Annotated in this window: 46 protein-coding genes, 2 tRNA genes and 2 pseudogenes; 25 read left to right on the top strand and 25 right to left on the bottom strand. The window is 69.9% G+C overall.

The genetic code is table 11. From position 1 onward, the window contains the following. Positions 1-256: 256 nt before the first annotated feature. The 4 genes from EAO72_RS13185 (at position 257) to EAO72_RS13170 (ending at position 4340) form a co-directional block, all read left to right on the top strand. A complete protein-coding gene (locus tag EAO72_RS13185; RefSeq protein WP_148017489.1) occupies positions 257-901 on the top strand; it encodes an HNH endonuclease family protein in 645 nt (214 codons plus the stop codon). 208 nt (positions 902-1109) lie between these two features. Then, a complete protein-coding gene (locus EAO72_RS13180; RefSeq protein ID WP_148017488.1) occupies positions 1110-2846 on the top strand; it encodes an alkaline phosphatase D family protein in 1737 nt (578 codons plus the stop codon). An 83-nt stretch (positions 2847-2929) separates the two neighbouring features. Then, entirely contained in the window at positions 2930-3388 is a 459-nt protein-coding gene (locus EAO72_RS13175) for a DoxX family protein (protein WP_148017487.1), read from the top strand. 280 nt (positions 3389-3668) lie between these two features. Beyond that, positions 3669-4340 carry a DedA family protein gene (locus EAO72_RS13170; protein WP_148017486.1) on the top strand — a complete coding sequence of 224 codons (672 nt, stop codon included), beginning with the start codon at positions 3669-3671 and terminating at the stop codon, positions 4338-4340. Here EAO72_RS13170 and EAO72_RS13165 read toward each other — a convergent pair. The 3 genes from EAO72_RS13165 to EAO72_RS13155 form a co-directional block, all read right to left on the bottom strand. Further along, positions 4327-4551 carry a DUF2277 domain-containing protein gene (locus EAO72_RS13165; RefSeq protein ID WP_148017485.1) on the bottom strand — a complete coding sequence of 75 codons (225 nt, stop codon included), beginning with the start codon at positions 4549-4551 and terminating at the stop codon, positions 4327-4329. The two genes, EAO72_RS13170 and EAO72_RS13165, sit on opposite strands and share 14 nt — an antisense overlap. Positions 4552-4657: 106 nt before the next feature. After that, positions 4658-6022 carry a DUF1254 domain-containing protein gene (locus EAO72_RS13160; protein ID WP_148017484.1) on the bottom strand — a complete coding sequence of 455 codons (1365 nt, stop codon included), beginning with the start codon at positions 6020-6022 and terminating at the stop codon, positions 4658-4660. A 14-nt stretch (positions 6023-6036) separates the two neighbouring features. Then, the gene (locus EAO72_RS13155; protein WP_148017483.1) at positions 6037-6516 is read right to left on the bottom strand and encodes a DUF7144 family membrane protein; all 480 of its coding nucleotides are present in this window, start codon (positions 6514-6516) and stop codon (positions 6037-6039) included. Between the two features lie 511 nt (positions 6517-7027). Here EAO72_RS13155 and EAO72_RS13150 point away from each other — a divergent pair. Continuing rightward, positions 7028-8398 (top strand): MFS transporter, encoded by a 1371-nt coding sequence (locus tag EAO72_RS13150; RefSeq protein ID WP_261991455.1) that lies wholly within the window; start codon positions 7028-7030, stop codon positions 8396-8398. On the opposite strand, the gene EAO72_RS13145 is transcribed toward EAO72_RS13150, so the two are convergent. The 3 genes from EAO72_RS13145 to EAO72_RS13135 form a co-directional block, all read right to left on the bottom strand. Next, positions 8362-9069: a B3/B4 domain-containing protein gene (locus EAO72_RS13145; RefSeq protein ID WP_148017482.1), complete on the bottom strand. Its 708-nt coding sequence runs from the start codon at positions 9067-9069 to the stop codon at positions 8362-8364. The two genes, EAO72_RS13150 and EAO72_RS13145, sit on opposite strands and share 37 nt — an antisense overlap. A 45-nt stretch (positions 9070-9114) precedes the next feature. Then, the gene (locus tag EAO72_RS13140; RefSeq protein ID WP_148017481.1) at positions 9115-9777 is read right to left on the bottom strand and encodes an FMN-binding negative transcriptional regulator; all 663 of its coding nucleotides are present in this window, start codon (positions 9775-9777) and stop codon (positions 9115-9117) included. Positions 9778-9845: 68 nt separating this feature from the next. Further along, entirely contained in the window at positions 9846-10682 is an 837-nt protein-coding gene (locus EAO72_RS13135) for an EamA family transporter (RefSeq protein WP_148017801.1), read from the bottom strand. A 270-nt stretch (positions 10683-10952) separates the two neighbouring features. Between EAO72_RS13135 and EAO72_RS13130 the strand changes: the two genes are divergently transcribed. Further along, entirely contained in the window at positions 10953-11537 is a 585-nt protein-coding gene (locus EAO72_RS13130; protein WP_148017480.1) for a helix-turn-helix domain-containing protein, read from the top strand. A 322-nt stretch (positions 11538-11859) separates the two neighbouring features. On the opposite strand, the gene EAO72_RS13125 is transcribed toward EAO72_RS13130, so the two are convergent. Next, on the bottom strand, positions 11860-12327 hold the full coding sequence (locus EAO72_RS13125) for a MarR family transcriptional regulator (protein ID WP_148017479.1): 468 nt from the start codon (positions 12325-12327) through the stop codon (positions 11860-11862). A gap of 98 nt (positions 12328-12425) precedes the next feature. Further along, positions 12426-12791: a cupin domain-containing protein gene (locus tag EAO72_RS13120; protein ID WP_148017478.1), complete on the bottom strand. Its 366-nt coding sequence runs from the start codon at positions 12789-12791 to the stop codon at positions 12426-12428. Between the two features lie 213 nt (positions 12792-13004). On the opposite strand from EAO72_RS13120, the gene EAO72_RS13115 reads away from it, so the two are divergent. Beyond that, positions 13005-13087 (top strand) — tRNA-OTHER (locus tag EAO72_RS13115). Between the two features lie 163 nt (positions 13088-13250). Here EAO72_RS13115 and EAO72_RS13110 read toward each other — a convergent pair. Both EAO72_RS13110 and EAO72_RS13105 read right to left on the bottom strand, forming a co-directional pair. Continuing rightward, positions 13251-13799 (bottom strand): GNAT family N-acetyltransferase, encoded by a 549-nt coding sequence (locus EAO72_RS13110; RefSeq protein ID WP_148017477.1) that lies wholly within the window; start codon positions 13797-13799, stop codon positions 13251-13253. A gap of 91 nt (positions 13800-13890) precedes the next feature. Continuing rightward, the gene (locus EAO72_RS13105; RefSeq protein WP_148017476.1) at positions 13891-14370 is read right to left on the bottom strand and encodes a diadenosine tetraphosphate hydrolase; all 480 of its coding nucleotides are present in this window, start codon (positions 14368-14370) and stop codon (positions 13891-13893) included. Between the two features lie 179 nt (positions 14371-14549). Here EAO72_RS13105 and EAO72_RS13100 point away from each other — a divergent pair, with 179 nt between their 5' ends. After that, positions 14550-14999 (top strand): SMI1/KNR4 family protein, encoded by a 450-nt coding sequence (locus EAO72_RS13100; protein ID WP_148017475.1) that lies wholly within the window; start codon positions 14550-14552, stop codon positions 14997-14999. Between the two features lie 66 nt (positions 15000-15065). Here EAO72_RS13100 and EAO72_RS13095 read toward each other — a convergent pair whose 3' ends face one another. Then, positions 15066-15989 carry a LysR family transcriptional regulator gene (locus EAO72_RS13095; RefSeq protein WP_148017474.1) on the bottom strand — a complete coding sequence of 308 codons (924 nt, stop codon included), beginning with the start codon at positions 15987-15989 and terminating at the stop codon, positions 15066-15068. A gap of 165 nt (positions 15990-16154) precedes the next feature. Here EAO72_RS13095 and EAO72_RS13090 point away from each other — a divergent pair, with 165 nt between their 5' ends. Further along, positions 16155-16877: a hypothetical protein gene (locus tag EAO72_RS13090; protein ID WP_261991454.1), complete on the top strand. Its 723-nt coding sequence runs from the start codon at positions 16155-16157 to the stop codon at positions 16875-16877. Positions 16878-17116: 239 nt separating this feature from the next. Next, a complete protein-coding gene (locus EAO72_RS13085) occupies positions 17117-17476 on the top strand; it encodes a hypothetical protein (RefSeq protein WP_148017473.1) in 360 nt (119 codons plus the stop codon). Positions 17477-17507: 31 nt separating this feature from the next. Here the strand turns inward: EAO72_RS13085 and EAO72_RS13080 are convergent, their stop codons facing one another. After that, a complete protein-coding gene (locus EAO72_RS13080; RefSeq protein ID WP_148017472.1) occupies positions 17508-18044 on the bottom strand; it encodes a hypothetical protein in 537 nt (178 codons plus the stop codon). 406 nt (positions 18045-18450) lie between these two features. Here EAO72_RS13080 and EAO72_RS13075 point away from each other — a divergent pair, with 406 nt between their 5' ends. After that, positions 18451-19506 carry a hypothetical protein gene (locus EAO72_RS13075; protein WP_148017471.1) on the top strand — a complete coding sequence of 352 codons (1056 nt, stop codon included), beginning with the start codon at positions 18451-18453 and terminating at the stop codon, positions 19504-19506. Further along, positions 19475-20218 (top strand): DUF6308 family protein, encoded by a 744-nt coding sequence (locus tag EAO72_RS13070; protein WP_261991453.1) that lies wholly within the window; start codon positions 19475-19477, stop codon positions 20216-20218. Before EAO72_RS13075 ends, EAO72_RS13070 begins: the two co-directional genes overlap by 32 nt. Positions 20219-20667: 449 nt before the next feature. On the opposite strand, the gene EAO72_RS13065 is transcribed toward EAO72_RS13070, so the two are convergent. Further along, positions 20668-20742 (bottom strand) — tRNA-Val (locus EAO72_RS13065). 194 nt (positions 20743-20936) lie between these two features. Here EAO72_RS13065 and EAO72_RS13060 point away from each other — a divergent pair. The 4 genes from EAO72_RS13060 (at position 20937) to EAO72_RS13045 (ending at position 24441) form a co-directional block, all read left to right on the top strand. Beyond that, on the top strand, positions 20937-21731 hold the full coding sequence (locus tag EAO72_RS13060; RefSeq protein WP_148017469.1) for a DUF4097 family beta strand repeat-containing protein: 795 nt from the start codon (positions 20937-20939) through the stop codon (positions 21729-21731). A gap of 71 nt (positions 21732-21802) precedes the next feature. After that, the gene (locus EAO72_RS13055; RefSeq protein WP_148017468.1) at positions 21803-23227 is read left to right on the top strand and encodes a hypothetical protein; all 1425 of its coding nucleotides are present in this window, start codon (positions 21803-21805) and stop codon (positions 23225-23227) included. Between the two features lie 160 nt (positions 23228-23387). Beyond that, on the top strand, positions 23388-23975 hold the full coding sequence (locus tag EAO72_RS13050; RefSeq protein WP_148017467.1) for a DUF4383 domain-containing protein: 588 nt from the start codon (positions 23388-23390) through the stop codon (positions 23973-23975). Between the two features lie 250 nt (positions 23976-24225). Continuing rightward, complete coding sequence (locus EAO72_RS13045; RefSeq protein WP_148017466.1) at positions 24226-24441, top strand: FmdB family zinc ribbon protein; 216 nt, start codon at positions 24226-24228, stop codon at positions 24439-24441. 53 nt (positions 24442-24494) lie between these two features. Here EAO72_RS13045 and EAO72_RS13040 read toward each other — a convergent pair whose 3' ends face one another. The 4 genes from EAO72_RS13040 to EAO72_RS13025 form a co-directional block, all read right to left on the bottom strand. Continuing rightward, positions 24495-25154 carry an O-methyltransferase gene (locus EAO72_RS13040; RefSeq protein ID WP_148017465.1) on the bottom strand — a complete coding sequence of 220 codons (660 nt, stop codon included), beginning with the start codon at positions 25152-25154 and terminating at the stop codon, positions 24495-24497. Between the two features lie 171 nt (positions 25155-25325). Beyond that, complete coding sequence (locus EAO72_RS13035; RefSeq protein ID WP_148017464.1) at positions 25326-26159, bottom strand: HAD family hydrolase; 834 nt, start codon at positions 26157-26159, stop codon at positions 25326-25328. Further along, positions 26156-28714: a phosphoribosyltransferase gene (locus EAO72_RS13030; RefSeq protein WP_187285028.1), complete on the bottom strand. Its 2559-nt coding sequence runs from the start codon at positions 28712-28714 to the stop codon at positions 26156-26158. Before EAO72_RS13030 ends, EAO72_RS13035 begins: the two co-directional genes overlap by 4 nt. A gap of 250 nt (positions 28715-28964) precedes the next feature. Next, positions 28965-30128 (bottom strand): HpcH/HpaI aldolase/citrate lyase family protein, encoded by a 1164-nt coding sequence (locus EAO72_RS13025; RefSeq protein WP_148017463.1) that lies wholly within the window; start codon positions 30126-30128, stop codon positions 28965-28967. 221 nt (positions 30129-30349) lie between these two features. On the opposite strand from EAO72_RS13025, the gene EAO72_RS13020 reads away from it, so the two are divergent. Continuing rightward, positions 30350-31177 (top strand): TerD family protein, encoded by an 828-nt coding sequence (locus EAO72_RS13020; protein WP_148017462.1) that lies wholly within the window; start codon positions 30350-30352, stop codon positions 31175-31177. A gap of 71 nt (positions 31178-31248) precedes the next feature. Here the strand turns inward: EAO72_RS13020 and EAO72_RS13015 are convergent, their stop codons facing one another. The 5 genes from EAO72_RS13015 to EAO72_RS12995 form a co-directional block, all read right to left on the bottom strand. Further along, a complete protein-coding gene (locus tag EAO72_RS13015; protein WP_148017461.1) occupies positions 31249-31983 on the bottom strand; it encodes a TerD family protein in 735 nt (244 codons plus the stop codon). Positions 31984-32135: 152 nt separating this feature from the next. Continuing rightward, positions 32136-33269, bottom strand: coding sequence for a DUF475 domain-containing protein (locus EAO72_RS13010; RefSeq protein WP_148017460.1), 1134 nt, complete (start codon positions 33267-33269; stop codon positions 32136-32138). Between the two features lie 70 nt (positions 33270-33339). Next, positions 33340-33915: a TerD family protein gene (locus EAO72_RS13005; RefSeq protein ID WP_148017459.1), complete on the bottom strand. Its 576-nt coding sequence runs from the start codon at positions 33913-33915 to the stop codon at positions 33340-33342. A 146-nt stretch (positions 33916-34061) separates the two neighbouring features. Beyond that, a complete protein-coding gene (locus tag EAO72_RS13000) occupies positions 34062-34637 on the bottom strand; it encodes a TerD family protein (protein WP_136325064.1) in 576 nt (191 codons plus the stop codon). Positions 34638-34787: 150 nt separating this feature from the next. Then, positions 34788-35246: a peroxiredoxin gene (locus EAO72_RS12995; RefSeq protein ID WP_148017458.1), complete on the bottom strand. Its 459-nt coding sequence runs from the start codon at positions 35244-35246 to the stop codon at positions 34788-34790. 155 nt (positions 35247-35401) lie between these two features. Between EAO72_RS12995 and EAO72_RS12990 the strand changes: the two are divergent. Further along, positions 35402-35617 (top strand): annotated as a pseudogene (locus EAO72_RS12990) (DUF3052 family protein); the annotation flags it as partial. A 47-nt stretch (positions 35618-35664) separates the two neighbouring features. Here EAO72_RS12990 and EAO72_RS12985 read toward each other — a convergent pair. Beyond that, positions 35665-36102: a DUF3052 domain-containing protein gene (locus EAO72_RS12985; protein ID WP_148017457.1), complete on the bottom strand. Its 438-nt coding sequence runs from the start codon at positions 36100-36102 to the stop codon at positions 35665-35667. A gap of 517 nt (positions 36103-36619) precedes the next feature. Between EAO72_RS12985 and aceE the strand changes: the two genes are divergently transcribed. Further along, entirely contained in the window at positions 36620-39361 is a 2742-nt protein-coding gene (aceE, locus tag EAO72_RS12980) for a pyruvate dehydrogenase (acetyl-transferring), homodimeric type (RefSeq protein WP_148017456.1), read from the top strand. Positions 39362-39458: 97 nt separating this feature from the next. Here the strand turns inward: aceE and EAO72_RS12975 are convergent, their stop codons facing one another. After that, positions 39459-39821 (bottom strand): peptidase inhibitor family I36 protein, encoded by a 363-nt coding sequence (locus EAO72_RS12975; RefSeq protein ID WP_148017455.1) that lies wholly within the window; start codon positions 39819-39821, stop codon positions 39459-39461. 176 nt (positions 39822-39997) lie between these two features. Then, positions 39998-41608, bottom strand: coding sequence for an MFS transporter (locus EAO72_RS12970; protein WP_148017454.1), 1611 nt, complete (start codon positions 41606-41608; stop codon positions 39998-40000). Between the two features lie 127 nt (positions 41609-41735). On the opposite strand from EAO72_RS12970, the gene EAO72_RS12965 reads away from it, so the two are divergent. The 6 genes and pseudogenes from EAO72_RS12965 to EAO72_RS12940 form a co-directional block, all read left to right on the top strand. Continuing rightward, positions 41736-42416, top strand: coding sequence for a TetR family transcriptional regulator (locus EAO72_RS12965; protein ID WP_148017453.1), 681 nt, complete (start codon positions 41736-41738; stop codon positions 42414-42416). 238 nt (positions 42417-42654) lie between these two features. Beyond that, a complete protein-coding gene (locus EAO72_RS12960) occupies positions 42655-43866 on the top strand; it encodes an alpha/beta hydrolase (protein ID WP_148017452.1) in 1212 nt (403 codons plus the stop codon). A 116-nt stretch (positions 43867-43982) separates the two neighbouring features. Beyond that, on the top strand, positions 43983-44927 hold the full coding sequence (locus EAO72_RS12955) for a DUF4429 domain-containing protein (protein WP_148017451.1): 945 nt from the start codon (positions 43983-43985) through the stop codon (positions 44925-44927). 101 nt (positions 44928-45028) lie between these two features. After that, positions 45029-46423 (top strand): sensor histidine kinase, encoded by a 1395-nt coding sequence (locus EAO72_RS12950; RefSeq protein ID WP_261991452.1) that lies wholly within the window; start codon positions 45029-45031, stop codon positions 46421-46423. Next, positions 46420-47118 carry a response regulator gene (locus EAO72_RS12945; RefSeq protein WP_148017449.1) on the top strand — a complete coding sequence of 233 codons (699 nt, stop codon included), beginning with the start codon at positions 46420-46422 and terminating at the stop codon, positions 47116-47118. Before EAO72_RS12950 ends, EAO72_RS12945 begins: the two co-directional genes overlap by 4 nt. Before the next feature lie 268 nt (positions 47119-47386). Next, positions 47387-47790, top strand: a pseudogene (locus EAO72_RS12940) (alpha/beta hydrolase); the annotation flags it as partial.

Raw genomic sequence — 47790 nt, 5'->3', positions numbered from 1 at the left:
CGGATCTGCCGGTCCCTCAGTTCCGTACGTCCACACACCCCGTTCCGTACGTCCGCACCCCCGGTTCCGTACGCCCGCGCATGCACTCCGGTACGCCCCCGCGACCCGAAGCTCTTCGTCAGACCCCTTGATGTGACGTGCCCATGTCGCCACTCTGTTACCTGGCGCCCACCCCACGGAAACCCCGCGCCGCCACGATGGCCGGGCCGATCCGAACGGTCAGGTCCCATCGCCCCCCCACATCAAGGGAGTTCGCATGTCAGGTGTCTACGCGCGTCGCATAGCCGTCCTCGCCGCATCCGCCGCCCTCGCCGCAACCACCGGACTGCTCACGGCCCCCAGCGCCCAGGCAGCCATGCCCACTCCGGTCTCGGCATCCACCGCCCGTACGTATCTGAGCGAGCTGACCGTGAAGGCGGAGGGCTCGTCCACCGGATACAGCAGGGACAAGTTCCCGCACTGGATCACGCAGTCGGGCGCCTGCAACACCCGCGAGGTCGTCCTGAAGCGGGACGGCACGAACGTCTCGCAGGACTCCAGCTGCGCGGCCGTCAGCGGCAGTTGGTACTCGCAGTACGACGGCGCCACCTGGACCGCCGCATCCGACCTGGACATCGACCACATGGTCCCGCTCGCCGAGGCCTGGCGTTCGGGTGCCTCCGGCTGGACCACCGCCCAACGCCAGGCATACGCCAACGACCTGACACGGCCCCAGCTCATCGCCGTCACGGACAACGTCAACCAGTCCAAGGGTGACCAGGACCCCGCGACATGGCTCCCCTCGCGCGCCGCGTACACGTGCACGTACGTGCGGGCCTGGGTGCACGTGAAGCACTACTACGGCCTGAGCGTCGACTCGGCCGAGAAGAGCGCCCTGCAGTCCGCGCTCAGCGGCTGCTGAGACCAGGCGGCCGGGCCCTCCCCGGCCCGGCCGCCTCCGTATCCGTCTCATCCAGCGGTGCGCCGGCCGGGGAAACACCTGCCCCGGAACCGCCCCGCACTCCCCCGTCGTTCCGTACGGTACGAACCCGCCGTAGGCATCCGCCGTACGGCACCGTCCACCGGGAACGTCCGGACCGTCCCGTACGGAACGACGCGAGGAGCTTCACATGGCCGGGCTGCGCCTGGGACCACTACTGCGGTACGTCGACTGGGAGGCAGCCTCCACCGCGACCGTCTGGGTCGAGACGGACCGGCCCTGCACGGCCGAAGTCCGCTGCGCGGACGGGGCGTCGGGCTCGTCCCGCACCTTCGCGGTCGCCGGGCACCACTACGCCCTGGTGGTGGTGAGCGGACTGACGCCCGGCTCCACGACCCCGTACGAGGTACTGCTCGACGACCGCACGGTGTGGCCGCCCGCGGAGTACGGGTTCCCGCCGAGCACGATCACCACGCCGCCCATATCCGGCGCGGCGGAGGCCGCGCCCCCGACGGTCCGGGTCGCCTTCGGCTCCTGCCGCTGGGCGGCGCCGCCCGGCGACGGCCACCTGCCGGGCCGGAGCGACCCCGTCGGCCCGGATGCCCTGGACACCCTCGCCGCCCGTCTCGCCGCCGACGCCGACGCCGAACGCCCGGACGTGCTGCTGCTCCTGGGCGACCAGGTGTACGCGGACGAGACCTCGGAGGCGACCCGGCGCCGACTGGCGGCCCGGCGCGATCTGGACGAGCCGCCGGGGGCGGAGGTGGCCGACTACGACGAATACACCTACCTGTACGACGAGTCATGGCGAGACCCCGAGGTGCGATGGCTGCTCTCGACGGTCCCCAGTTGCATGATCTTCGACGATCACGACGTCATCGACGACTGGAACACCAGCGCCGCCTGGCTGGCCGGCATCCGCGCCACCTCCTGGTGGCACGAGAGGATCGTCAGCGGACTGATGTCGTACTGGGTGTACCAGCACCTGGGCAACCTCTCCCCCGCCGAGATCGCCGCGGACCCGCTCCACGCGGCCGTCCACGCCACCCCGGACGGCACGGAGGCGGTGCGTCGATTCGCCGCCGAGGCCGCCGCCGACCCCACCCGCACCCGCTGGAGCTACCGACGCATTTTCGGCCGAGTACGGCTGCTCATGGTGGACAGCCGAGCGGCCCGGGTGCTCGACGAACAGCAGCGGGCGATGCTCCACCCGAGGGAGGCGCGATGGCTGCGGGAGGAGGCCCTGGCCGCCCCCGGATCCTGTGACCACCTCCTGATCGGCACCTCGCTGCCGTGGCTGCTGCCGCCTCTGATCCATGACGCCGAGCAGTGGAGCGCCGCCCTGTGCCGGGGCGAGCGGGGCGGGCCGGACGGCCGCTGGGCGCGGATCGGCGAGTCCCTGCGACAGCGCTCCGACCTGGAACATTGGGCGGCCTTCCCCGACTCCTTCGGGCAGTTGACGGAGCTGATCCGGGAGGTGGCCGAGGGACCGGAGGCTCCGGCGACGGTATGCGTACTGTCGGGCGATGTGCACCACGCGTACATGGCGGAGCCCATCCCGTCCGCTCCTGCCCCCGGCGGCACACCGGCCGCCCGTGTCCTGCAGCTGACCTGCTCTCCCGTGCACAACTCCATTCCCGCGCCGCTCAGGGCCGGCTTCCGCTTCGCCTGGAGCGGGGCGGGGCGGATGCTCGGCCGGCTGCTGGCGCGGCACGGGCGCACCGGGCCGCCGTCGACGCGGTGGCACAGGACGGACGGACCGTGGTTCGGCAATCAGTTGATGACGCTCACCTTGAGTGGCCGGAAAGCCTCGCTGTCATTGGTTCAGGCCAAATCGAGGAAAACGGGGACCGTGCTGGAGCTGGCCTTTGATCGCGTACTGACCGATCACACCCCGACGAGTTCCAGCCAGTCGACAAAATGTTGAACTTGCAAGTATTGGTGAGGCCTACCTAATCTGTGGCGCTCAGTCGGTTCACGTCCCCACCAGACCGAAGGAGCCCTCCCCACATGTACACACGCCTGAACCAGGCACAGCCCTATGCCCTCGCGCTCTTCCGCGTCGTCGTAGGCCTGCTCTTCGCATGCCACGGTGCCGCGTCGCTCTTCGGCGTGCTCGGCGGCGCCATGGGCGGCGGTTCCATACCCGCCGGCACCTGGCCCGGCTGGTACGCGGCGGTCATCCAGCTCGTCGGCGGCGGCCTCGTGGTGCTGGGCCTCGGCACCCGTATCGCCGCGCTCGTCGCGTCCGGCTCCATGGCGTACGCGTACTTCAAGGTCCACCAGCCCGAGGCGCTCTTCCCGCTGGAGAACGGCGGCGAGCCCTCGGCCGTCTACTGCTGGGCCTTCCTGCTGCTCGTCTTCACCGGCCCCGGCGCCCTGGCCGTGGACCGGCTGTTCACCTCCCGCACCACCGACAAGGGCGAGCAGGAACGCGCGGCGGAGCCCAGCACCCCGGTCGCCGCCTGACCAGTCCCCAGGCCCCACCGCACAGGCCCGCGCCGACCGGGCCGACGGGGCCCGATCACCGAACCTCGGGCCCGCCGGGAACCGCTCCCCGGCGGGCCCGAGGCGCGCCGCCCCGGACAACTGGTGCGCACGGTGCGCCTGTGACGCACGTGAGATGCCCAACATCGCGCATATATAGGGATCACCAGGTGAACGGCAGGCGTACGCTGTACAGCTGGCCCTGCCGCTCCTGCCGCTCCCCTGCGACGTCGCGGCGTTGTTACTGATCGGGGAGTAGAAGGTGCTCGAGAGTGTGGGTGCGCTGACCGGCAGCCCATGGATCTACGCCGTGGTCGCCCTCTCCGTGCTGCTGGACGTCTTCCTCCCCGTGCTGCCGAGCGGGGTCCTCGTGATCACGGCCGCCACGGCCGCCGCTGCCGGCACCACCGGCGTGGCCGCCGACGCCGCGGGCGCCGCCCGTCACGTGACGGAGGTTCCTTCGGTCCTCGCCCTGATCCTCTGCGCGGCCACCGCCTCGGTCCTCGGCGACCTCGTCGCGTACCGGCTGGCCTGGCGCGGCGGCGAGCGTCTGGACCGCGCCATCGCCCGTTCACGCCGCCTCACCTCGGCGCAGGAACGTCTCGGCGCCGCTCTCAGCCGCGGCGGCGGGGTCCTCGTCGTCATCGCACGCTTCGCACCGGCCGGCCGCTCGGTCGTCTCACTGGGCGCGGGCGCCTCGCACCGCGACGTGAAGGAGTTCCTGCCGTGGTCCGCCGTGGCAGGCGTGGCCTGGGCGGGCTACAGCGTCGGCCTCGGCTACTTCGGCGCCCACTGGCTCGGCGCGAGCTGGCTGGGCACGGCCCTCTCGGTCCTGGCCCTGTTCGTCGCGGGCGCGTTCGCCGCACTCCTGATGAAGCGCCCCGCGGCGGCCGCTGCCGCCGCCGCCTCGGCCCCGGTCCCTACGGCGTCCTGACACCACCCCGTACTTCCAGCCCGTCCAGCAGCCGGGCCGTCGCTTCGGCGATCTCGTCGACGGCCCGGTCGAAGACTTCCCTGTTGTGCGCGGCGGGGGCGCGGAAGCCGGACACCTTGCGGACGAACTGCAGGGCGGCGGCGCGGATGTCCTCGTCGGTGGCCTCTTCGGGGAGGGCCGGAGGACGCAGGGTCTTGATGCTTCGGCACATGTGTCCAGTGTGGACCGCGCCACTGACAACGTCCCTCCCGCGCCCGCCGGACCGCCTCACTTCCACTTCCGGGCCCGCCTCACACCCGGGTGGCGGCTGGGCGGCCTCACGCCCGGCCCGCGTCCCCGACCCGTCGGACGGCGGGGATCTCGTACCGCCCCTCCAGGACCTCCCGCTTCGGCATGTAGAGCCTGAGCATGGGCCGGAACTCGCCCTCCGGCGCCGGCAGCCAGTTCGCCCCGGCGGCCGGGTCGCCGGGCCGGTCCTTGCTGATGTGGAGGGTGAGCGATCCGTCGTCGGCGTACACGATGCCCTGGGTACGGTCGCCGATCGAGTACCGCCCCACAGGGTTGGCGACGAGGTAGTAGTCCGGGGTGTCGTACATGGTCACGGACCAGAACGCCTCGACCGGCGGCGGCTCCTCGAATCGGAGCTCGTAGCGGTGGGACCCGTCGAGCCGCGCGCCGTCCGCGTCGTGGAAGGTCTGCGCGTACACCGCCTCGTACCCGTGGTTCCCCCACAGCCCGACCCGTGCCGCCAGGGCCCTGGTCAGGTAGGAGGCCTCCCGGTCCGCGATCCTCCATTCCGGCGAGTCGATGGTTCCGACCCCGAACCAGTCGACGTTGTAGTCGAAGAGGTGGGGGTCCATCGACCATCCCTGGACGCCCCCGGCCTTCGATCCGCTGGCCGCTTCCACCCGCTCCTTGCCCAGCGCCAGCCCGTCGGTCAGGGCGCGCACGAGCTCGGGCCCGGCGGCGGCGAAGGGCGAGGGCCCCTCCTCCAGGAGCCCCAGCGGCTGGAAGCGGTCCTGGTAGGCCCGGTCGCCCGCGGACGGCGGGAAGTCGGCCATCCAGACCCTGAGCTGCTCGAAGAAGCGGAGCTCCGCGGGCACACCGGCGTCCGGCGCGGGCAGGCCGGTGGGGTGCTCGCCCGGTTCGAGGTGGGTGAGGGTCAACTGCTCCTGGAGCGGAGCGACCCGCCGCTTCAGGTCCTCGGGGCCGTCACAGGCGTTGCGGCCGACGACGGTGACGACGGTCGTCGGGGCGTCGATCACCCCGCGCACGTCGTCGGGCGCGGTGCCCGCCCATCCGGGCGGTACGACGAGCCAGTCGCCCTCCTCCGTACCCGTGGCCCGGCGGCCGACGTAGGCGAAGTTGTTGGTCCAGGCATCGACGAACTGGAGGACGTAGTACGCCCCGTCGGTGTCCGGGACGTGCAGCCGGACCGGCCCGCCGGAGAGGTCGAGCTGGGCGATGGAGTAGACGGTGTCGTTGTTGACGGACACGAAGTGCGCCTCGGCGTCGGCCAGCCGGTCCGAGTGCGTGAACCGGTTGAAGGGCGCGGCCGCCAGCGGGCCGAAACCCTCGTGCAGGCACTTCTCGACCATCGACAGGTCGAAGACGAGCGGATACCCGTAGACGTACGCCTCGGCTGCCAGCTCCACGAGCTCGTTCGTTCGTTCGTCGGACATGGAGAATCTCCCCTTCAGCGGTCTGCGCAGTGAGCGTCGGCAGGAGCCGGTTCTTCCGTACGTGGCGGGGAACGGTCCGTGCACAGGGCCCAGATCACGAAGGTGTCGATGGCGAGGGAGACGACGGCCCAGATCGGCTGGTAGGGCAACCACATGAAGTTGGCGATCATGTTGAGCGCCGCAAGCCCCACACCGATCCCGCGCGCCCAGCCCGCGCCCTTGAGGATGAACCAGCCGACGAGCGCGATGAGGATGCCGAGGACGAGGTGGATCCATCCCCAGGCCGTCACGTTGAACTCGAAGACGTAGTTGTTGATCCGTGCGTAGACGTCGTCGGACGCGATCCCGGCGATGCCCTTGATCGCCCCCAGCACCCCGTCGACCATGAGCAGAACGCCGGCGAACATGACCCCGCCGGCCGCCCACGGGTTGATGCCCCCGGGCTGGGACGGAGGCTGCGAAGAGGTGCCCGGCGTGGGCGCGGTCTGTGCCATGAGTACTCCTTGGCCGGTGGGAATGCACGTCAGACCGACCCTGCTCGGCCCGTCCCGGCACGGCTACCCGACGCGGCCGAACGGGTGACGGGGAAGGACCCGCACGGGCGCGGCCGTACACGGCCCCGGGCCGTCCCTGCGCCGTGTGGGAGGCGAAGAGAATTGCCTACCCCGCAGGGACACCGGCCGCTAACCTTCGAACCGCACATGACCCCTGAGGCAGGAGTGGGAAATGCCCGGTCGTCCGGGCACGCGCTGACGTCGTAGGCCGTATCGCCCCGTCATCGCGTGCCGCCCCTGTTCCCGCGGCGCAGCGAGCCCTTCTCGCCCGAACCGCCGGCGCACCTGTCCGTGCACCGGCCGGCGAGCCCTCCCTGTCCTCCGCAGCTCAAGGGGTCCCCGTGTCACCGGTACCGCACACCCGAACCATGCCCACGTCCACGCCCGCGCCCACGCCCGCGTCCACGCCCTTGGTGCCCGGCCGCCAGGACCTGTCCGTACGGAACACGCGGTGACGGCGGCCGGCGACAACCGGGTCGGGGCTCCGAACAGTCTGTGGCGGGACGCCGACTTCCGCAGGCTGTGGGTGGGCCAGACCGCGTCCCAGTTCGGGGCGCAGGGCACGCAGGTGGTCCTGCCGCTCATCGCCGTGGTGTCGCTCGACGCGGGCGCCGGTCAGCTGGGCGCCCTGCGTGCGGTGGAGCAGGCGCCGATCCTGCTGCTGTCGCTCTTCGCGGGCGCGTGGGTGGACCGCCGCCGCGCCCGAACGGTGATGGTGCTGGCGGACCTCGGCCGGGCCCTCGCGCTGGGGACGGTCCTCGCCGCGTATCTGCTCGGCGTGCTCGGGCTGCCCGTACTGCTGGTGGTCGCGCTCCTCGTCGGCGTGCTGAGCGTTTTCTTCGACGTGGCGTACCAGGCCTCGCTCGTACGGCTGGTGGCGCGCGAGCGGCTGCTGCAAGGCAACAGCGCGCTGGAGGGCAGCAGATCAGCGGCGCAGATCGGTGGCCCGGCGCTCGGTGGCACGCTGGTGTCGCTTTTCTCCGGCCCGGTCGCCGTCGTCGCCGGCGCGTTCTTCTTCGTACTGTCGTCCGTCTCGATCCGGCGGATCCGCGGGCGCGAACAGCTCCCCGCACGAGGTGACGGCCCGGTCCGCGTCCGGCGGCAGATCCAGGAGGGCCTGCGTTTCGTGGCCGGCAACACCGCGCTGCGGGCGGTGGGTATCGCCTCGGCCCTCTTCCAGTTCTGGTTCGCGGCGCTGATGACCGTCTATCTGCTGCACCTTCCACGCGGACTGCACCTGTCGGGCGCGGCCATCGGCCTGGCACTCGCGGCGATGGGCCCGGGCGCGGTCGTGGGGTCGCTGCTGGCGGCGAAGCTGCCGGGACGATTCGGCTACGGCAAGGTCCTGGTGTGCTCGGCGGTCGTCGCGGACGGCGTGATGCTCTGCGTACCGGCGCTGCACGGCGCGTCGGCCGTCACGCTGCCCGTGCTCATCGGCGTCAACTTCCTCTTCGGCGCCTTCGGCCAGCTGGTCAACGTCACGATGATGGCCGTACGGCAGGCCATCACGCCCCCATGGATACAGGGCCGGGTCGTGGCGACGATCAACTTCGTCGGCATGGGCCTGACCCCGGTCGGTTCCCTGCTGGGGGGCTACCTGGCGGGCCACTGGGGGCTGCGGACGAGCCTGCTGGTCACCGCCGTCGCCCTGGCCCTGTCCCCGCTGTTCATGGCGTTCTCCCCGCTGGCGCGCCTGGGCAGACAACTTCCGTACGAGCAGCACGCCGAACCCCCGTGCGGTTCCGGTACGGCGGCGCCGATCCCGCCGGCCCGCAACGCGCGGACTCACACGGAGACCGACGACCGGCCCGGGTCGAGATAGTCCACGGCCGTCCCCTCCGCGTGCGGGGCCAGGAGGTCCCGCAGCTCGGACGCCGCGGTCTCCAGAAGGTCCCCGTCGCGGACGGCCTGGAGGGTTTCGAGGACGAAGGCGACGTGGGTGGAGTCCTCGGTGACGCGGGTGCGGTGGGCGTCGCGGTGGTTCCAGTGCCGGGTCAGGACGCCGCTGGTGTCCGTGTAGATGATCTCGCCGGGCTTGGGGTTCTCGACGGTGTCGGGTTCGCCGAGCGGGGTGAACTCCTCGGTGCCGTCCGCGTAGCGGATGTCGATGCCGCCGGTGACCCGGTCGAGGTCGAAGGCCCCGGCCGGCAGCCCGTGGCGGACCGAGGCGGAGTTGTAGGAGTCGACGGCCGGGTTGATGCGCGGCAGGGTCCCCTTCTTGGCGAAACGCCTGCCCAGCGCGTCGACGCTGGGGCGGATGCGCCGGGGATTGGTGCCGAAGGAGCGGTACGCGGTGTGCCACGCCTCGATGCGGGGGTCGGTCTCGTCGGCGGGCTGCCAGGTGCCGTCGGCGAGTTGCCGCTCCAGTTCCGCCAGAGCGGCGGCGGTGGCGGGCCATTCCTCGTGGCCGCGCAGGCCGGTGGCGGTGACGACGGCGATGCGCGTGCCGGGGAAGGCGTCGGCGAGGGCGGGGGCGAGGCGGATGTCGGTCATGAGCGCGGGTTCCGTTCCTTCGTACGTACAGCGGTGGCGCCTGCGTCAGGCACGGTCGGATCCGGCCCTCCAGGGGCCGATGCGGTCCAGGCGGCGGCGCTGCTGGTCCGCGGTGGGGGCGTCGAGGCCGTTCCCGCGCCGGGTGAGGCGGTCGGCCACGGCCGTACGGTGCTCGACGGGCTTGTGGTCGTCGTACTTGAACTTGGCCATGACCTCGGTGACTTCCAGGCGCAGCCCGCGGATGCCGGGCAGCATACGTCCGTACGGGGGCTGGTCGACGGCGACGGGAGCGTGGTCGCCGTCGGGCTGGAAGTGGGCCAGCTGGCGGCGCAGCAGCTCGGCCTTGGACTCGGGGTCGTCGACGACGGTGGCGCGGCAGGTGAACTGCACGGCCGCGTAGTAGCTGGTCGGTACGCCGTCGGCGGGCGGGGAGTCGGGCTGGGCGCGCCAGGGGCCGGGGATGAAGGCGTAGTCGCCGATGACGGTGAAGGTGACGTGCGGGTCGCGCTCGATCGACGCCCAGACGGGATTGGGCCGGGCGAGGTGGATCAGCAGGTCGCTGCCGTCGGTGGTGAAGTGGGTGGGGACGACGGCGGGCGGGCAGCCGGGCAGCCCGTTGACGCCGAGCGTGCCGAAGTCGTGGCCCGCGGCGATCCAGGTCTGCCATTCGGTCGCGTCCAGGGCGGCGTCCCAGGGCTGGATGAACATGCTGCTCCTTGTACGTAGGTACGCGTGGGTACGTGGGTACGTGACAGACGCTGCGGGCGAGGGCGGGTTCAGGTGAGGGCGAGGAGGCTGACGGCAGCGGCTGCGGTGCCCAGTCCGACGAGCTGGCCGCGGTGGATGCGTTCGGCCAGCACGCTGCGGGCGAGCAGCACGGTGCCGGCGGGGTAGAGGGCGGTGATGACGGCGACGACGGCGAGGTCCCCGCTGCGGGCGGCGAGCAGGAACAGCAGGTTCGCGACCGAGTCCAGTACGCCGGCCGCGGCGGACATCGCGTAGGCGGGCCGCTCGGACCCCAGCCTGCGGAACATCAGCGCGGCGGCGCCCAGCGTGACGGCCGAGGACACCGCCCGGCCGATGATGAGCGGGGCGACCCCGCTGTCGGACGGAGCCTGGTGCAGGAAGATCAGCTGGAGTGCGATGGCGGCGCCCGCGCCGAGAGCCAGCAGCAGAGCGGTACGGGACGGCCGCACGGCCCCCGCTCCGTGCCCGGCGCTGACCAGCACCACGGCGGCCAGGGCGAGCGGCAGCCCCACCAGTCCGGCGACGCCCAGGCGCTCGCCCTGCAGCAGCCCGACGCCGACGGGCAGCATGGCGGACACCAGGGCGGTCACGGGGGACAGCACGTTCATCGGGCCGATGGCCAGGGTGCGGTAGAGCAGCGCGAACGCGGCGGCCGACGCGACACCGGAGGCGGCGCCCCAGCCCAGGGCTCCGGCGCTGAAGGAGGCGCCGAGGAACGGCCACAGCAGCAGCTCGACCACGAGGGACGCCGGGGCGGCGATCATCACGGTGCGCAGCACATGGGCCTTGCGGGCACCGAGACCGCCGAGAAAGTCGGCACACCCGTAGGCGAGCGAGCTGCCCAGGGCCAGCAGCAGAGCAATCACGGGCACATCCCTTACCATTCAGTGGAACGACCCCACGGTACAACGAACCGACCGCTCAGTGTCAACCAAACGACCGCCCGGTGCATTCCAGTGGTCCTCACGAGGGCCCGCTGCCTCCAGCGGCCTTCCGCGAGAACCCGCTGCCTTCCAGTGGCCTTCCGCGAGGATCCGCCGCATTCCAGCGGCTCTCCGCGGGGGTCCGGTGCATTCCAGCGGCTCTCCGCGAGGATCCGGTGCATTCCAGTGGTCCTTCGCAAGGATGGTGATCGGATGGCCGGCACGGACACGGCACTGCGCACGCTCGCCCACAACGTCAGAGCGGCCCGCACCCGCGCCGGCCTGTCCCTGGACGAGCTCGGCCGGCGCGCGCAGGTCAGCAAGGGCGCCCTGGTGGGCCTGGAGAAGGCACAGGGCAACCCCAACTTCGCCACCCTGGTCCGCCTGGCCGACACGCTGGGCGTCTCGGTGTCCGCACTGATGGACGGACCGGCGGAGGGCCGCGTCCGCGTGGTGACAGCCGATGCCGTGACCCCGCTGTGGACCGGCGTGCGGGGCAGTGAGGCCCGGCTGATGCTGACGACGTCGGGCCCGGCCCCGGTCGAGGTCTGGCGCTGGCGGCTGGAACCGGACGAGGAGTACCCCAGCCACCCGCACCAGGCCGGGGTCGTGGAGACGGTCAGCGTGACCTCCGGCCGCATGACGCTGGTGGTCGACGGGACCGAACATCAGGTCGAGGCCGGCCAGACGGCCACCTTCGACGCCGACGCCCCTCACACCTACCGCGGCACGGGCCCCGAAGCCTGCCACCTGATCATGACGGTCCACCTCCCGCCCGGCCCGGGTACGGCCGCCTGACGACGGGTGCCTGGTGCCAGGCGCCGGGTACCAGGTGCCTGCCGAAGGAATTCAGGTCCTGCTGAAGTCCGGAAAGGCACGTGCCCTGACCCGCCGCCTCGGCAACTCCCACACCCCACCGCCCAACCACCCAACCGGCCCGGGGCCGGGCCATCGCCCCGGTCGTCCGCGTGCAGAACCCCTACGCGATCGGCGCGTCGAGGCCGGGCGGGCGGCCGCCTGCGACGGCGGCACTCCCCACGCCTGCCGCGACAACGGCCCCGAGGCCGACGCCCGGCCCGGCTTGCACCGCCCGGCAACCGCGTCGGCGGACCGGGCCGGCTCAGGACACGGTCCCGCCGGTGTTCCGTATCATCTGCTGGAGCACTTTCAACGCGGTGACGTAGTCGGCGTCGTCGATGCCCTCGTGGATCCGGGCCCGGATGTCCGGGGCGTGCCGCTTGAGACCGACGCGGGCCTCCTCGCCCGACTCGGTGATCCACAGCCGCCCCTCGACGTCGAGGCTGAGCCACCCGCGCCCCACCAGAACGTCCGCTTCCGCCTTCAGGTCGTCTTCGGGCCTGATGTAGGCGCTCATGGCTTCTTGAAGGCCGGGGATGGTCATACCGCGGCCGTCGGGTGAGATGTCGTTCTCCGAGAGGTTGCGCAGCAGCCAGAACTGCGGCTGGGTAAAACCCCGTTCGGCCTGCCGCGCCCGTATGAACGAGATGAGCGCCTCATAGGCCACCCCGGTCCAGTACGCGGCCGGCTGCGCGGCGAGTTCGGCATCGGAACCGTGCTGCGTCGTCATGTGCGGTGCCCCCTGTGTGATCGCTGGTGAAAGCACCGTAAAACCTCGAGCGAAGTTGAGGTCAAGAGCGATCCGAAACGGGGCGGCCGCGCCCGGCGCTACTTCTCGACCGCGTAACCGGGCACCGACGGCCATCGAACCGTCAGCACCACCGATTCGTCCTCCGCGACCCACGAGTGGTCGACCCCGCGCCCCCACACGACGTAATCGCCCTGCTCCTCCAGAAGGACACTGCGGCCGGGGAGTTCCACGCGGAAGCGACCGCTGATCAGGACCAGGAGAGCGGTACGGTGCTCGCCCTTCACCCACTCCAAGCGCTCGTCGCCCGGAGGGTGAACACCCCATTTGATCTCTACGTCCTCGCTGTGGCGCGGGTCGCCCGCATCCTTGAAATGCCCGAGGAGCCATCCCCGGTCCAGTGCCGCGTCCTTGCCCGCCTTGCCCACATACACGCTGTCGTTCACGAGGCCGGAGGTTAGCAGCCGTCCTGAACGCCCCAGGGCAAGAGGCCCCCGCCCCTTCATCACGGCACCCACAGAACGCCCACCGGCGGGCGACGGTCTCCACAACCGCGAGGGCGCCGGTCCGAATCCGGCAGGTTCCGTCCACTGTCTCTTGGCACGTACCCGACGGGAAAGCAGTGGTCGGGCCGGCCCGTGGCGGATAGGGTCCGTCGGGCCATGCGTCGTCCAGCGGCCCAGGACACCGCACTCGGGTTCGCCCCGATGCGGAAACCCCGGTTCGAATCCGGGCGATGGCGAACCGTCCCACCTCCGCCCCGCACCACCGGCGCGCGCCAAGCGCACCTCGCCCCGTCACCCTCCACCGCAACGGAAAGAGCGCCACACGCCGCGCAAAAGCTCGTCGCCTCCTGAAGGACACGATCGGCTTCTTCTGATCAACCGGCGCCCAGGACTGGACGATTACTCCGGTTCGGTCGCGCTGCAGACCGGGGACCACTGACCAAGCCACTGCTCGGCATCCCAGGCCCGGAAGCGCTCCACCTCCGTGAATCCCAGCTTTGCCGCAAGGCTCATCGAGCCGACGTTGGCGGTCTGGGTAGTCAGCACCACCGGCTCGCCGGGCAGGACGCCCTCGATCCATTCGAGCGCCGCCGCGCACGCCTCGGAGGCGTACCCGAATCCCCACGCTCGCGGCAGAAACAGATAGCCGAGATCCACCTTCCCCGCGGCAGCCGAACGGCGGCTCGAAGGCGCTCGCCTGAGCAGAATCTGCCCGATCATCACCCCGTCGAGATCAACGACGAAACTCCCGGGCCACCGCTCGGGAACCTCGGGCATCTCGCGCTCGAGTTCTTCACGAGGGCGGGGACCGCCAAGATAGGTGTGCACCTCAGGCGACGCCAACAGCTCTATGAACGCCGCACGGTCCCGGGCCTGGGCCTCACGGAGGACAAGCCTCTCGGTCCTGATCGGAGCAGGCGGCCAGGCGACGGGTCCGAGCTCGGTCATACCCGCCACCCAATCAGCAGCTCCGGGAGCGATCAAGACCCGGAAGATCGTGGCCGCCCGGCAGGCAACCGCAACCGCTTCCGTCCCGCCGTCAGCGCATCGAACGCAACTGGTCCAGCTCGCTGCCGATCGCCTCTCGCAGCACATCGTGCTGCGGGCCGAGCCTGAACTGCTCATCACTCCACCGATCACGCGGATAGAGCCACACCGGCACCCTCACCGCATCGGCCGGCTCCCACTCGAACCGTGGCCACACATGCGCATGCAGGAAGGGGTCCGTGTTCCCCAGGATCTCCAAGTTGACCCGTCGGAAAGCCGGGTCGAGCCGTCGACAGGCTCGCTCGACCGCCTCACCGAGTTGATCCATGTCAGACAGGAACGACAGACGCTTTGCCTTCGGTAGATCCGACAGCCGCTGCACATCCGGTTCATCCACGAGAAGAACCGAGTATCCCGGCAGGAACTGAACATCCCCGATCACCGCGAATCCCGCCGCCAACCGCCGCAACACGGTCGGGTTCTCACCGCTCAGAGCAGCCCCGATCCGATCCCTCCGCCAGTCACCGGTCATGGCCAGAACCTACAGGCAGATGATCAGGGCGACTGGTTCGGCGACCCTTCCATACGCCGGTGCCCGGTGAGACGCCTGCCTCCGCCCCTTTGAACCGCTGACCGGGCCCCCGCCGCATGGGCACGCATCGCCGCATGCCCGTGGTTGCCCTCCTTGGGGATCCATACGATCATCGCCGGATGTGGAAAGAGTTGATCGCTCGGCATGCAGGCGAGGTCGAGGTCGGGTTCACCGCTCCGGCCACGGACGACGCGCTGAGCGGCGCTGCACAGACCCTGGGTCACCCGTTGCCGGCCGAATTGATCTCCGTGCTGCGGGAGAGCAACGGCATCGTGGGCGAGTACGGCTACGACCTGGTGTCGCCACTCCAAACGATCACCCAGAGGAACCTGGAGCTCCGGAGTTCCTTCTCCGATCTGTACATGGCCTTCGATCAACTGCTCTTCTTCTCCGACGTGCCGGGCAATGGCGATCTCTTCGGCATCGTCCTCGTACCCGGGCAGTCCGATCAGGTGTTCCTCTGGGACCACGAGACGGACAGCCGCAGGTGGGCGGCCTCTTCGGTCCAGGAATTCGTGGAGCGATGGCTGAACGGTGTAATCCAGGAGCAGCTCGGCTGTGAGGCCTGAGCGCTGTCCCGAGGACACGTTGGGTCTCGCCACGCATCCGTCACGCGGAACCGACGCCCCGACGCCTCAGGCCAGGCGACCGGCGTCCGACGCCTTCCCCGACGGCCGAATTCCTCCCTCCCGGAGCAACTCGCGCAGGATCAGCGCTGCCGGCAGCGGGGTGGCGGGCAGGGCGATGTGCAGGGTCCGGCGCAGGGCCGGATCGGTGAGGCGAGCCAGCACAAGCCCTTCCGGAACCGCCCATGCGGCCAGCGACGGGACCAGTGCGACGCCGAGACCCGCGGCCACGTAACCGAACTTTCCCGTCCACTCCGCGATCCGGATGATCTTCCTGGGAGCGAAGCCCGCCCGGCCGCAGGCGTCGGCAAGCATCGTGGGGCGACCCCCGTACGCGTCCTGCAGCCATGCCTCGTCGCGCAGTTCGAGCAGATCGATCACGTCGGCTCCGGCCAGGCGGTGCTCTCTGGGCAGGGCGACGAGCAGCTCGTCCTCGCACAGTGGCGTCGTGGCGACTCCGTCGGCAGAGCACAGCCCGGAGGGGTAGTCGCTGACCACGGCCAGGTCCAGCGCCCCGTCCGCGATCCGGGCCGTCAGCGTGCCGCTGCGGCCTTCGACGGCGACGACCTCGACATCCGGCCGGACGTGACGGAACGCGCGCAGGGCGGCGGGCACCAACGCGATGTTGGCGGTGGGAAACGCCCCTACGTGCAACAGCCCACCGTGCCCCCTGTGCAGCACCGCCAACTCCTGCTCCGCACGGGCCAGGCGGTCAAGGACCTCCACGGCGTGCCGGTGCAGGGCCCGGCCCGCCGGGTTCAGCCGTACGCCCCTCGGAAGCCTCTCGAAAAGCGGGCCGCCCGCTTCCTGCTCCAACGACGCGATGCGCCGGGAGACCGCCGACTGCGTGTAGTTGAGGCCGGCCGCCGCCCTGGTGAAAGACCCCGCCCCGGCCACGGTCACCAGCAACCGCAGCGCGTCAACGTCGAACACGAGCCACCCACCCTTCCGTCCCGCACGACCCATTCCTCTGCCGCATGCCTCCCATGCGATCCAGTCGCTGGTGGAATGTATCGCCTCGCCCTAGCGTCGAGACGGGGCGACCGCTCCGATGACCACGGGGGCCTGTTTTCCCCATGCCGGACGAGGGGAAGTGCCATGTTCAACAGGACCCAGCAGCTCACGCGGACGATGCGTACAGCGGAGCACCGGCGTGACGCTGCCACCCCGCCCGCTCACCGCCCGGACCACCGGGCGGCCCTCCTGACGCACCGGCCGGGGCACGTCCGCGTACTGCTGCCGCTGCTCACGGTGGCCACGGCTGTCCTGCTCAGCGCCTGCTCGGGAGCCGGCTCCGACCGGGCCACCAGCGGCTCCACGCCGACCGCACAACCGACCTCGTCGCCGCCCCGGACCTCATCGCCGTCTCCGACTCCGACGCCCACACCGACCACCACCGCCGAGATCGCCGAGGCCGTCAACAGTTGGTACACGTACGGAGGCGAGACGGCCATGGTCAGCCTGATCAAGGAAGCGGTGAAGGCTCAATCGGGCCGCCCCAGTGAGGACATGGAGCTGGTGACACTGGACTTCGGCGGTCTGATGGACGCGCTCACCACGGCCCGGCTGTTCAGTTCCCTCCCCGACCCCAGGACCCGGACGGCCTGGTCGGCCGCCATCGATCAGCTCGAGGCCGGCGCGCGCGAGGTCCTCGATTCGGCGCCGGAGGTCGGACTGATCCAGTCGCCCCAAGAGACCGGCCAGGCGTTGCAGGGGTGGCACACGTTCGACGAAGGAATCAAGAGCCTCAAAGCCACCCAGGCACGACTCCACCGCACCTTCGGTCTGAGCCCGTCTCCGGACCCGTGGACGGTCAGCTAGCCCCGAGCGCAGTCGGCCAAGGGGGGCGGCTGGTACAGGCGTCCCCGGACGACCAGGTCCCAGGACGCCGAAAAGCTCCGCACCCGCCCCCTCCAACCTTCTGGCCCGTGGCTCTGGCCGGATCGGTCAGCTACGGTCATGCCAACTGCTGGGCGGTGCCCCCAGGGACGCCACCATGCAGGGGCGGTTCCTCGGTTCCGTACCTGCCTGCTGATCCGTAAATCCCGCAGGGGGTAGCCATGGAACGACATGTACTGGAATCGCTGTTGTCCGGTGATGACGACGCGTCCGTGATCGCTCTGGCCACCCTCCGCAACGGCGCCACCTACTGGGTGGCGGACCAGGCACGACCCGCAGGCCAGCATGCCGGAGTCTTCAAGCACCGACTGCGGCGCATGCGGATGCGCGGACTCGAACCGCTGGGGCTGGAACGAGCAGTGCAGCTCGTCCGCGAGCATGGCCGGCCCGTGCGCACAGGGCTGATCGATGCCACTGATCGGACATGGACCACTCTGCTCTTCCTCAGCGAGGACGGCAGCACACTGGTGGCCTGCGCCGGCTGGCCACTGCCGCCGGCCGCCCGGAACCCCCCGCTCTAGAGGTCACTCCTCTTGGCCAGCTGTCCCGCAATCACCCGAGCAAACGGCCCTGCTGCTGCTTCAAGCCCGCGAACCCGTGCCGCGCGTATGCGGCTATCTCCTCGCTGGGGAAGGGCACCACGGACAGGTGCTCCTCGTAGTTCCCCTGCTCCCACCGGGCGGCTGTGATCTCGTAGCCGGAGACGTGTGCGCACAGTTGAAGCAGAATCGGCGGCATCGCTGGTTCGCTCAAGAGGTCAGCGCGCTTGATGACGAGGTCGCGCATCGCCTGAATGTTCGGGAGAAAAACGGTCCGTACCCACAAGCGCCACTCGGCGAGTTCCTCCTCGGAAGGAGCTGTCTCATGCGCGAAGGGGGACCTGCCGTCAGGACGAGCGTTGCGCTCCATGAACGCGCTGAAGATGCGGCTGTTGGCTTCGGTGAGGGCGAACAGCGGCCCATAGAAATCACTGAGCTGCCGATTCAAGCGAGCGAGGCGTTCTTGACGCTGCGACAGGCGCAAGCCGTTGAGGTACGTGACTACATAGCCGGCGAACGCCAGCGCGATGGTAACGACGACGGTGATCACGGGAGGCGATGCTAGTGAGCATCACGCCCTTGGGTCAGCCTGCGGCAGCAGATCAGGACCGCCGCGACCCGACATAGGTGAGGAGGTGCTCGGCCTTGTGTTCCTATCGGCGGTGGGGTCGACGGCAGCCAGCGAGGCAAGGATAACGGCACCGAACCAACTGCGGCTTCTCCCGCCAGTGCTTGAAGTGCAACGCCGTAGGTCAGGCGTGCGCACCGCTTCGTGCTGAGCCACACCACGTTCTGCAGAGTTGTGTGCGACATCCCGCCAACGTGGCCCCGGTCGTACCCGAGTCGATGTGCCCTCTCCCCCGCAGCGTCGCCGACCCGCCGCCGCTGGCGAACCAGGACCATGTGTGTGGAAATTGAGAAGGTGGTGTGTACCTTCAGGACGCTATCGTCAGCACATGAGATCAACCAGCCGTCACCGCCTGTCCGTTCGCATGGGCGCGGCTCCTGTGCCTGCGCTCATGGAGGGCATGCCACCTTCTCTCGAGCCCGCGCTCCGCTCTTGGATCCAGGAGACTGCAGCGCTGAAACCCGATGAAGCGCAGCATGTGATGGTGCGGTTGGATCTCGTTCTGCCGCAGGCGGACTGGGACAGATACGAACGCGAGCTGCGAAAGTGCGAAAGGGAGCAGGCACGGCTCGATGCGCGCTGGGAGGCGGAGCAGGTAACGAGGACGGAGAGCACTCGTGCCATCGGGCGGCCAGTTGTGCCGCTGCCTCCTGACCCTTACGTGCTCTTCCTAGCCTGGGGAACGGAGCCGGAAGTCCTGTGGGACGTCGTTGACGACTTGCTCTGCTTGCTGTGCACTGAACTGCCAGCCCCGGAAAAGCCGCCATTTGTTACTTGGTTCAGCGCCAGTGTCAGACGGACCAAGCGAATCGTCGAGCCGCTGGACCGCCTGCTGGTTGAGTCACGGTCGGTATACGAGGTAACACCCAATCAGCGCGGTCTCCAGCGGCGGATGGAGGCGGGCCTCAGCGAGGCGCTGAACGTGGCAGCCAATGCCGCTGAGAGCAGCGGTTACCTTTCGGCTCGGCAGCACCTGCAGCGGGCGCGCGACAAGCTGATGGCGGTGCACACCGACCCAAGCGGTGCATACGTCGACGTGATCCGCGCGGTTGAGGCCGTCGCTTGTCCGATGTTCCTGCCGCGCGACCAACTGCCCACGCTCGGCAAAGTCCGCGATCACCTCCGGAACGCGGATACTAAGTACGAATATGTGCTCACGGACAAGTCCGGGAAGCCGGGCAACACCGGCGGGGTGGTCGCCATGCTCACAGACCTGTGGGAAGGGCACAGTGACCGGCACGCAGGCGGTCCACGGGAGGTCCCCGTGTCCCAGGAGGCGGCCGAGGCCGCACTGACAACCGCCACCGCCTTGGTGACGCTGTTGAGCATGAGAGCGGTGCGGCCGCGCACCAATGCAGCAGCCCAGCGCCGGGAGGCCCGATGACGCTGAAGATCCCGGCGGTCCTGTGGAATCGGCAATACGTTGCCGGCTTGCTTCGTCGGTATTGGGCGCTCCCCTCCCCAACGGTGCGCCCGCCTATACCGGTGCCCGGTTCGAACGTCTGACAGGGGGCGGAGACCAACCGGAGGTGGCGAACCACTTCACGCCGGCGGACTTCATTGCCGTTGCGGCGTTGAGCGTTGACGTGCCAGTGCGAGCAGTCCTCCGTGTGCTAGAGCCGTCGGGTTGCAGCCCTTACAGTTGTCTACTCTCACAGATTCCCGTGGACCTTGAGCTCGCCGCCGCAGAGGAGCGGCACGTTGCCAAGGACAGTCCGGCGTGGAACTTGTGGCAGAGTCTGCGCGATATCGAAGGCATAGGCCCAATCGGCGCTGGCAAACTGCTTGCTCGTAAACGCCCTCGCTTGCTACCTGTCTATGACTCGGTAATCAAGAAGGTCTTCGAACGCCCATCAACAGACTTGACCTTTTGGTCTGACGTGCGCCACTCGCTTCGCGCTGACCACGGCATACTGGTAGCCCACCTCGAAGACGTCCGCGGTCTCGCAGGCATCGGTGAGGACATCGGCATATTGCGGATCCTCGACACGGCTGCATGGTTCCATGGCAGGAACGAGCACGTTGAGACACGACCTGACGGCATTCCGGCCGAGGCGCCCAAGAGCGCAGCCGGTTCGCGCAGTCGCCTTCCCTGACTCGCTGGTGGCTCGCCTGGTCACTCATCTCGCTGTCTAAGCCAAACCGTGCCGTGACGGGGCTGGTCTTCACGGGAGCACGCGGCGGCGGCCGCCGCGCAGAAACAACTTCCGCCACCAATGACTCCAGGCTCTCCAACCCACTGGCCTCGGAGACATCTGCTCCCCCCGATCCGCGCCACACTGGGAACACCCTCGCCGCGACCGGCGGAGCCACGACGTGTAGCGGATGGGGCCCTCGTCGGTGTGGGCCGCGTTGATCCATCAGCACCCAGTGCACGTTCGCGACCGGGCGAGCACCGACCACGTCGACGAACATCAGGAAGTTCCGGCCGGCCGAGCCCGGCGACGCATCTGGCACAACGCCCCTCCGCCGCCCGGCTGGGGACGAACAAGGCCCAGTCGCCCGGTTCTGTACCGGTGACCTGGGCCTTCCTCGTGCTACCTACTGGTGGGCGCGGACGGTTTCGAACCGCCGACATCTGCTTTGTAAGAGCAGCGCTCTACCCCTGAGCTACGCACCCGTGGATGAAGGAACAGATTACATGCCCCACGGCGCCCCTCGACAATCGGTTACCCGCCCCCGGGCAAGCCCGCACCAAGGCCGTACGGGGGATATCCCCACCCCCGAGACGGTAGCCGTCCGGATCGTCCCGGCGGTGCGTGCTGCATACCGTGGAGGCACATCGTCAGCGCCGGCCAGGGGGACTCCATCGCCATGAACATCCGTACCCGTACTCGCACCCGTGCCCGTGCCCGCACCAACGCCCTCGTGGCCTCCGGGGGCGCCGTTCTGCTCGTCGGTGTGCTCAGTGGGTGTGGGAGTACCGACGTGGAGGACGCACCGGCCGAGCACAAGTCGTTCGCGTACGGCGGGAAGGCGCTGACCATCGATGCGGAGAACTCCACCGTCGAGGTCGTGCCCGCCGATGTGAAGGAGATCGAGGTGACGCGCAAGGTCGACGGCTGGGTGTTGCTCGGGAGTGGGCCGGATCCCGTGTGGAAGCTGGAGGGCGACACGCTGACGCTTCGGGTGAAGTGCGACGCGTTGATCAGTGACTGCGGCGCGCACCATCAGGTCAAGGTGCCTCGCGGGCTCGGGCTGACCGTGGATGCGGACAACGGGAAGGTCACCGCGTCCGGGTTCGGTACGCCGCTCAAGCTGTACTCCGACAACGGCGGGGTCGTCGTGCGCGATGTCACCGGGCCGCTGGAGCTGAAGAGCGACAACGGCTCCGTGCGGGGCGAGCGGCTCTCGGGGGCTTCCGTGGTGGCCCGCTCGGACAACGGCTCCGTGAAGCTCGGCTTCAGCCGGGTTCCGGATCTCGTCGACACCGTCAGTGACAACGGGAGCATCACCATCGACCTGCCCGCGGGCAAGAACCGGTACGCCGTGTCCGCGTCGGCCGACAACGGGGACGTCTCCGTGGGCGTGCCCCGCAGTGACGACAGCCCGCATGCGGTGAAGGCGCACAGTGACAACGGCGAAGTCACGGTGCGAACCGCGAACTAACAGGCCCGTGTGTTCGTCCTTACCTGGTGGGAGAATGTACCGGGCAGGGCGAAACAGCACGGGAGAGGGATGTGACGGCGACACACGCGAAGCCCCAGGCGAGAGCGGGTGCGAGTTCCGCCGTCAGTGATGTCCCTGTCATCCGGCACGGTCGCGGACGTGGTGTTCGTGATGCGCTGTCGTTGATGCTGCTGCTGCCCGTTCCCCTGCTCGCCGCCGCCCTGCCCGCCGCCTTCGCCGGGGGCGGTACGCGGCGTTGGTTCGGCGGGCGCGGGGAGGGGCAGCGGGCCGAGGCTCAGGCCGCGAAGGATGCCGCCGCCGAGGCGTTCTACGAGCTCGACACCGCCCAGCGCGATCTGCAGATCTCCATCGAGACCATCACCGCCGTCGACAGTTCGCCCGCTGCCCGCAAGGCCGTCGATGACTTCGCGGCGCTGGGGCGGCGCATCGACGAGGCCAGTCGTGCCTACATCACGGCCGTGGACGCGCACGATCTCGACCGGGATGATCTGGAGCCTTCGGTCGCGTCCCGTGCCCGGAGCGAACTGTCCGCAGCCAAGGACGAGCTCCTGCGCGTCAAGGTGGAGCTGGACCGGTTCGGCGCCGGGCTCGGTCCGCTGCTGGGTACCGCCGAGACGCAGCTCGCCCGGCTCGCCCCCGCTGTGGAGCGGGCGCGGCAGGCGCTCCTGGCCGCGAGCAATGCTCTCGACGCGGTGCGGGCGTCCGGACTGCGGGCGGACGATCTCGCCGCGCGGCTCGCCACCCTCGCACCCGAGCTGACCAAGCTGAACCAGGGCGCCGGCCGGCACGGTGTGCCCGAGACCCTCCAGCGCGCCGATCAGGTGCTGCGCGATGCCGAGGCCGTACGCGCCGAGGCGTCGCAGCTGCCCGAGCGTGCCGCTGAGATCGACAAGCGGCTGGTGACGCTCCGTACGCGGGCCCAAGCGCTGACCACCCGGTCGGCCTCCGTCGAGCCCGTGCTCAGCGAGCTGCGGCGGCGGTTCTCGGCGGCCTGCTGGCAGGACCTCCAGCCTGTTCCGGAGCAGGCGGCCGTCAATGTGCGCCAGGCCGAGGAGAAGCTCAAGGAGGCCGCGAAGGCGCGCGCCGAGCAGCGCTGGGCGGATGCCACGTCGCGGCTGAGTACGGTACGGGCCCTGCTGAACGCCACGGACGAAGCCGTGTCCGCGGCCGGTGACCGGCTGCAGCGGCTCGACGCCGTCGCCAAGGACCCGCAGCAGGAGATCCAGCGGACCCGGTTCGCGATCCGCGATGCCCAGCGCCTCGCCATGGCCGGGCGCCACACGCCCGAGCCGCGTCACGCTCAGCCGCTCGATGACGCCGTGGCCCGGCTCGATCAGGCCGTCACCGCTCTCGACGGGCGCCACCCCGACTACTGGCACTTCCTGACCGTGACGGAGGGCGTACGGCAGACCGCCGCGCGCGTCGTCTCCGACATCCGCGAGGAGCGCGGCGCCGGCGCCGGCGCCGGGGCCTGACGAGCGGCGGCGGGGCAGGGCACGAGCGCGGGCAAGGCGGTAGCGGGGGCCGGGAACGGGGTGAGCCTGCGCGGCCCACGCCCGCGGCCGCCCTGGCATGCGGAGGGCCCGGCCCGGCGGGATCCTGGTAGTACCTGAACGCGTACGTGAAGGAGGCCCCATGGCCACGCATGTACTGCGCCCGGCGCGGCGGCCCGCCGCGCACCGCAAGGCCACCCGCCTCGATGAGCACCTGCCCGTGGACCACCGGCTCAGCCGCGTCTACCGGGTCGGCGCCGGGCTGATGGGGCTGGTGCTGCTCGCCTTCGGCGTCCTCGGGCTGACCGACAAGATCGGCTTCTTCGACACCGGCGGCGACACCGTCGCGGGACTGAGTACCAACGGCGCGCTCAGTGTGCTGTCGATCTGCGTCGGGCTGCTGCTGTTCGCCGGGATGGTCATCGGGGGCAACTTCGCCTCGACGCTCAACATGGTGTTGGGCATCGCCTTCGTCCTCAGCGGCTTCGTCAACCTTGCCCTGCTGGACACCGGTCTCAACTTCCTCGCCTTCGAGATGCAGAACGTGATCTTCAGCTTCGCGGTCGGGCTGATGCTGATGATGTTCGGGATGTACGGGCGCGTCAGCGGCGGGCTCCCCCATGACAACCCGTACTGGCGGGCCCGCCACCCGGAGGAGGCCGAGCGTGAGCAGCGGCTCGCGCGGCGGCGCGCGATCTCGGAGATGCCCGTCAGCCGACCCGGCCGGTAGCCGGACAGCGGGGAACGGCGAGCGGGAGAGGCAGCGAGCGGCGAGCGGCGAGCGGGAGATGAGACGTCCCTGCGCGGCTCGGCCGGAAGCCGCGCGGGAGATGAGATGTCTGCGCGGCTCGGCCGGAAACCGTGGTCGGGGAGGCGCCGGGTTGCCCGGGTCGGCCGGGGGTCTGCCCGTTGCTCAGCTCGGCACGGAAGCCACGGTCGGGGAGCTGCCCGTTGCCCGTCCCGGCCGATAGCCTGGGGGCATGCCTCGTTACGAGTACCGCTGCCGCTCCTGCGGAGACACCTTCGAGCTCAGCCGTCCGATGGCCGAGTCCTCGGCTCCCGCCTCCTGCCCCGCCGGGCACGAGGACACCGTGAAGCTCCTCTCGGCCGTCGCCGTGGGCGGATCCGCCGGTTCCGCGCCCTCAGCAGGTGGTGGCGGGGGCGGGGGCTGCTGTGGTGGAGGCTGCTGCGGCTGAGCCGTCGCCAGGGTCCCCACGACCCGACAGCCCCACCATCACTACCCCTACGACTACCGCTTGCGCGACAGCGTCAGTCCGTCCGACACCGTGAGCATGACGCTGTCCATCCGCGGGTCGGCGGACACATGGTTGTTGAACTCCTGGATGGCCGCCGCTCCCCCGGTCGCCCGCGGGTCCGTCACGCCACCGTGGAAGAGCACGTTGTCCGTGGTGATGACGCCGCCCTGGCGCATCCGGGGCACCAGTTCCTCCCAGTACGCGATGTAGTTTCCCTTGTCCGCGTCCAGGTAGGCGAAGTCGATGTGCGGCTCCGCGGGCATCGCCCGCAGGGTGTCCAGGGCCGGGGCGATCCGTAGGTCGATGCGGTCGGCGACGCCTGCCTTCGCCCAGGCCTCACGGCCGTAGGCGGTCCACTCCTCCGAGACGTCGCACGCGATCAGCCGCCCGCCCGCGGGCAGCGCCTGGGCCATCGCAAGGGCGGAGAACCCGGTGAAGGTCCCGACCTCGACGATGTGCCGGGCCCCGGTCAGCCGTACGAGGAAAGCGAGCAGCGGCCCCTGCTCCTCGGCCGACTGCATGCCCGCGTAGTCGGGCAGCCGGGCGTACGTGGTCTCCACGAGTTCGCGCTGTACCGCGTCCAGCGGCGGATTGTGGGCGAGCATGTACGCGTACAGCTCGTCCGTGATCTTGGTTTCGTTGCCCTTGGTCATCGCACCACTCCCCGCTCGCCCGAGTGCTCCGCCGACGGGCGGGAACGCGGCGACTGTAGTCGTCCCACCTCTGCTGTTCGAGCAGATTTCGGTGGCGCGCGCCAGAATGTTGACGCCCTGTCCCGGGCGGCCCCGGTCCCGGCGCCGGGGCCCAGTCCGGCCCGGCCCGTCTCAGGCCGCCCGGCGCAGTCCCGACGCTTCGAGGAACCGACGCAGGATCTCCTCACCCGCGGCCACCCCGTTCTCGGCGGTCGCATCCACGTGCGGGGCGCTCCAGCCCGCGTCGGCCAGTTCGCCGTGGCCGGGGCGCCAGCCGCGGTCGGCTGCGAGCAGCAGGTCGGCGTCGAGGAGGGAGTCGCCCGCGGCCAGGGTGAGGGTGGCGCCGGTGCGGCGGGCGACCTCGCGCATCGCCGCGCTCTTGGTGAGCGGACGCGGTACCACGTAGATCTTGCGGCCCTGCAGCGAGACCGTCCAGCCACGCGGTTCCGCCCACGCGGCGAGTTCCTTCGTCCACTCCGCGGGCAGGAGGGTCCGGTCGACGACGAGGTAGGCGAAGAGGTCCTCGGCGACGCGTTCCTTGAGCAGCCAGGCGGGGTCGGCGGCGGAGACGAGGTGGGCGCGGACCTCGTCGAGCGAGGCGCATTCCTCGGCCAGCCGGCCGGCCACGGTGCGCTGCCAGTCGTGGTCGGAGACGCCGTTCACCAGGATGTGTCCGCCGTTGGCGCAGATCGCGAACTCGGCTGCGGGGCCCGGGAGATGGATGCGGTGGTACTGCTCGCGGGTGCGGGTCGTCGTCGGCACGAAGACCGTGGATGGGGAGCGCGTCAGCTCGTCGAGCAGGGCCGCCGCCGTCTCCGTGACATACGAGAGCGGCTTCTTGTCGTACACCTCGACGCAGAGGAGACGCGGGGCCTCGGCGTCGGGCATCGGGAGGCTGAGGGCCGCCGCGGAGTAGATGAGGGTGCGGTCGAGGTCGCTGGCGACCAGTGTCGGGGCCGAAGTCACTGGGAGTCCACCGCCCTGCCGTCGGCGCCGGTCGCCCCGCGCGTGTACTTCGGGTGGATCAACCCGACGCAGGTGTACGGGAGTTCGTCGACCTCCTCGACCGGGACGCCGCGCTGCTGTGCGAGCAGCCTGATGTGTTCCAGGTCCGTACCCGCGCCGCGCTTGGCGAGGATCTTCCACGGGACGCGGCGCAGCAGGACGCGGGTGGTCTCGCCGACGCCCGGCTTGACCAGGTTCACGTCGTGGATGCCCTGCTCCTCGCTGATCCGTTCCACCGCGGCCCAGCCCTCCCAGGTCGGGGCGCGGTCCGCGGCGAGCAGTTCCTTGACCTCGTCGTCCACGGCGCCGGCGACCTCGCCGAACCGGTCGGTGACGGTGTCGACGAAGTGGCCAGAGACATCCGATCCGGCGAGTTCCCGGTAGAACTTCGCGCCGTGGAAGTCGTCGGGCCCCACGAGGTCGGAGCGCAGGACCGTACGGGAGATCAGTCCGGACACCGTGGAGTTGAGGCAGGCCGAGGGGATCAGGAAATCCTCGCGGGTGCCGTACGTGCGGACGCAGCCGCCCGGGTCGGCCAGGACCGCGATCTCCGGGTTGAAGCCCTCCGTCCCGTCCGACTCCTCGAACTCGGCGATCGCCGCCGCCAGTTCGCGGGTGATGGCGCCCTTACCGGTCCAGCCGTCGACGAAGACGACATCGGCCGGGTTGTGATGGGCCGCCAGCCAGCGCAGAGCGTTGGCGTCGATGCCCCGGCCGCGCACGATCGAGACGGCGTAGTGCGCCAGCTCGACGCCGTGCCTCAGGCGGGCCCAGCGGCGCATCAGCACGCCGACGGGGGTGCCGGCCCGGGCGAGCGAGACGAGCACGGGGCGCGGGCCACGCTCGGCGAGGACCGTTTCGGTGACCGTGCCCACGGCGCGGGCGATGCGGGCGGCCGACAGGTCCAGGGCCGCTTTGAACAGGTCCTGGTACTCCTCGGACGGCTGGTACTCGACCGGCAGCGACTCGGCGTAGTGCGCGCCACCGCTCTGTATCGCCTCCTCGCGCTCCTCGGTGGGCGCCTCCAGTTCGGCGTCCGACAGGTCCTGGAGCAGCCAGCCGACCTCGTCCGGCGCGTAGGAGGAGAAGGCGGGGCCGCGGAGGGGCTCGGGCAGCATGGAGGGTTCTTCCTGCCGATGGGACCGATGGGGCCGATGGGACTGCTGGGACTGATGGAGGGCCTGGGACGGTTCCGGCTCCGCGGCGGACGCCCCGGGCGGTACGTACGAGGGGACGACTGCCAGCAGGACGTGCGCGGTGTGCGGGGCCAGCTGCTGCATCAGGCCGCGGGGGCCGTGCAGTGCGTGGGTGTCGGCGGTGGAGTCGACGACGAGGACCACGGCGTCGAAGCCGCCGCCCGCGACGTTGTACGCGTAGCGGTCGCCCGGGCCGTCGGCCGGGTCGTCATGGGCCGGGAAGACCAGCCGGGTACGTATCGCATAGCCGGGGTCGTCCACGGCGAGGACCGGGGAGCGGGTCGTGGTCGAGTAGCGGACCTCGGCGCCGGTGCGCTCCTCCAGGGCGGCGCCCAGGCGCAGCGGCGCGTACATCAGCTCCTCGAAACCGAGGACCAGGACCTTGCGGGGGTGCTCGCCCAGGGCCGCCGCGATGCGGTCCGCCATGGCGGGGAGCGCGGGTTCCAGGAGGGCGCGGTGTGCGGGGGTGAAGCCGTGCCGGCCGCCGTCGGGCACTCCGGCGGGCCACTGGAGGTCGATCCGGGTGTGGGGGCGGGGAACGCCGCACAGCGGCTCGGGCTTTCCTCCGGGCCAGCCCACGCGGGGCTGCGCCGCCGCCTGGGCCGCTTCCTGCTCGGCGACCAGGGCCTGCCCCTTCTCCAGGACGCCTTCCGGAAGGCGGACCGTACCCGTGTTCCTCGCCACCAGGTCGACGCGGGCGCCGATCTCCTCGGCGAACTCGGCGAGCCTGCCCCGGTCGGCCGGTGAGCGCATGTCGACCAGGGCCACGATGACGTACCGCTGGCGGGGGTAGCGCTCGTGCAGGGCGCGGATGGTATTGAGGACGGTGTTGCCGGTGGAGAACTCGTCGTCGACGAGGACGAGGGTCGTGTGCGCCTCTCCGCCCCGTTCGGCTGCCAGCAGGTCCGGGTCCTCCGGCAGCAGCAGGTGCGAGGTGGCGTGCGAGTGCGACTCCTCGAAGCCGCCCGCCCGCGCCACTCCCTCGACGGGGCGTCGCGTCGAGTGGAGGTAGGGCGCGTGTCCGAGACCGTCGGCGACGGCGTGACCGAGGCCGGTGGCCGTCTCCGCGTAGCCCAGCACGACCGCGTGCCGTGCGCCGTCCTCGCCGAGCAGCTCGCGCACCCGGCGGCCGAGCTCGACGCCTGCGCCGTATACGACCGAGGGGCGTTGCGGCACGTGCTTGCCGAGGACGTTGGACACGAGCAGGTGTGCCCGCTTGGGGTTGCGCCGCAGGGCGAGGCCCAGCAGCTCACGGAGCTCCCCGTCGCCCACCAGCTCGACGCCCAGTCGTTCCGCGACCCAGCTACCCGACCACACCACGTTCGCCGTTTCCTTCCGTTGGCCCTGTCACGCGCGCCCCGCTCAACCGGGCCCGCCGTCCGTCATACGCGCCCCGCTCAACCGGGCCCGCCGTCCGTCACACGCGCCCCGCTCAACCGGGCCCGCCGTCTGTCACACTCGCCCCACTCAACCGGGGCCGTCCATCAAGCATCCCCTGCGCGCCCACGCACCCGTCAGCCCGCGCGCCCACGCACCCGTCCAGCCGGCATCGCCCGCGCGCTCGCACCGCTCACTCCGCGAGGCTCGCCGCCAGCAGTTCCACGAAGCCGACGTCCGCCTTCGCCACGCCGAAGACCTGTGCCCGCCGCAGGGTGCGTTCGGCCCAGGCCCGGTGCGGTTTCACCTCGTTCATCTTGTTCGTGTACGACGAGCGCAGCACCCCGCCGCCGTCGCGCTCCGGCCGCAGGATGTCCTGTGCGTCGCTGAACTCTTCATGGCTGACCACGGACAGTGCGTGCACGGGCGCGACATGCGAAGGGTGGATACAGGTTTTGCCGAGCAGGCCGTTGGCCCGGTCCAGCTCGATCTCCCGCAGCAGTCCGTCCAGGTCGTGCTCGATCAGGGCCGTGCGAAGCTCCTCCGCCCGGCCTTCCAGGAAGGGGCTGCGGCGCAGCTGTGGCTTGAACATGCGCTCCTGGAGCCGGAAGTACTCCCAGACGGGGCCGGTGATGGTGAAGCCCGTCCCGTCCGCCCGGCCCAGCACGTTGACGACGTCGGCGATGACGTCGCCGACGATCCGGACGTCGTACGCCGTCATGTCGGGCGCGCGGCGCAGTCCGTACGCCGAGCAGAAGTCGGTGACGCCGAGGCGCAGCGCGAGCACCCGGTCACGGTAGGTGTCGACGGTGCGGGCGATCTTCTGGAGGGACTCCTGACGGGTCTCCAGGTGCAACAGCTCGGGGGATTCGAGCACGGGCATGGCGAAGAGCCGCTGTCCCGCCGCGGACTCGGCCTTGGTGAGCGCGTCCATGAACGGGACGCCACGCTCTTGCGTGAACTTGGGAAGTACAAAACCGGACAACAATCGGACGGATGCACCGAGTCGGCGCACGAGGTCCGCGATCTGGTGCGGCTCGCGGACGCGGATGAACAGCAGCGGGAGCTCGCTGCCGCGTTCCGCTAGGTCGGCGAACTGCCTGACCAGGTTCTCCTCGGCGCCCGGCACCTCGGAGTCGTCGATCGAATCCTCCAGGCACAACACCATGGAGACGACTCCTCGGCGGGCCTGCTTGATGACGTCGTCGGCGAGCCGGGGACGGGTGGCGGGGCTGTAGAGCGTGGCCCCCAGGGCCGCCGCGAGGACGGGGGCCGGGGAACCGGAGTCGAAGTCGCACGGCTCACGGAAGAACAGATCGCCCCTCGCAGCAGGCGCGATATGCCCGAAATGACGCATGTGATTCCCCCCGTACTGTCTGACCGACCGGACAACGTGTGGCCGGTAATAGTACGTACGGACGGGTGTCGGCAGTTCCCGGCTCACATGAATTCCGGGTAACTCGTCCATTTAGCGTCGGTTCCCCAGGGTGCGGACCGGCTCGTTCCGGCGTTCCGGCACGACACGGCTTGCGACCCCCGCGTTGTCCGCACGGGCAGCCAGCAGGCAGGATGACCGGCATGACGCACGCGATGGTGAAAGGCTCGAACGTCCCCCTCGACGCCATGGCCGTACGGGCCGTGCTGCGCTGGACCCCGGGCGCCGGGGTCCCCGATGTGGACGCCTCGGCCCTGCTGCTCGGTTCCGGCGGCCGCGTGCGCTCCGACGAGGACTTCGTCTTCTACAACCAGCCCCGTCACCCGTCCGGCCTGGTACGACGGCTGCCGAAGCGGAGCCTGCCCGAGGGTCTGACCGACACCATCGAGGCCGACCTGAACGCGCTCGACCCCTCGGTCGACCAGGTCGTCATCGCCGCGTCCTCCGACGGCGCCGCCTTCGAGCACGTGCGCGACCTGCGCATCCTGCTCTACGACGCCGCCGCATCGGGCGGCGAGCCGCTCGCCGTCTTCGACGTGCGGCCGGAGACGGGCGAGGAAACCGCGATCATCTGCGGAGAGCTGTACCGGCGCGGCGATGGCTGGAAATTCCGGGCCGTGGGTCAGGGGTACCCGACCGGCCTCATCGGTCTCGCGACGGCCTTCGGCATCTCGGTGGACGAGTCCGAGGCCGCCGCCGAGCCCGACCCCACACCGCCGCCCGCACCCGCCTTCCCGCCGGCGCCCGGGCCCGACGCACAGGTCACGGTCCAGCACCAGCAGCCCGCGTACGGCTACCCGCAGCCCGCTGTGGCCTCGGCGGCGCCCGCCCCCGGCCCTGCCTACGGCTACCCTCAGCCGGCGTCCACACAGCCCGCCTACGGCTATCCGCAGCCCGCGGCCGCGGCCGCGCACGCGCCGGACCCGAACTTCGTCCTGCCACCGCAGGGGCCACAGTTCATACGGCCCTGAACGACGTAACCGAGGCAGCGCAACCGAGGTAACCGGCGCAACCGACGTAGCCGGGGCGACCGCCGCACGGCCTACGCCCGGGTCTTGTAGCCGCGTCCCCACTGCATGCCGTACCCGTACAGCCGGTCCAGCTCCGACTGGAAGCCGTACACGAACTTCACCTCGCGCCGCACGGTCAGCTCGCCCTTCTCGTTCTCCACGGTGAACACCGCGCACGAGCGGGCCTGCGGAGCCCGTTCGTCCAGCTCGATCTCGATGCGCGGCCCGTTGCCCGGGTAGAGCGTCACCTTCGCGTGCGTACGGTCGAAGGCGGGGGTCTGGTCGTAGATGTAGACGAAGAACAGCATCCGCTTGATCTGGTCGCGCTGGTCGAGGTTGACGTAGACGGTCTCCCCCGACGGCGCCCCGAAGCGGTCGTCGCCGCTGAGCCGGATGTACGGCGGCCCATTGAGATCACCGATCAGATTGCCGAGCGGCTGCACCACACCCTTGGTGCCGTCCGTCAGCTCGTACATGCAGCCCAGGTCCAGGTCGACGTTGACCACTCCCTGGGTGTGCGCCTGGACCACATCGGGCTGGAAGAGCTTCAGCGGACGCAGCAGCCGGCCGCTCTGCCGGGACCGGCCCTCGATGTCGGACGAACGCATCTGCCAGGAGAGGTTGACCCGGAGGTTGCCGGTCAGCGCGCCCTGCTTGGTCAGCGAGACCGTGGCGTGCCGCCTGGAGAGCACGATGGAGTTGCTGGCCGCGCTGCCCGACTCGAACTGATTTTCCCGCCCCGGCCACAGGCTGTTCCAGAACGCCATCCCGAACCCCCACACATGTCGGCCCCACCCGTCGCACGCGGCACATGCGACGCACGCACCGCTGCGGGGCGGCTCCGGGCCGGATCCGGGTGTTCCCGGAACCGTTGCCGTACGAGCCGCCCCGCAGAGAGCGTTCCTCATTCCCTACCGGGTCACACCCCGGCGGAGACTTCCGTACTTTCTTCGCCTCCGTTGGCCTCGATCGCCTTGTTGCGCCGGACCGAGGACCAGAAGGACCAGCCGATCAGAATGACGCCGACCGAACCGGTGATGAGCTCGTTGATCTCGTACTGGATCGTGACGAGCAGGATGACGGCCAGGGCGCCGATCGCGTAGTGCGCGCCGTGCTCCAGGTAGACGTAGTCGTCCAGGGTGCCCTGGCGGACCAGGTAGACCGTGAGCGAACGGACGTACATGGCGCCGATACCGAGACCCAGAGCCATCAGCACGATCTCGTTGGTGATGGCGAACGCGCCGATGACACCGTCGAACGAGAAGGACGCGTCGAGCACTTCCAGGTAGAGGAACATGAAGAACGCGGCCTTGCCGGAGAGCGCGATCGCGGAGACCTTCTTGCCCGACCGCTTGGCCTCTTCCTCCGCCTCGTGCTCGCGTTCCTCCTCCTCTTCGAGCTTGTTCTCGAAGTAGCCGGAGAGACCGCCGACGATGAGGTACGTGATCAGACCCGCGATACCCGCGAGCATGACCGTCTCGGCCTTGTCCGCGTGTCCGCCGCCGTGCTGGTGTGCCTGGGTCGCGAAGGTCATGGCCGAGATCAGCAGAACGATCAGCGCGATGCAGACCGACAGCATGTCGACCTTGCCGAGCTTGGCGAGCGGGCGCTCGATCCAGCGCAGCCACTGGATGTCACGGTCCTCGAAGATGAAGTCAAGGAAGATCATGAGCAGGAACATGCCACCGAACGCGGCGATCGCCGGGTGGGCGTCGGTGACGAGTTCCTTGTACCGGTCCGGGTCGTTGAAGGAGAGATCGATCGCCTCGATCGGTCCCAGCCCCGCGGTGACGGCCACGATCACGACGGGGAACACCAGCCGCATACCGAAGACCGCGATGAGCACACCGACCGTGAGGAAGATCTTCTGCCAGAAGGCACTCATCTTCTTCAGGATTCCGGCGTTGATCACCGCGTTGTCGAAGGACAGCGAGATCTCCAGGACGGAAAGGATCGCCACCACTCCGAAGGCTTCCCACCCCCCGTAGAACCACGCTGCGACCAGACCGATCGCGGTAATCGCGAACGACCAGCCGAAGGTTTTCAGAACCACTGGCTACCCCATCATGTATGTAACGGGTCTCCCCCGAAGAGCACGGGGCTCCCCCGCGCCGTGCGCGGCTTTACGAAACGTTGACCCCGAAGTCTAGAGCGATGCCCCGCAGCCCGGACGCGTACCCCTGTCCTACTGCACGGAACTTCCACTCGCCGTTGTAGCGGTACAGCTCGCCGAAGATCATCGCGGTCTCCGTGGAAGCGTCCTCACTGAGGTCGTAGCGCGCGAGTTCCTGACCGTCGGCCTGGTTGACCACGCGAATGAACGCATTGCTGACCTGGCCGAACGTCTGCCCGCGATTGTCGGCCTCGTGGATGGAGACCGGAAAAACGATCTTGTCGCAGTGGGCCGGCACCTCGTTGAGATTCACGATGACCGACTCGTCGTCGCCCTCGCCCTCACCCGTGAGGTTGTCGCCGGTGTGCTCGACGGAGCCATCGGGGCTCGTGAGGTTGTTGTAGAACACGAACCATTCGTCGCCGAGCACCCGGCCCGACTGGCACAGCAGCGCGCTGGCGTCGAGGTCGAAGTCCGCCCCCGTCGTGGATCGTGCGTCCCAGCCGAGTCCGATGAGCACCTGGGTGAGATTGGGTGCGGCCTTGGAGAGGGAGACATTGCCTCCCTTGGCGAGCGTGACGCCCATGGTGTGTCCTCCCCGAGTCGATGAACCGGTTGATGAACCGGTGAATCCGTCTGTTGAGCGCGTCCGGCGCCGCACAGGGTGCGGCGCCGGACGGGACATGCCGAAGGCATGTCCGGGGCCACGGCCCCGGACTGCCTGTCATACCTCTAGACGTTGACGCCGAAGTCCTGCGCGATGCCGCGCAGACCCGAGGCGTAGCCCTGGCCGATGGCGCGGAACTTCCACTCCGCACCGTTGCGGTACAGCTCGCCGAAGACCATGGCGGTCTCCGTCGAGGCGTCCTCGCTGAGGTCGTAGCGCGCGAGCTCGGTGTTGTCGGCCTGGTTGACCACGCGGATGTACGCGTTGCGCACCTGGCCGAAGCTCTGCTGGCGGGACTCGGCCTCGTAGATCGAGACCGGGAAGACGACCTTGTCGACGTCGGCCGGGACACCGGCCAGGTTCACCTTGATGACCTCGTCGTCGCCCTCGCCCTCACCGGTGAGGTTGTCACCGGTGTGCTCGACGGAGCCGTCGGGGCTCTTGAGGTTGTTGAAGAAGACGAAGTTGCCGTCGTTGCCGACCTTGCCCTCGGCGTTCGTCAGCAGGGCGCTGGCGTCGAGGTCGAAGTCTCCGCCGGTGGTGGTACGAGCGTCCCAGCCCAGACCCACGATGACCGCGGTCAGGTTGGGCGCGGCCTTGGTCAGCGAGACGTTGCCGCCCTTGCTGAGGCTGACTCCCACGAGTCCTCCCATTGGTTTCTTTGGGGGCCGGCCGGTGCCGGCGCCTCCACGTCGTGTTGGCATCCGATCAACGAGTGGATCCTAGTGACCGGTTCCCGGCCAAAACAGGCTTTTGGCCGGGGGTCGCCGCGAGATCCACCGGATCACGGATCAGAGGGCGCCGAGCGCCTTGATGTACTCGTTGAGGTCGCGCGCGTCGGGCAGGCCGTTGACGACCGTCCAGCGCACCACGCCCTCCTTGTCGATGATGAAGGTCCCGCGCACCGCGCAGCCCTTGTCCTCGTCGAAGACGCCGTACGCGCGCGAGGTCTCGCCGTGCGGCCAGAAGTCAGAGACGAGCGGGTACTCGAGGCCCTCCTGCTCGGCGAAGACGCGCAGCGTGTGGATGGAGTCGTTGGAGACGGCGATCAGCTGCGTGTCGTCGTTCTCGAAGGTGGGCAGCTCGTCGCGGAGAGCGCAGAGCTCGCCCGTGCACACGCCGGTGAAGGCGAACGGGTAGAACAGCAGCACCACGTTCTTCTCGCCGCGGAAGTCGGAGAGCTTCACGGTCCGGCCGTGGTTGTCCTTCAGCTCGAAATCCGGGGCCTTGGTGCCGACCTCGATCGCCATGAAAACGCGTCCCTTCGCTACGTCACCGGGCTGGGCTGTCCGGGTGGCTCCCACCCTACGCAGAGCCGCCGGGCGGCCGTGCGGCACCCAAGAAAGCTTCCTGCGGACGTGCGGGGAGGGGGAGAGCGGGGAGCGTGCGGGGAGAGTGGATGTGCGGGCTGCTCGAGGACGGCGGTACGGTCTGGCTGATGACGCCGAAGACCGGCCGTGACGGATACGTCGAGCCGAGCGACATCAACGAGGCTGCCCAGACAGCCGGTCTCGCCCAGACCAAGAGCATCAGTGCGGGCAAGGACTGGACGGGCGGGGGAATGGATGTGCGGGGAATGTATGAAGGCCCCGGACGGCTTGCTGCCGATGCTGTCGTTTGATCAGCCTCGGCTTGCTGCCGTCGGGGGCCTTCAGGGGCGAGTGCGGTTCAGCGCTTGGCCTTGGCCGCCTTCGGCGTGACCAGACGGCTGCCCGTCCAGTCCTTGCCCGCACTGATGCTCTTGGTCTGGGCGAGACCGGCTGTCTGGGCAGCCTCGTTGATGTCGCTCGGCTCGACGTATCCGTCACGGCCGGTCTTCGGCGTCATCAGCCAGACCGTACCGCCGTCCTCGAGCAGACCAATGGCATCCACCAGCGCGTCCGTAAGGTCGCCGTCCTCGTCGCGGAACCAGAGCAGGACGACGTCTGCGACGTCGTCGTACTCCTCATCGACGAGATCCTGGCCGGTAGTGGCCTCAATGCCCTCACGGAGCTCCAGCTCGACGTCGTCGTCGTAGCCGATCTCCTGGACCACCTGTCCGGGCTCGAACCCCAGGCGTGCTGCCGGGTTGGTCCGCTCCTCCGCGTGGTCCGCGGTCGCGCTCACGGGTTGCCTCCTGATCATGTTTCGGAAAATGCTGCAGCCACGCGCGTGCGCGGGGCGTTGGCCGTAGTCCACACGGGAGCGGCGGATCGCGCAAGTACCCAGCGTACGAGACCGCCTAAACGGTGACGTTCCCTGCCACGTCGCCGCACTGTCGGCGGGTCCCCTGCGGGAGCCGGCGCTGCCGTCCACACCCTTTACGTCCTTGAACAGCTTATGCCGTATCGGTCCGGCAAACGGAGTCGAACAGCATTCGGGAACGTTGGGACCCCTTGGGCGTATGGTTGCGGTTTGGCCCGACCCATCCTGCCCGATGGCTCCCGTCCGGCCGTATACCCGCTCCGGCGCGGCCCGTGCACCCGTCCGGAAGACGGTCGGCGCGACGCCTGCGGTTACCTTTCGGTAGAGATGACGTTTGCGCCCTCGCGGTACACGATGGGATGGCGTACGCGCAGACACAGCGGGGGGACGCCTCCGTGACCAGGCCCCGTAGAGCAGCACCGAACAGCGAAGGAACAGCGTGGCTTCCGGATCCGATCGCAACCCGATCATCATTGGCGGCCTTCCGAGTCAGGTCCCGGATTTCGATCCCGAAGAGACCCAGGAATGGCTCGACTCCCTCGACGCCGCCGTCGACGAGCGAGGCCGTGAGCGGGCCCGCTACCTCATGCTCCGGCTCATCGAGCGCGCGCGAGAGAAGCGTGTCGCCGTGCCGGAGATGCGCAGCACGGACTACGTGAACACGATCGCCACGAAGGACGAGCCGTTCTTCCCCGGCGACGAGGAGATCGAGCGCAAGGTTCTCAACGCGACCCGCTGGAACGCGGCCGTGATGGTGTCGCGGGCACAGCGCCCGGGGATCGGCGTGGGCGGTCACATCGCCACGTTCGCGTCCTCCGCCTCGCTGTACGACGTCGGTTTCAACCACTTCTTCCGCGGCAAGGACGACGGCCGGGGCGGCGACCAGATCTTCTTCCAGGGGCACGCCTCTCCCGGCATCTACGCCCGCGCCTTCCTGTTGGACCGGCTGAGCGAGGCGCAGCTCGACGCGTTCCGCCAGGAGAAGTCGAAGGCGCCGAACGGGCTGTCCAGCTATCCGCACCCGCGGCTGATGCCGGACTTCTGGGAGTTCCCGACCGTGTCGATGGGTCTCGGCCCGCTCGGTGCGATCTACCAGGCGCGGATGAACCGCTACATGGAGGCGCGCGGCATCGCCGACACCTCCGATTCGCACGTGTGGGCGTATCTCGGTGACGGCGAGATGGACGAGCCGGAGTCGCTCGGCCAGCTCTCCATCGCCGCCCGCGAGGGCCTGGACAACCTGACCTTCGTCGTCAACTGCAACCTGCAGCGCCTCGACGGGCCGGTGCGCGGCAACGGCAAGGTCATCCAGGAGCTGGAGTCGCAGTTCCGCGGTGCCGGATGGAACGTCATCAAGCTGGTCTGGGACCGCTCCTGGGACCCCCTGCTGGCGCAGGACCGCACGGGCATCCTGGTCAACAAGCTGAACACGACGCCGGACGGCCAGTTCCAGACGTACGCCACCGAGACGGGTGCGTACATCCGTGAGCACTTCTTCGGTGACGACCCGCGGCTGCGCGACATGGTCAAGGACATGACCGACCAGCAGATCCTGCACCTCGGGCGTGGCGGGCACGACCACAAGAAGGTCTACGCGGCGTACGCGGCGGCCAAGGCCCACAAGGGTCAGCCCACCGTGATCCTGGCGCAGACGGTCAAGGGCTGGACGCTGGGGCCCAACTTCGAGGGCCGCAACGCGACCCACCAGATGAAGAAGCTCACGGCCGAGGACCTCAAGCGGTTCCGGGACCGGCTGCACATCCCGATCGCGGACAAGGATCTGGAGGACGGCAACCCGCCGTACTACCACCCGGGCCGTGGCTCGGAGGAGATCCAGTACATGCACGACCGCCGCAAGGGTCTGGGCGGTTACGTCCCGACGCGTGTGGTGCGGGCGAAGCCTCTGGCCCTGCCCGAGGACAAGGTGTACGCGACCGCGAAGAAGGGTTCGGGTCAGCAGTCGATCGCCACGACCATGGCGTTCGTCCGCATCCTGAAGGAACTCATGCGGGACAAGGAGATCGGCAAGCGTTTCGTGCTGATCGCACCGGACGAGTACCGCACCTTCGGCATGGACGCGTTCTTCCCGAGCGCGAAGATCTACAACCCGCTCGGCCAGCAGTACGAGTCGGTGGACCGCGATCTGCTGCTCGCGTACAAGGAGTCGCCGACCGGGCAGATGCTCCATGACGGCATCTCCGAGGCGGGCTGCACGGCCTCCCTGATCGCCGCTGGTTCGGCGTACGCCACGCACGGCGAGCCGCTGATCCCGGTGTACGTCTTCTACTCGATGTTCGGTTTCCAGCGCACCGGTGACCAGTTCTGGCAGATGGCCGACCAGCTCGCGCGCGGCTTCGTGCTGGGCGCGACCGCCGGGCGTACGACGCTGACCGGCGAGGGGCTCCAGCACGCGGACGGCCACTCGCAGCTGCTCGCCTCCACGAACCCGGGCTGTGTCGCGTACGACCCGGCGTTCGGGTTCGAGATCGCGCACATCGTCAAGGACGGTCTGCGCCGGATGTACGGCGGGACGCCCGACGAGAACGAGGACGTCTTCTACTACCTCACCGTCTACAACGAGCCGATCCAGCACCCGGCCGAGCCCGCGGACGTGGACGTGGAGGGCATCCTCGCGGGCGTCTACCGCTACAGCAGCGGCGAGAAGGGCGAGATCCCGGCCCAGATCATGGCGTCCGGTGTGGCGGTCCCGTGGGCGGTCGAGGCGCAGCGCATCCTCGCCGACGAGTGGAACGTGAAGGCGGACGTCTGGTCGGCGACCTCCTGGAACGAGCTGCGGCGCGAGGCCGTGGACGTGGAGCGGTACAACCTGCTGCACCCGGAGGAGGAGCAGCGCGTTCCGTACGTGACGCGCAAGCTCTCGGGTGCGCAGGGGCCGTTCGTGGCGGTCTCGGACTGGATGCGGTCGGTGCCGGACCAGATCGCGCGCTGGGTGCCCGGTGCGTACCAGTCGCTGGGTGCGGACGGGTTCGGCTTCGCGGACACGCGCGGGGCCGCTCGCCGGTTCTTCCACATCGACGCGCAGTCGATCGTCCTGGCGGTACTCACGGAGCTCGCGAAGGAGGGCAAGGTCGACCGTTCGGCGCTGAAGACCGCGGTCGACCGTTACGACCTCCTGGACGTGACCGCGGCCGACCCCGGTGCGGCCGGCGGCGACGCGTAAACGTGTGAACGCGTAGGGACGCTGACGCACGACGCGGGGCGGCGGGACCTGATGGGGTCCGGCCGCCCCGCGTCGCTGTGTGCGGGTGGCGCGCGGGTCAGTTCTCCCAGATCTTGAAGGCCCGTACCTGATACGGGGTGCGCGGGGTCCAGGTGCCGCCGCCCGGGTAGGTCTCGAACTCGCCGGTCTCCTCGCACTCCGCCGACTGGTAGGTGGTGACGGGCCTCCCGGTGCGGTTGGCCAGCGACTGGACGGTGGCACCCGGTTTCAGCGGTACGCAGCTCTCGATGTCGATGGTGGACAGCTCGTGGACCTGCCGGGTGCCGGTGAAGTCGGGCTTGGACCAGAGGCAGAGCTGGCCGGCCCGGCAGTCCCCGAGCCGGCCGGACAGGGCCTGGACCGGGGCCTGTGGGATCAGGGCGGTGGCGGCCAGAGCGGCCGCGACAACGGTCGTACGCATATGAATCAACCCCCGTGCTGATGTGGATCTTCCACGCCCACCCTGAGCTGCGCGGCAGTGGTACGGGAAGGGGCCTGGGGCCGGGACCACCCTGATAGGCGACAGCCCCGCCGGAACGTTCCGGCGGGGCTGTTGGACGCGCTGTGTTGACGCCGTGAGGCGCCCACGGGGACCGGTCAGATGTGACCGACGCCCGCGCCCGCCTCGGCGTTCTCGCCGCGCTTGGTCAGGGTGGCGACCAGTGCGGCGATGACCGCGACGATGCCGGCGACCATGAACGCCGTGCTCATGCCCGAGACGAAGGTGTCGTGGGCGACGTTCACGATCTTGCCGGCGACCTCCGGCGGCGTTCCCTCGGCGACCGGCGGCATGCCGACCTTGATCGCGGAGGACGCCTGGTCGAGCTGCTCGGGCGACAGCGGCGGAAGCTGCGCCTCCTTCCAGTTGTCAGGCAGCTTGGAGTCGACGCCGGCTGCCATGATCGCGCCCAGCACCGCCGTACCGAGGCTGCCGCCCACCTGCATGGCGGCCTGCTGCAGTCCACCGGCGACACCGGAGAGCTCCATCGGGGCGTTGCCCACGATGACCTCGGTGGCGCCGACCATGACCGGCGCGAGGCCGAGACCGAGCAGGGCGAACCAGATCGACATGGTCAGGGTGCTGGTGTCGACGGTCAGCTGGGACATACCGAACATGGCTACCGCGGTGCTCACCATGCCGCCGACGAGCGGGACCCGCGGGCCGAACTTGGTGATCATGGCGCCCGCGAGCGGCGAGGCGACGATCATCATCCCGGTCAGCGGCAGCAGGTGCAGACCGCTGTCCACCGGGCTCAGACCGTGCACGTTCTGGAGGTAGAAGGTGACGAAGAACAGGCCGCCCATGAAGCCGAACGCCATCAGCACCATCAGGACCGTGCCCGCGGACAGCGGTACGGAGCGGAACATCGCCAGCGGGATCAGCGGTTCCTTGACGCGCTGCTGGACGAGGGCGAACGCGACGAACAGGGCGACGGCGGCCACCAGGAAGCCGACCGTGCTGGTGTCACCCCAGCCCCACTCCGCGCCCTTGATGAGCGCCCAGATCAGGCAGAACATCGCCGCAGACAGCAGCACGATGCCCGCGATGTCGAAGGAGCGCGGCGCGTTCTCGGCGCGGTGGTCCTTGAGGATCAGCACGCCCATGACGAGGGCGATCACACCGACCGGCACGTTGATGAAGAAGACGGACTGCCAGCTGACGTGCTCGACGAGCACGCCGCCCAGGATCGGACCGCCCGCGGTCGAGGCGCCGATCACCATGCCCCAGATGCCGATCGCCATGTTCAGCTTCTCGGCCGGGAAGGTGGCGCGCAGCAGGCCGAGCGCGGCCGGCATCAACAGGGCTCCGAAGAGCCCCTGGAGCACCCGGAACACGATCACCAGGGCCACACTGCTGGAGAACCCGATGGCCGCCGACGCCGCGGCGAAGCCGGCGATGCCTATCAGGAAGGTCTGACGGTGGCCGAACCGGTCACCGAGCTTGCCCGCGGTGATCAGGGAGACGGCCAGGGCGAGCATGTAGCCGTTGGTGATCCACTGGACGTCGGCGAGCGAGGCGCCGAGGTCCTGCTGGATCGCGGGGTTGGCGATCGCGACGATCGTGCCGTCGAGCGCGACCATCATCACGCCGATGGCCACGGAGAAGAGCGTCAGCCAGGGGTGGCCGCGCAGCCCCTTGACCGGTGCGGGGCCGAGAGGGTCCCGGGGTTCCTGCGACGCCTTTTCGACGGTGGTCTGACTAGTCATACGCGGAGATTAGTGTCAGTCGCTGACAGTTGACAAACCAATTCACAAGTCGGTAACTGTCACGTAGCTCACACGTAGCCCGCAGGTAGGCTGAGCTGGACAAAGCAGGGAAAAGAGGACCACTTCAGTGATCGACGGGCAGCAAGCCGCACGCCGGCCGGCCGGGCTGCGCGAACGCAAGAAGCGACGCACCCGGGACGCCCTGCTCCGTGCCGCCCTCGGCCTGTTCACCACTCAGGGTTACGAGGAGACCACCGTCGACGAGATCGTCGACGCGGTCGAGGTCTCCCAGCGCACCTTCTTCCGCTACTTCGCGGGCAAGGAGTCGGTCGTCTTCGCCGTCCAGGACATGGTGGAGTCGCGCTTCATCCTGGAACTGCGTCAACGTCCCGCCCCCGAAACCCCTTTCGAGGCCATGCGCCGCGCCGTCCTGTGCGCCTGGAACAGTATCGGAGAGGCCATTGAGGCCATCGTCCCGGTCGAACTCCACATGCGGACCTATCAGATGATCGAATCGACACCCTCCCTGCTCGCCGCGCACATGCGGCGCAGCGTCGCCCTGGAGGAGCAGATCGCCGCACTGATCGCCGAGCGCGAGGGCCTGGACATGGCGCGGGACCCGCGGCCGCGCGTGGCCGTCGCGGCGTTCTCCGGGGTGATGCGGGTGACCGGGCAGCTGTGGGGACGGGGCTGCGACGGCAGCATGGACTCGCTGCGGGCGCTGACCGAGACCTACCTGGACCAGTTGGGACCGGCCCTGGCCGGAGACTGGCGTGCGCGTCCCGCCGGAACGGCGCACCTCGACTGAGCAGGTGTGCCGCAACAACCGGGCCCGTGTGCCGCACGCCTCAGTCACCGGACATGACCGACCTCACAACACGCGGGCCGCGGCGCCCCGATGGGGCGCTCCGGCGGCACCCGGCGCATCGCAGCGTCGCGCAAGGCCGAACACAGCGTGAGGAAAACGGGGTTTCATTCCCCCCGCCCAGGTGATGTGTGTCACCCGCTTAACGACTCCTTACGCGCGTCTCCTAATGTGTGGCGAAGTGACTTCCTTCGACTCCTCCCCCACGCTCACCGCCTGGCGCGCTCTTCTCGCCATCGCGGTCGTGTTCGTGATGCTGGCGACCACCGGTTGGACCGCCGTGCGTCATCAGCACTCCGACGCGCCACGCACCGTCGCACTCGCTTCCTGGGCCAAGGGGTCGATAGCGGGGCGCGCGCTCCCCGCGGCGGATGCGCCTCCGTACAAGCTGGCGCACTTCTTCGCCGCTCTCACGGACGCGCAGCAGGCCGGTCTGGCCCGCAAGTACCCCCTGGTGGTGGGGAACCTGAACGGCGCCCCGGTCACCCTGCGCTACCAGGCGAACCGGCTGGCGCTGGAACAGGCGCGCACGGCCGAGCAGACCCGGGTGCACGACTCCAGGCTCTCCCCCGACGGCCGCGCCGACGCGCAGCACCGGGTGGACCGCTTCCGGTCGATGCTCGCCGAGGGCCGTCACTTCCTCGCGTTCGACCCGTCGGGCCGGGGCCACGCCGCCGAGGTGTTCGGCGATCTGGACCGGGCCGAGCGGGTCTCGGTGGTCGTGCCCGGCGTCGACACGAACCTGCTGACGCTGGAGCGCACCGGGGACAAGACGAACGCCGCCCCCGTCGGCATGGCCAAGTCCCTGTACGCGGCCGAGCACTCCGGGCATCCGGGCGTGCGGACCGCGGTGATCGCCTGGGCCGACTACACCGCACCGGCCGGCATCGGCATGGACGCGGCCCTGGGCAACCTCGCCGAGCGCGGGGCCGTCCGGCTCGACGCGCTCGTGAAGTCGCTTCCGGGATCCGCTCCCGTCTCGCTGTTCTGCCACAGCTACGGCTCCGTCCTGTGCGGCGTGGCCGCGGACGAACTGCCCGGCCGGGTGACGGACATCGCGGTCGCGGGTAGCCCCGGCATGCGCGTCGACAACGCCGGTCAGCTGCACACCCGGGCCAATGTCTGGGCGATGCGGGACCACGACGACTGGATCGAGGACGTGCCGAACCTGGAGTTCGGGGGCCTGGGTCACGGGGCCGACCCGGTCGATCCGGACTTCGGCGCGCGGATCGCGTCGGCGGGCGACGCGGTCGGTCACAGCGGCTATTTCGAGCCGGGAACCGAGAGCCTCGGCAACTTCGCCGCGATCGGCGCGGGCGCCTACACCTCCGTGACCTGTGCCCGGTCCGACAGCGGCTGCCACGAACAGATTTCCGGCCACGCGACGGTCTGACGCGCACAAAGAACCGTGGATACGGCTCTGACGCGCGTAGAGATCCGCGACCGGCCACGAATTGCGAGGGCCTCCGAGGGGGGACGAGCGGGCAAGTGCCGCATACGATGAGGCACATGGGTGATGTGCTGGCCGGAATTCATGCCACCTGGGAGTTCGACACCGACTCCGTGCTCATCCGCTTCGAACGGGGTATCCGCACGCCGAGGCTCTTCCAGAGCCTCCGTGAGCGCCGCGTCCCGCACGCGGCGCTGTCGTCGGTGACGCTCACCCCGGGCAAGCGGGGCACGGTGGTGCTGCGTGCGGTCCCGAGACCCGGTGCCGATCCACTGCTGGAGGCGGCGGCCGGGCAGCTGAAGGACGGCTGCGATCCGTACCGCCTGGTGCTCCCCGCCGAACGGGAGACGCTCGCCGAGTACTACGCGGACGAGCTGCGCGCGCGGCTGGGCCCCGATGCGGCCGAACCCGCCGACCGGTTCCTGGTCGCGGCCCCCGAGGCGCCGATGCGCTTCAAGGCGTACGACGGCAGGGCCAGCTTCGACGGCGACCGGATCTCGTTCCGGTGGTTCTGGACGGGTGCCTCGTCGGAGAAGTGGAAGGCGGGCGACCAGACGTTCCCGGTCACGGAACTGAGCGGCGTCGAGTGGCGTTCGCCCGAGGCCTTCGAGGGCTATCTGCGGCTCGTACCGCGCGGTCTGACGCCCATGGATCCGCCCACCGGACCACCGGCCGCGCCCGGGGCGAGCCTGCTGACGAGCGCCGCGCCGAGCACGCAGCCGATGGCGGCGCGTCCGACCCGGGCCGATCAGGACCCGGCCGCGGTGATCTTCGGCCTGGGCTACGGCCCGGTGCACGAGTCGCTGCCCTTCGCCGCGGCCGTCCTGGAATCCCTCCGCCGGAGGCAGCCCACACCGCCCGCGGCCGCGTTGACGAGTGCGGGCCACCGGGACCCGGCGGACATCGCGGAGCGGATCCGCCATCTCGGCGACCTGCACCAGGCGGGTCTGGTGACGGATGACGAGTTCAGCGCGAAGAAGGCTCAGCTGCTCGCCGAGCTGTAGCGCGTACCGGTGGGTCATACCCCCGTACGAGAACGGCGGCGGCGGATCGGAACCCCGGTATGACGCCGACGGGTGGCTTCGCTGCCTACCCTGATCAGGCCATGCCCACTTCCTCCCCGCCGCCGTCATCGCCGCCGCCCGCTCCCCCGCACCCGCCGGCGGACGGGCTGCTGAGCGCCGCCCGCCGCAATCTGCGCGAGACCGCCCACGCGGTGTCCCACCCCTCCCATCCCCCGACACCGCTGCTGGCCGACGCCACGAGGCGATGGAAGCGCCTGCTGCCGTACGTCGCCGTCCTGGCACTCGGCGCGATCTTCATCCCGGTCACGATCAACGTCCTGACCAACCAGTACGGGCTGAACGGCGGCATCGCGGCAGGGCTCGCCGTCGCGCAGGCCGCGCCGCTGCTGATGCTCGCGCACCGCCCGCTGCAAGCCTGGTGGATCAGCTTCCCGGCCCAGATCCTGGGCGCGGTCGCGCTGCTCGGGGTGGACGCCGGGCAGGACCACGCCTGGCCGTGGACACCGCCCGGCCTCGTCGGCTACCTCTTCCTGCTCCTGGCGCTGGGCCTGCGCGAGCGGCGGCGGACGCTGGTCGCCGTCTGGCTGGCGACGGGCGCGGCCGGGCTCGGCCTGTTCCTGGCCTCCCCCCACCGCGGCACCGACAACTCGCTCCTGACGTTCATCCTCGGTGGCGTGGTTCTGGTGGTCGGCGCGACGGTACGGGAGCGGGGTGACGCCCAGCGCCGGCTCGCCGAGCAGGAGACGATCAGCGAAGCCGAGCGGGCGCAGCGGACGCTGCTGGAGGAACGGACCAGGATCGCCCGCGAGCTGCACGACGTGGTCGCGCACCACATGTCGGTAATCACGGTCCAGGCCGACTCCGCCCCGTACCGGCTGCAGGGGCTGTCCGACGAGGCGCGCGACGAGTTCGGCGCGATCGCCGCGAGTGCACGGGAGTCCCTCACGGAGATGCGGCGGCTGCTGGTGGTGCTGCGCAGCGAGGGTACGGAGGGCGAGCGGGCGCCCCAGCCCGGGCTCGACCGGGTGCAGCAGCTGGTGGAGGCGACGGTACGGGCCGGGCTGCCCGCCGAACTGTCGCTGCCCGCCGGGCTGGAGGATGTCCCGCCGGCGGTGGATCTGTCCGCGTACCGGATCGTGCAGGAAGCACTGGCCAACGTGGTCCGGCACGCGCCGGGTGCCCGCACCCGGGTGTCGGTCAGCTCCGACGGCGCGCATCTGACGGTGCTGGTCGTCAACGACCCGCCGCCGCAGACGGGTTCGTCGCTCGCTCCGCGTACTCCGGTGGAGACGACGGGGACGGGACACGGGCTGGTCGGCATGCGTGAACGCGTACGGTTGACCGGCGGGACGCTGGACACCGGTCCGCTGCCGGACGGCGGCTTCCGGGTGGCCGCACGGCTCCCGCTGCCACCGGCGTCGGCTCCTTCTTCCTCTACCGCCCCGACTCCGCCCCCGACCCCGGAGGACTCGTGACCATCCGTGTGATCATCGTCGACGACCAGGCCATGGTGCGGGCGGGATTCGCGGCGCTGCTGGCGGCGCAGGCGGACATCGACGTGGTCGGTGAGGCGCCGGACGGGCGCCAGGGCGTCGACGTCAGCCGCCACACGCATCCGGACGTGGTCCTGATGGATGTCCGGATGCCCGAGATGGACGGCCTGGCGGCGGCCCGTGAGCTGCTGAACCCGCCGGTGGGCGTGGTGCATGTGCCGAAGGTGCTGATGCTCACCACGTTCGACGTGGACGACTACGTGTACGAGGCGCTGCGCGCCGGCGCGTCCGGGTTCCTCCTGAAGGACGCCCCGCCGGCGGACCTGATCTCGGCGGTCCGGGTGGTGGCGGCCGGCGATGCGCTGCTGGCACCGTCCGTGACGCGGCGCCTGATCGCGGACTTCGCCCGGCAGCGGCCGTCCGGGGCCTCCCGCAGCGGCCCCGCGCTGCGGCTGAACGGGCTGACCCCGCGTGAGACGGAGGTGCTGGAGCTGATCGCGCGGGGGCTGTCGAACCAGGAGATCGCGGGGCATCTGGTGCTTGCGGAGCAGACCGTGAAGACCCACATCGGGCGGGTGCTGGCCAAGCTGGACCTGCGCGACCGCGCCCAGGCGGTGATCTTCGCGTACGAGGCCGGGCTGGTGGTGCCGGGCGGAACGGGCCCGTCCGGCGCTTGAGGACACGTGTGAACCGGCCGTCCCTTGAGCCCCTCCCGGCACTTTGGAGCCCACCCGGCAAATGAGGGCACGCTTTCAAGCCCGTCCGGCGATTGAGGACGAAGCGACCGCCGGACGACCCCGGCAGAGCCCCGTACACCCCCTACCCGGGTATCACCCCGCAGTTGGCCCCGTGGTGTGACGCTCCCGCACCCACCCTCTTCCTACTTTCCTCTCCAACGCGCCGGACGGCGTGCGGGAGSCGGTTCAGCCGGAGAGGGAGGGTCGGATGCGCCGCTATGCGAGGACCTTGGTCGCGGTCGCCCTGGCGACCACCGTCGTGTCAGGGACCGCCGGCTGGGCGTCGGGGAACACCCAGCAGGCACTCACGGGGCCGCCTCCCGGCACCGCCGCCTGGCGGTCGGATCACGTACTGGGGCGGGAGCTGCCCGATCCGGCGCGGGACACGCCCGCCGAAGTGGGCCGGTTCTTCGCGGGGTTGAGCGAGCGGGAGCAGGAGTCCCTGGCCTCACGGCATCCGCTCGTCGTCGGAAACCTCGACGGCGCCCCGGTCGGACTCCGCTACCGGGCCAACGCCCTGGCCCTGAAGGCCGACCCGGACCCCCGGTACGCGAGCCTCGCCGCGGACCCGCAGCGCCGGATCCTCGCGTTCGACCCGCGTGGCCGCGGCCA

This window comes from Streptomyces sp. OR43, from assembly GCF_008042275.1.
GTDB lineage: Bacteria > Actinomycetota > Actinomycetes > Streptomycetales > Streptomycetaceae > Streptomyces.
Note: the sequence above shows the minus strand (reverse complement) of the source record. Positions and strands in the feature narration are given on the sequence as shown.

What these genes read in the sequence shown, in the direction of transcription:
- EAO72_RS13185 (WP_148017489.1), top strand. Translation starts at nt 257, where the DNA reads ATGTCAGGTGTCTACGCGCGTCGCATAGCCGTCCTCGCCGCATCCGCC.
- EAO72_RS13180 (WP_148017488.1), top strand. Translation starts at nt 1,110, where the DNA reads ATGGCCGGGCTGCGCCTGGGACCACTACTGCGGTACGTCGACTGGGAG.
- EAO72_RS13175 (WP_148017487.1), top strand. Translation starts at nt 2,930, where the DNA reads ATGTACACACGCCTGAACCAGGCACAGCCCTATGCCCTCGCGCTCTTC.
- EAO72_RS13165 (WP_148017485.1), bottom strand. Translation starts at nt 4,551, where the DNA reads ATGTGCCGAAGCATCAAGACCCTGCGTCCTCCGGCCCTCCCCGAAGAG.
- EAO72_RS13160 (WP_148017484.1), bottom strand. Translation starts at nt 6,022, where the DNA reads ATGTCCGACGAACGAACGAACGAGCTCGTGGAGCTGGCAGCCGAGGCG.
- EAO72_RS13155 (WP_148017483.1), bottom strand. Translation starts at nt 6,516, where the DNA reads ATGGCACAGACCGCGCCCACGCCGGGCACCTCTTCGCAGCCTCCGTCC.
- EAO72_RS13145 (WP_148017482.1), bottom strand. Translation starts at nt 9,069, where the DNA reads ATGACCGACATCCGCCTCGCCCCCGCCCTCGCCGACGCCTTCCCCGGC.
- EAO72_RS13140 (WP_148017481.1), bottom strand. Translation starts at nt 9,777, where the DNA reads ATGTTCATCCAGCCCTGGGACGCCGCCCTGGACGCGACCGAATGGCAG.
- EAO72_RS13130 (WP_148017480.1), top strand. Translation starts at nt 10,953, where the DNA reads ATGGCCGGCACGGACACGGCACTGCGCACGCTCGCCCACAACGTCAGA.
- EAO72_RS13125 (WP_148017479.1), bottom strand. Translation starts at nt 12,327, where the DNA reads ATGACGACGCAGCACGGTTCCGATGCCGAACTCGCCGCGCAGCCGGCC.
- EAO72_RS13110 (WP_148017477.1), bottom strand. Translation starts at nt 13,799, where the DNA reads ATGACCGAGCTCGGACCCGTCGCCTGGCCGCCTGCTCCGATCAGGACC.
- EAO72_RS13105 (WP_148017476.1), bottom strand. Translation starts at nt 14,370, where the DNA reads ATGACCGGTGACTGGCGGAGGGATCGGATCGGGGCTGCTCTGAGCGGT.
- EAO72_RS13100 (WP_148017475.1), top strand. Translation starts at nt 14,550, where the DNA reads ATGTGGAAAGAGTTGATCGCTCGGCATGCAGGCGAGGTCGAGGTCGGG.
- EAO72_RS13090 (WP_261991454.1), top strand. Translation starts at nt 16,155, where the DNA reads ATGTTCAACAGGACCCAGCAGCTCACGCGGACGATGCGTACAGCGGAG.
- EAO72_RS13085 (WP_148017473.1), top strand. Translation starts at nt 17,117, where the DNA reads ATGGAACGACATGTACTGGAATCGCTGTTGTCCGGTGATGACGACGCG.
- EAO72_RS13075 (WP_148017471.1), top strand. Translation starts at nt 18,451, where the DNA reads ATGAGATCAACCAGCCGTCACCGCCTGTCCGTTCGCATGGGCGCGGCT.
- EAO72_RS13070 (WP_261991453.1), top strand. Translation starts at nt 19,475, where the DNA reads ATGCAGCAGCCCAGCGCCGGGAGGCCCGATGACGCTGAAGATCCCGGC.
- EAO72_RS13060 (WP_148017469.1), top strand. Translation starts at nt 20,937, where the DNA reads ATGAACATCCGTACCCGTACTCGCACCCGTGCCCGTGCCCGCACCAAC.
- EAO72_RS13050 (WP_148017467.1), top strand. Translation starts at nt 23,388, where the DNA reads ATGGCCACGCATGTACTGCGCCCGGCGCGGCGGCCCGCCGCGCACCGC.
- EAO72_RS13045 (WP_148017466.1), top strand. Translation starts at nt 24,226, where the DNA reads ATGCCTCGTTACGAGTACCGCTGCCGCTCCTGCGGAGACACCTTCGAG.
- EAO72_RS13040 (WP_148017465.1), bottom strand. Translation starts at nt 25,154, where the DNA reads ATGACCAAGGGCAACGAAACCAAGATCACGGACGAGCTGTACGCGTAC.
- EAO72_RS13025 (WP_148017463.1), bottom strand. Translation starts at nt 30,128, where the DNA reads ATGCGTCATTTCGGGCATATCGCGCCTGCTGCGAGGGGCGATCTGTTC.
- EAO72_RS13020 (WP_148017462.1), top strand. Translation starts at nt 30,350, where the DNA reads ATGACGCACGCGATGGTGAAAGGCTCGAACGTCCCCCTCGACGCCATG.
- EAO72_RS13015 (WP_148017461.1), bottom strand. Translation starts at nt 31,983, where the DNA reads ATGGCGTTCTGGAACAGCCTGTGGCCGGGGCGGGAAAATCAGTTCGAG.
- EAO72_RS13005 (WP_148017459.1), bottom strand. Translation starts at nt 33,915, where the DNA reads ATGGGCGTCACGCTCGCCAAGGGAGGCAATGTCTCCCTCTCCAAGGCC.
- EAO72_RS12995 (WP_148017458.1), bottom strand. Translation starts at nt 35,246, where the DNA reads ATGGCGATCGAGGTCGGCACCAAGGCCCCGGATTTCGAGCTGAAGGAC.
- EAO72_RS12975 (WP_148017455.1), bottom strand. Translation starts at nt 39,821, where the DNA reads ATGCGTACGACCGTTGTCGCGGCCGCTCTGGCCGCCACCGCCCTGATC.
- EAO72_RS12970 (WP_148017454.1), bottom strand. Translation starts at nt 41,608, where the DNA reads ATGACTAGTCAGACCACCGTCGAAAAGGCGTCGCAGGAACCCCGGGAC.
- EAO72_RS12955 (WP_148017451.1), top strand. Translation starts at nt 43,983, where the DNA reads ATGGGTGATGTGCTGGCCGGAATTCATGCCACCTGGGAGTTCGACACC.
- EAO72_RS12950 (WP_261991452.1), top strand. Translation starts at nt 45,029, where the DNA reads ATGCCCACTTCCTCCCCGCCGCCGTCATCGCCGCCGCCCGCTCCCCCG.